Consider the following 56,095-nt stretch of genomic DNA (forward strand, 5'->3'; position numbering starts at 1 on the left):
GATGCGCCGCATCGAGACCTTCGCTCCCGCACGCCGAGCTACCGCACCGAGCACCTCCTCGCGACGGCGCTGGATTATCAGACATGCCCTAGGTCATTCCCCCATAGGTGCCACTGGTCAGCAGCTCCTTGGCCGCGGCCGTCGCGAGTGCGTACGCCGCGCTGGTGATCGCCGGTCCGACGCTGATCCGCGCCACGCCGGCCTCCGCGAGTTCGGCGACCGACGGCGCCCCGGGGCCGGCCATCACGTTGAGCGGCAGCGGCGAGTCCCGGACGAGTCCGGCGATCGTCGGCAGATCGACCACGCCCGGTACGAACAGCACGTCCGCGCCGGCGTCGGCGTACAGCTTCGCGCGCTCGATCGTTCCGGTCCGGTCTCCGAACAGGTACGTATCGGTCCGTGCGTTGATCACCAGGCCGGCGTCGACGGCGCGGGCCGCCTTGATCCGCGCGGCGTGCGCCTCCGGTTCGTCGAGGACCCGTTCGGTGCTGTCCTCGAGGTTGATGCCGACGGCACCTGCTTGGAGCACCGCGGCGACAGTGCCCGCGACGTCGCCGTACCCGGCCTCGATGTCGACCGTCACCGGCACCGAGACCGCCGCGCACACCGCGCGGATCATCGTGAGCGCTGCTGACTGCGTCAGCTCGCCCGCGTCGTCGACGCCGAATGCCCAGGCGACACCTGTGCTCGTCGTCGCGATCGCCGTGGCGCCCGCGGCCTCGATCGCCCGCGCCGAGCCGGCGTCCCAGGCGTTCGGCAGCACCAGCGGCGGCTGCCCGTGCAGTTCCCGCAACCGCAGCGCCAGGTCGTTCACAGGCTGACCAGCAGTTCGTGGTCGACCTCGACGAACTCGACGATCAGGTCGGCGAACCGGCCCGCGATCAGTTCCTTGTACGCCGCCGACCCGGTGTGCGCTTCGTACGCTGCCCGGTCCGCGAAGTGCTCGACGAACAACAGGTAGTCCGGGGTCGCCGGGTCGCGGTACACCCGGAACGACAGCGTGCCCTCCTCGGCGCCTGGCCCCTTCGGCGCGAACTCCTGCACGATCGCCTCGGCAGCCGCCTGGTTGCCGTCCTTCAGCTTGATCGGAAACACCTTTGCCAGCATCGGATTCCTCCCTTGGGTTGCGAAGTACTGCAAGGTTCGCGCGTCCGGGGCGCTCCGGTCTGGCCATATTCGGTCATGAACGTCGTCTCGAATCACAAGACGATATGTCTCATTTAGCAAGATTCTCGATTAGCGTGGGATGCGATCGGCGAAGGCGAAGGAGCCTGGCATGAACAACGTGTACACCCACGGGCATCACGAGTCGGTGCTGCGGTCGCACAGTTGGCGGACCGCGGCGAACTCTGCTGGCTATCTGCTTGCGCATCTGCGGCCCGGGATGTCGCTGCTCGACGTCGGCGCCGGTCCCGGCACGATCACCGCCGACCTCGCCCGCCTGGTCGGGCCCGGCCGCACGACGGCGCTGGAGGCGAACGCCGCCGCGCTCGACATCACCAGGGCGGCGTTCGAGAACCTGGATCTCGACGTCGAGTTCGTCGTCGGCGACGTGCACGCACTGGACCTGCCCGACGACACGTACGACGTCGTCCACGCGCACCAGGTCCTGCAGCACGTGGCCGATCCGGTGCAGGCGCTGCGGGAGATGCGGCGCGTCTGCAAGCCCGGCGGCCTCGTCGCGGTCCGCGACTCCGACTATCACGGGTTCGTCTGGTACCCGCAGCTTCCCGAGCTGGACGAGTGGATGGAGCTGTACCAGCGGATGGCGCGCGCCAACAGCGGCGAACCGGATGCGGGCCGGCGGCTGCTGTCGTGGGCGCTCGCGGCCGGTTTCGACAACGTCGAGGCGACCACGTCGACCTGGGCGTTCACCAACCCCGCGGACCGTGCGTTCTGGGGCGGCATGTGGGCGGACCGGATCCTGCAGTCGGCGCTCGCGGACCAGGCACGCGCATCCGGCGTACCGGAAGCAACGCTGACCGCGATCTCAGCGGCCTGGCGAACCTGGACGGACACGCCCGACGCCACGATCTCGATCCTGCACGGCGAGATCCTCTGCAGGGCGTGACACCACCGGCTCTAGCGGGTGCGGCGCTGGCGGGAGATCTCGTAGAGGACGGCGGTCGCGGCGTTGGCGGCGTTGAGCGAGCTCGCGGATCCGGTGATCGGGATCCGGACCAGGTGATCGGCGGCGTCCTTCCACGCCGTACTCAGGCCGGCGGTCTCGTTCCCGATCAGCAGCAGCACCGGTTGGGTGAAGTCGAAGGCGTCCACGTCGGTCGGCCCGTGCTCGTCGGTGCCGACCACGGCGACGGGCACCGCGGACCGGCGTACCCAGTCGAGGACCTCGCGATGCGACGGCGCGCGGACGGCGGGGACCGCGAACAGCGATCCCGTCGTCGCGCGCACCGCCTTCGGGTCGTAGACGTCGGCGGCGTGTCCCGTGACGATCACGCCGTCGGCCCCGAACGCGTCGGCGGACCGGATGATCGACCCGATGTTCCCCGGTCCGGTCGGCCGGTCGAAGACGACGCCGAGGAACTCCGGCCCGACCGGGATCCGCTGGAGATCGTCGGCCGGCAGTTCCAGTACGGCGATCAGCTCGGGATCGTCCTTCTCGCCGAGCTCGGCCAGCAGCTCCGGCGCCATCGCGACCCGCTCGACGTCCGGCAGCCGGCGGAGCAGGTCCGAAGCCCAGCGGGACAACGGGCGGGACGCGTCGGTGATGACCGTGCGCACCGGCCAGCCGTTGTCGACGGCAACCGATATCGGCCGGACGCCCTGCACCAGGAACTCGCCGGACCGCTGGCGCTTGGTGCGATTGGTCAGCGATGCCTGCCACACCTGGAACCGGGCATTCCGCGACGAGATCCGTTGCACCGGGCTCATTTTACGACGGCGTCCGCTCCGCCGGCGGCGCGGTCGACTCGCGCACGATCAGCTCCGGACGGAACAGCAACGACTGGCCCTGTGTCGGGCCGGAGTCGTCGAGCCGGGACCGGAGCTGGGTGAAGGCGGCCGCGGCCATCTCCTTCATCGGCTGCCGGACCGTGGTCAGCGTCGGCGCGTACAGGTCCGCGAGCACGATGTCGTCGAACCCGACCACCGAGACGTCCTTGCCCACCTCGAGCCCGCCGTCGCGCAGCCCGCGGCAGACGCCGAGCGCGCACATGTCGTTGATCGCGACGATCCCGGTCGGCGGCTCCTCCAGCGCCAGCAGCTCGGCCGCGGCGGCGCGGCCCAGCTCGGACGCCTCGACGTCACCGAAGTCGTCCGCGTCGCCCTTGACCGGAGCGCGCACAGACGTGGCCGGATCGATCCCCGCCTGCTCGAGAGCGGCCGTGAACCCGCGGTACCGCTCCTTGCGGTTGACGCTGGCCAGCGCGCCGGACACGAACGCGAGCCGGCGGTGCCCGAGATCGGTGAGGTGCTGCGCGGCGAGCTGGCTGCCGATCGCGTTGTCGACGCTGATGCTGACCAGCGACGCCGGGTCCCCGGCCTGCGAAGTCCGGTCGAACGCGACGAGCTGCAGCCCGCGCTCGACGAGCGGCATCACGTGCTCGAGCGACGGCAGCGACGAGCACAGCACGACGCCGTGGACGCCGTCGGCCCACAACTCGTCGACGTAGTCGCGCTCCCGCCGCGGATCGCGCTCGGAGTTGCAGAGCAGCACGTGGTACCCCTCGGCCAGCGCCGCGGACTCCAGGTGCCGCGCGAGCGCACCCCAGAACGGGTTGCCCACCGACGGGACGACCAGTCCGATCGTGGTGTTCCGGCCGGTCCGCAGTTGCCGGGCGGCCCGGTTCGGCCGGTAGCCGAGCTTGTCGATCGCGCGCTCGATCCGCTGCCGGGTCTCGGGCAGCATCCGGTGGTTGCGCCCGTTGAGCAGGTTCGACACCGTGCTCGGCGAGACGCCCGCCTCGGTCGCGACCTGCTGGATCGTCACCTCGCCAGTTCTCAATTCACCGCCCACCCGCGCATTCTGTCACCCCGTGGTGCTGCCGTATCGCAGTGCAACGATGCATCACGAGTCGCCGAAAGTCCAGTAACAGCTCGTCGGCATCCACCTCTTGACGTGGCGCGAAATCCGTTCCTAGCATGCGGTGCATCGTTGCACCAGCCGCGCACAGTTGCGCCGCTCCGGCTGGTAGATCGTTGCACCACTCCTCTTCCGCAGCATCACGAAAGGCGCGCCATGGAGTACACCCGCAGATCAGTCCTGACCGCCCTCGGGCTCGGCGCCGTCGCCGCGGCCACCGGGTGCTCCGCGTCGGGCGGCACCACCCAGGCGGCCGCCGACGGGCCCGTCGAAGGCGAGATCAGCCTGCTCACCCCGCTGTTCGAGGGCAGCACCGGCAAGACGCTGCTCGAGGGCAAGCTGCTGCCGGCGTTCAAGCAGAAGAACCCGAACGTCACGGTCAAGGTCGACTACACGACCTACAGCGCCCTGAACGAGAAGATCACCACCAGCCTCGCCGGCGGCCTGATGCCGGACGTCGTGATGCTCGGCGTCGGCTGGATCCCGCCGTTCGCGCACAAGAAGGTGCTCGCGCCGCTGCCCGACGAGCTCGCCAAGCGGTACGACTACGAGGACCGCGTCCTCGAGCCGTCGCGGTTCGACGGCAAGCTGTACGCGTTGCCGATGGTGCTGGACACCCGGATCGTCACCTACCGCAAGGACCTGTTCGCCGAGGCCGGGATCACCGCGCCGCCGAAGGACTGGGCCGAGCTGCGGTCGATGGCCAAGGAACTGGCGCGGACCGATGCCTCCGGCAAACTCACCCGGGTCGGGTTCGACCCGTTCTCGATCGATCTGCGGCAGTGCTGGGAGACGTTCCTGTTCGCCAACGACGGGAACCTGTTCGACGATGCCGGGCAGCAGGTCAGGTTCGACGACGAGCGTGGTGTCGAGGCGCTGCAGCTGTTCCTCGACGTGATCAAGGACAAGTCCGCGGACTACTCGTTCAAGTCGTCGGCCGGTCAGCCGACCACGCTGCAGCAGGGCCGTTCCGCGATGATGATGTCGAACAACTCGCTCTGGGTGCAGCTCAAGAAGCAGAACCCGGAGTTGCTCGCGGAGGACAAGGTCGGCGCGTTCATCCTGGCCAACAAGGTGCCGGCGATGCTGCAGGGCGGCACGATGGTGGCGCGCTCGGCCTCGACCAAGCACGCCGCCGCGGCCCAGGCGCTGGTCGAGTTCATGGGGACGCCGGAATCGATCCTGCCGACCGCGGAACAACGCGGTTCCGTGCCGGGCGTCCAGGACCTGCGGACCTCGGACTACGTGAAGAACAACGGTTTCGTGAAGCTTGCCCTGGACAACATGAGCAAGGCCCGGTCGGAGGGCGGCACGGCGGCCTGGATGGAGATCCGGGAGAAGATCAAGACCACGCTGGAGACCGCCGTGGTCGGCAAGCGGACCGCCAAGGAAGCGATCGACGAGCTCGCGAACCTGAGCAAGGAAGCGATCTCGCGGCTGTGAGCGGAACGATGGTGTCGACCCGGGACCGGGTGCGCGCGGCCGCACCCGGACCGTCCGCAGCCCCGCCGCGGCAGCGGGGGCTGCTGCGCGCCCGCCGCCGCGCCGGTCTGCTGATGGTCGCGCCGGCCGTGCTGCACGCGCTGATCTGGATCGGCATTCCGCTGGTCGCGGCGGTCGTGCTGAGCTTCACGTCGTACGACGTCCTGACGCCGCCGCGGTTCGTCGGGCTGGAAAATTTCCGCGACCTGGTTTCCGACAGCGTTTTCCGGCGCGCCGTGCTGAACACCAGCATCTACACGTTCTTCACCGTTCCGGTGGCGATGGCGATCGCGCTGCTGATCGCGCTGATGCTGAACACCCGGCTGGCCGGGCGGGCGATCTTCCGGACCGCGATCTTCATCCCGCAGGTGACCGCGACGATCGCCGTCGCGCTCGTGTGGCTGTGGATCTACGACCCGCGCAGCGGCCTCGCCAACGCCGTCCTGTCGTTCCTCGGGCTGGACGGCCCGGCCTGGCTGTCCTCGACGGACTGGGCGATGCCGGCCGTGATCGTGGTCGGGATCTGGCAGGGGATCGGCCTGAAGATGCTGATCTACCTGGCGGCGCTGCAGAGCCTGCCGACCGACCTGTACGAGGCGGCGTCGGTGGACGGCGCCTCGAAGGTCCGGCAGTTCTTCAGCCTGACCCTGCCGCTGCTGCGGCCGGCGACGTTCTTCGTCTTCGTCACCTCGGTGATCGGCGCCTTCCAGTCCTTCGACCAGGTCTACATCCTGACCGACGGCGGGCCGGCGAACAGCACGACGATGATGACCTACGAGATCTACAAGTCCGCGTTCCGGGAGTTCCGGATGGGATACGCGTGCGCGCAGAGCCTGGTGTTGTTCGCACTGCTGCTGTTCCTGACCCTGCTGAACCGGCGGATCACCGGAGGCGACCGTGGCACCCGTTGACACCTCGACGCGGGTCCGGACCGGCCGGATCGCGCTGTATCTGACGCTGACCGCGATCTCGTGCGTGATGATCGTGCCGTTCGTCTGGATGCTGCTGACCTCGGTGAAGACGCCCGGCGACATCGCCGCGGTGCCGCCCCGGTTGTTCCCCACGGAATGGGCTTTCGGAAACTATGCCGATGCGTTGCGGGCGGCGCCGTTCGCGACGTACGCGCGGAACAGTTTCGTGATCGCGTTCAGCCACACCGTGCTGAACGTGCTGATCGCGTCGATGGCCGGGTACGCGCTGGCACGGTTGCGGTTCCGGGGGAGCTCGCTGATCTTCCTCGGGTTCGTCGGGGCGCTGATGATCCCGACGTACACCAAGATCCTGCCGGAGTTCCTGATCGTGCGGTTCATGCCGCTGTTCGGCGGGAACGACATCACGGGGCAGGGCGGCACCGGGTGGCTGGACACCTGGTGGGCGCTGATCATCCCGGGCGCGGTGAGTCCGTTCTCGGTGTTCCTGTTCCGGCAGTTCTACCTGGACCTGCCGGTGGAGCTGGAGGAGGCGGCCCGGCTGGACGGCCTCGGTGAGCTCGGCATCTACGCGCGGATCATGACGCCGCTGGTGAAACCGGCGTTCATCACCGTCGCACTGCTCACCTTCGAGGGGTCGTGGAACAACTTCCTCTGGCCGCTGCTGGTGACCAAGAGCGACAGCTTGCGGGTGATCCAGGTCGGGCTGTCCGTGTTCCGCACCGAGAACGACACCCAGTGGGCGTTCCTGATGGCCGGCACCACGCTGGCCACCGTGCCGATGGTGGTGCTGTTCCTGATCGGGCAGCGCTACTTCGTCCAAGGTTTCGCGACCGCGGGCATCAAATGACAATCGACGGAAGGACTGTTTCTATGACCGGGGAACTGCAGGGGACGCGCGCGCTGGTGACCGGTGCCGGGCACGGCATCGGCCGCGGGATCGCGCTCGGCCTGGCGGCGGCCGGCGCGGACGTGGTGGTGCACTACGGAAAGTCCGCCGACGCGGCCGCGCAGACCGTTTCCGACATCGAGGAACTCGGCCGGAAGGCGATCGCGGTCGGTGCCGACGTGACCTCGACGGCGGAGGTCGACCGGCTGCTCGACGAAACGGTCGGTTTCCTCGGCGGCCTCGACGTGCTGGTCTGCAACGCCGGCCACCTGATCGGGCGGGTCCCGGTCGAGGAGATGACCGACGAGCACTACCAGCAGGTCGTGGACGTGAACCTCGGCGCGACGTTCCGGACCACCCGGGCGGCGATTCCGCACCTCGCGCAGTCGGCGAACCCGCGGATCGTCACGATGGCCTCGCTCGCCGCGCACAACGGCGGCGGTCCCGGCTCGGTGATCTACGCGGCGGCGAAGGCCGGGATCCGCGGGTTCACCAAGGGGCTGGCGAAGGAGCTCGGACCGCGCGGGATCACGGTCAACGCGGTCGCCCCCGGATACATCGCGGACACGGCGTTTCATAACACGTTTTCCACGGCGCAGGCGCAGACGACCATGATCGCGGGGACGCCGATCGGGCGCGCCGGACAGGTGCAGGACGTGGCGAACGCGGTCCGGTTCCTCGCGCTGCCGGCGTCCGGGTACCTGACCGGCATCACCATCGACATCGACGGTGGCACGTGGCCGCGCTGAGTCCGCCGACGGAACGCGGTGGCTGGTGGCACGAGTACGTGTGTCCCGCACACGGTGTCGAGCTGGCGCACGTCGGATTCGAATCCGGAAACTTTCCGGAGGGCGGCGTTCCGTGTTCCTACGGTTGCCGGGTCGACACGCCCGCGGTCCGCGGCGCATGGACGGTCCTCGCCCATCACTTCTGGGCACGGCGGATCCGGCTGCTCTCGTACGACGGCAGCGGCGCCGACCTGCTCACGTCGTACGCGCGGTTGTACCTGGAGCTGACGAAGACGGGGGAGCACGAGCAGGCGCAGGGGTGGATGCAGCGCGGACGGTTGTTCCACCAGGCGCTGACCGATGCGGTGTGGGGCGTGCCGATCGCCCACTCGATCCTGAACCTGGCCGGCCGGGCCGAGCTGGGGGAGACGCTCCCGATGCTCGACGACATGGTCGCCGGAGCTCGCCGGGCCCGCGACGCGATGGTTGCCCAGGACAAGTTCTCGTCGAACTACACCGCGTGGTTCAACGCCCTCGGGACGACCGCGAGTCAGGCGGCCGCCGCTGTTCGGGGCGAGAGCTGGTCCGGCGCCGAGGAGTGGTTGACCGGCGGACGTGGCCAGTTCGCGCACATGGAAGCCGCGACCGGCGAGGACGGCTGGGAGTGGGAAGGAAGCACGTACTACCACGGCTTCGTTCTGCGGGCCTATCTGCTGAGTCTGCGCGGTGCCGATCCGTCATCGGTGCCTGATCGCCTGGAGCGGATGATCGCGGCGCTGGCCTCGATCGCCACCGACGGCGGCATTCTTCCGGCCCTGCACGACGGTCCATATCTCCGGACTCCGTTGGCCTTGGAGTGGCTGGAGATCGCTTCGCTCGCCGGCCAGTTCACCACCGCGTACGACCTGAGCGCTGTTGCGGCCCGGGCGCTGGCGGAGGTCGGCCCCGACCACGACGGCCTCGAGGACAAGCTGACCAACTGGTTCAGCGGGCCACCCCGCACCGCAACCTCAGTCGCTCACGCTGCCCCGGCTGGTGGGTCGTTCCTGGTCAGTTCCTTCTACGCGGTGCTTCGCATGCCCGGTCTTCAGGCGATCCTCGACCATGGTCCGCACGGCGGTTCCCACGGGCACCACGACAAGCTCGCGCTCTACCTGTACGGCGCGACGACGCCGTGGCAGCCCGACCCCGGCCAGGTGCCGTACGGCCAGGCCGAGTGGCGCGCGCACTACAAGTCGGCCACCGCGCACCCGACGATCCGCATCGACGGCCTCGAACCTGCCGAGGCGACCGGCCGGCTGACCTCCGACGCGGAGTCGGTGACGGCCACCGTCGACGGCTGGTACGACGGGGTCCGCGCGACCCGGAAACTCATTTCCGGAAACAGCTACCTGGTGGACGTCGTCCGGGTGACGGCGGATCGCGAGCGCGAGATCGTGCTGCAGTTCCGCCCGGACGTCGACCTGACCGTGCAGGTCGGTCCGGACGCCGTACGGACGACCTGGTCGGGCGACGAGACGCTGTACGGCTACCACCTCGCCGACGCCGTACCGGTGACTCGCCCGGGCCCCGGTCCAGCTGACGATCCGCAGCGGGCCCGGACGTGGCTCGACTGGACCGTTGTCGGCGCGACCGCGACGTACTGCTCCGTCTACTCGACTACGCCGCTCGACGTCCGGCTGGCCGGCGACGTCATCACGGTCGACGGAAACGACCACGCGATCGGAGGACTGTGATGTTCGACGATCGCATCGACGAGGTGCGCGGCGGCCTCGACGGGCGGTACGCCGCTCAGTGGCGGCGGTTGCGTGAGCAGTGCGACTGGTACCGAACGCAGACCCCGCCGACCGAGCACCCGTCCGCGAGCATCACGTACTTCGGCCCGGCCGCCGCCAATCTCGCGCTGGCCTACCGCCTGACCGGCCACGAGGGGTACCGCGTCGAGGCGGAGCGCTGGATCTCGGCCGCGATCGGCTTCCCGCACTGGGGCAAGGCCCACCTCCCGGACCACGACCTCGACGCGGGCTGGCTGTTGCACGGGCTGTCCCTCGCCTACGCCTGGCTGGGCGACGACTTCGCGCTGGCCGGCGACCTGCGCGCCAAGCTCGAGCTCCAGGGGTCGCGGCTGTACGAGTTCGCCGTCGAGACCGAGGGCTCGTGGTGGAGCTCGTCGTACTGGCAGAACCACAACTGGATCTGCTACACCGGACTCGCCGCGGCCGGCTACGCGCTGGGCCGCACCGAATGGACCGAGCGCGCCAAGCGAAACTTCGAGACGGTCGTCGACTTGCTGCCGGCAGACGGGTCCGACATGGAGGGCGTCGTCTACTGGCGGTACGGCGTTCCGTGGCTGGCGACGTACCTGGACATGCTGCAGGATCGGGAAGGCCTCGACTGGTGGCAGCGCTGCCGGTTCCTCGCGAACACGTTTTCCTACCGGCTGCAGCAGTGTGCGCCGGGATTCGAGGAGAACATCGATCACGGCGACTGCCACGACCGGCGCAGCGGACACAGCGTCGCGCTGTACCGGAAACTCGCTTCCGTGTACCGGATCGGCGAAGCGCAGTGGCTGGCGGATCTCGTGTCCGAGCGCTTCTTCTGGCGGGAGGCGTACGCGAGCGGTGTGAAACCCGGCGTGATGCCCGAGGCGTATCTCGAGCTGCTCTGGTACGACGACTCGCTCTCGCCGGTCGATCCCGCGAAGAACGCGCCGCTGTCGGCGTACTTCCCGGACCTCGGCCTGGTCACGGCGCGGACAGGATGGGACGACGAGGCAACGATGGTGTCGTTCAAGGCCGCGCCGGGCGGTGGGCATCAGGCGTGGGAGACATCGCACCGGCTGGACCGCGAGCGCGGCTGGGACACGCTGAGCGCCGGGCATCATCACCCCGACTCGGGATCGTTCGTGCTGATCTCGCGCGGCGCTTTCCTGGCCGTGGACGAGGGATACAGCAATCGCAAGCGCGCGGGCGACCACAACCTGATCCTGGTGGACGGCCTCGGGTACGCCGACGAGGAGCGGTACCACGTCTACAAAGGAATTCCGTACGAGCGCCAGGCGCGTATGGTCGACGTTCACGCGGCCGACGGGACGGCCCACGCCACAGCGCAGATCGCGGCGATGTACCCGCCCGAGCTGGGCATCACCCGACTCGACCGGACCCTCGTCTTCACGCCCGCGGGCCGGCTCGTCCTGCTCGATCGGTGCGCGGCCGAGGCGCCACGCGACTGGACACTGTTGCTGCACGCCGACTGGCCGATCGAGTACGGCGACGAGATCGCGCTGCGGTCGGGGTCTGCGCAAGCCTGGGTCCGGTTGCACACACCGCTGTCCGTGGAGTCCGCCGTCACCGCGGTCGAGGCCAACCCGACGTCCAGCACGCCCAGCCTCCGCCTGACCCGCACCATGCACACGCTCCGGGCCACCGCTCGCCGGACGACGACCGCCACCCTTCTCACGACCATCGAACCCACGTCGGCGCTGCGCCCGGCACCACCGACCGCACGCCGCCTCGACCTCGCCCGCGGCTACGGAGTCGCCTTTGCCGACGAGACCGTGCTGCTCCCGGACGACGAGGGCACAGTCGAGAGCGCCGACAGTCGGCCTGATTGGGCCGGCGTGGGGATCCGCGCGGTCATCGTGACGCCGGACAGGCGGATCACGGTATGACCGGGGGAGGGCTCGGCCGCCGCGCACTCGACTGGCTCGGCTGGATCGCGAGCCCGGCGATGGCCGGTGCGGCCTTCACGATCCTGTGCCTGGGGATCGTGACGTGGCTTCCCGCCCTGGCGGCGGTCGGGTTCGCGCTCAACCGATGGCGCACCGACGGGGACACGCGGTGCTTCAGCGGGGTGTTCGCCGGATGGCGCAGGTACTGGCGCCCGCTGCTCCCGCACTCGGTGCTGATGACCATCGCCGCTTTGATTGCCGCCAGCAACTTGTCGTTCCTGTCCGGTCGTTCCGGACCACTCGTGCTGACGCTGTTCATGATCCACGTCGGCCTGGTCGCCGCCGCGGTCACCTATCACCTCGCGCTCGCGGTCGCCGCGGGCCGCCACCCGTCCGGAACGCCCGCCGATTGGCGTCGTACGGCGTTCCGTCTGGCCTTCACCTCCGTTCCGCGCGGCACCGCACTCCTCGGCGCCGCCGTCGCCGCACCGGTCTTCTCGCTTCCGGTCCCAGCCGGTCCCTTGCTCCTCGGCACCACAGTTCCGGTTCTGGTCGGCCTGCTCGTCGCCGACCACTCATAGGCAGCAACCGCCCATTCAGGAGGACCATCATGTCCAGAGCTGTCCCGATCCTGCTTCTCGGCGCCGCGCTGGCGCTGCCCGCGGTCCCGGCGCACGCCGCGACCGACTACTACGTCGCCACCACCGGGAACGACGCCAACTCGGGTACGTCGACCGGTACGCCGTTCGCAACGATCCAGAAAGCGCTTGACGTCGCTCCCCGCGGCGCGACCGTACACCTTGCCTCCGGCACCTATCTCCAGGATGCGGTGACGATCCGGTCCGGTGTCACGATCACCGGTCCGTCGAGCGCGGTCGTGAAAGGCGCCGGAAACTCGCGCATCCTCCAGGTCCAGCACGACGGCGTGACGCTGGACGGGTTCACGATCGACGGGCTGTTCGGTTCCTCGTCGAGCAAGGACGGATACCGGGACAAGCTCGTGTACGTGATGAGCACGTCGCCTGGTGACGGCGTGGGCACGGTGACGATCCGGAACATGCGGCTGAAGAACGCCGGCGGCGAATGCCTGCGGCTGCGGTACCTGATCACGAACGCCGACGTGCACGACAACACCGTGGGCCCGTGCGGCGTGTACGACTTCACGTTCGGCGACGGCGGGAAGAACGGCGAGGGGATCTACCTCGGCACCGCGCCCGAGCAGCAGGGCGAGAACGGCGCGCCCGACGACCAGCCCGACCGCAGCCGGAACAACCACATCCACGACAACACGATCGCGACGTACGGCAACGAGTGCGTCGACGTGAAGGAGAACTCGACCGCGAACGTGGTCGAGCACAACGACTGCAGCCGGCAGCAGGACCCGAGCTCGGGCGGACTGGACGCACGCGGCAACGGAAACACGTTCCGCTACAACACGATCCACGACAACGTCGGCGCCGGCGTCCGCCTCGGCGGCGACACGGAAACCGACGGTACCGACAACAACGTCTACGGAAACACCATCACGAACAACGCCTCCGGCGGCATCAAGTTCATGCGCACACCCCAGGGCCAGATCTGCGGCAACACGATGTCCGGCAACACCGGCGGAAACTCCGTAGGCATCTACGCCGCCAACTTCAACCCGACAGCGACCTGCTGATGCCCGGGACCCAACACACCCACGAGACCGCCGCTCAGGAGGGCTCGCGTCGGGTGTCGTCAGACGGGACGGCTGGTGGGGTGTCGCGACGCGTTGTTCTTGGTGGGACGGCCGGTGGGGTTCTTGGTGGGTTGGTTGGCGCGGTGGGTGGGGGATCGGCGGCTGCTGCGCCAGGCAGGCAGGGCTCGGGATCGCCGGTGGGAACCTGCGGGCAGTGGGCCGCGAGTTGGGCGACAGCGCAAACTGCTCCGACGCCGACGGACGCCGACGCAAGCGCCGGGTTCACCGACACCACCCTGCGCTACACCCTTCACCTCTCGGCAGGAACAGGTGCCGGCATTCGGCTGCGGTTCGCGAATCCGTTCGGTACGGCGCCTGTAGTGGTCGGACCGGTGGCGGCGAACGGTAAGCCGGTGCTGTTCGGCGGGGAGCCGGGGATCCTGCTCGCGGCCGGCGCGAGTGTGGTGAGTGATCCGGTGGAGGTGGTGGTACCGGACGGCGGGGATCTGGCGGTGAGCATGTATCTGCCAGGCCCCACCGGCCCGCTGAGCTTCCACCGGAACGTGCACGCGACCGGCTCCATCGGCGACCGCCCGACCAACTCCGTGTTCCTGCTCAACGGCGTCGACGTCCCGGCGGCCGGGCGTCGCGTGGTCGCGGTGCTCGGCGATTCGATCACCGAAGGGGTCGGCACGCCGGACAACGCGAATCTCCGCTGGCCGGACCAGTATGCCGCGCGGTTCCGCCGGCGCCCCGCCGTCGCCAACCTCGGAAGCAGCGGAAACCGTGTTCTGCTCGACGACGCCCGCTTCGGCCCCAGCGGGCAGTCCCGTTTCGACCGTGACGTGCTCGGTCTGCCGAACCTCCGGACGCTGGTCGTGTTCCTCGGCATCAACGACATCCAGCAGCCACCCAGCCAGACCGACCCGGCACGGATCCTGCAGGCCTACGACCAGTTGGTACGCCGCGCGCACGATCACGACCTCGAGGTGATCGGCGCGACCATCGGCCCGTTCAAGGGCTGGATCCGTTACACCGAAGCCCTCGACGAGGTCCGCAGCGACGTCAACGCCGTACTCCGGCGAGGCCGCCTCTTCGACGGCCTCCTCGACGTCGACGCGGCGCTCCGCGACCCGGCCGACCCGGCCCGGGTCCGTCCCGACTTCAACAGCGGCGACGGTCTGCACCCCAACGCCGCCGGCGCGAAGGCGATCGCCTTAGCTCTCTGAGAGGACCCACACATGCCTGACCTCACCCTCCGCCGACGTACTGTCCTCGGCGGCATGCTCGGCGGAACAGCGCTCCTCGCCCTCCCCACACCGACCTGGGCCGCCGGGTCCACCGAGGAGCTCCGCCTCCGCTGGCAGACTCTGCTCACCGGCGGCCCGACCGTCGACCCGAGTGATCCGGACCTCGCGGTCGCGATCGCCCGCGTCGACCGCCTGGCCCAGTCCGCGCTCAGCACCCTCGACCGCTCGGCAGGCCGCACGACCCTTTGGCCGGACCTCGCGAGTACAACGCTTTCCAACCACGTCGCGTCGAACTTCCGCCGGATCAAGCAGATCGCGGTGGCCTGGGCCACGAACGGATCGGCGTACCAGGGAAACGCCTCCGTTGCCGACGACATCCGCGGTGCCCTCGACTGGATGTACACCAATCGCTACAGCCCCACACTCCCGCGCTACGACAACGACTACGACTGGGAGATTGGCGGCGCCGCCGCGTTCGCCGACATCCTGGTCCTGCTGTTCGATGCGATCCCGGCGGAAACCCGGACGAAGTACACGGACGCGATCAACCACTACACGCCGGACCCGAACCTGTGGCGCGCCGACCGCCAGATCGCGACCGGTGCGAACCGGGTGTGGATTGCCACCGTGGTGGCGACCCGCGCGGTCCTCGACGGCGACACCGCCGCACTGGTCCGCGTGCGCGACGCGATCAGCGATGTCGAGGGCAGCGGTGCGAACAGCGTACTCGCGTTCAACGACGCCCCCGGCCGGGTCGACGGAACTGGCGAGGGTTTCTACAGCGACGGCTCATTCCTGCAGCACTACAAACACCCGTACAACGGCGGGTACGGCAAGGAACTGCTCGGAACGCTTTCCGCCCTGCTCTACCTGCTCGGCGGCACCGAGTGGACCGTAACCGATCCGGACCTCGAGAACATCTACGGCTGGGTGACCGACGCCTTCGACCCGTTGATGGTGCGAGGTGACCTGATGGGCTCGGTGTGCGGCCGGGAGATCGCCCGGCCCAGCAAACAGAACCACGCCCCGACGCAGACGGTCATCGAAGGCACCCTCCGCCTGATCCCGGCCGCGCCGGCAGACCGTGCCGCGCTGTTGACCGCGCTCGTCAAGCAGTGGATCACCGAAGACACTTTCCGGGATTTCCTGAAGGTCACGGATCCGGCCTCGCTGGTGGCGGCCCGGAACATCCTGGCGTCGCCGGCGCCCGCCCGGGGCCCGCTCGTCCTGCACAAGCAGTACCCGCGGATGGACAAGGTCGCGCATCACCGACCCTCGTTCACGATCGGTCTGAGCGCCTACTCGTCGCGGATCTACAACTACGAGTCGATCCAGACCGAGAACCTGCACGGCTGGCACCTCTCCGACGGCATGGTGCTGCTGTACGACGACGACCTCGGTCACTACTCGGGCGACTACTGGCCGACGGTCGACCCGTACCGGTTGCCAGGGACAACGGTCGACACCCGGCGACTGGCCGACTCCTACGGTTTCCGCAGCACCAGCGAGGCCGATTGGGTGGGCGGCGCCGCGGTTCCGCAGCGGACGATCGGTGCGTACGGCATGGACCTGCGCGGGTACGGGACCGGCCTGCGGGCGCTGAAGAGCTGGTTCCTGATCGACGACGTGATGGTGTGCGTGGGCTCGGACATCACCGGCGACGGCACGGTCGAGACGATCATCGAGAACCGCAAGCTGCGCACCGGGAACGAGACGTTCACCGCGGCACCTGGTTGGTGTCACCTCGAGGGCACCGGGGGCTACGTCTTCCCGGACCGCACGCCGATCCGGACGCTGCGCGAGAACCGGACCGCCACCTGGCGGGAGATCAACCTCAAGTACGGCACCGACACACCCGTCACCCGGCCATACCAAACCGTATGGATTGCCCACGGCGCGGCACCGGTCGCGGAGGGCTACTACTACGTGCAGTTGCCGACCGCGACGCTGGAGGCAACGAAGTCCTTCGCCGGCAAGCTCCCGGTGCAGAAACTGCGAGCCGACTCCACGGCGCATGCGGTCCGGATGAGGAGCGTCCTGGCGACCAACTTCTGGAGCGCCGGCACCGTCGCCGAACTGACCGCCGACGGACCGGCTTCCGTCGTGGTCGCCGGCGGCACGGTCGCGATCTCGGATCCGACCCAGACCCGTCCGTCGGTCACCGTCGACCTCGACACGCCGGATCTCCTGCTGACGAGGACCGACCCCGGCGTCGCGGTCACCCGCCGCGGCCCCGGTTGGCGCATCGTCGTCGACACCGCCGGTCGCCACGGCAACGCCGCCACTGCCTGCTTCCACTGAAGTCCGCTGAAGTCCGCTGAAGTCCGCTGAAGTCCACTGAAGTCCACTGAAAGGAAACACTTGATGCTGGTCGACATGCCACTGGACCGGTTGCGCGAGTACCGGCCGGAGCCGGAGGAACCCGCGGACTTCGACGCGTTCTGGAAGCAGACGCTCGACGACGCCGCCGGACGGCCGATCAACACCCGCTTCGCGCCGTACGACGCACAGCTGGCGACCGTCGAGGTCCAGGACGTGACGTTCAGCGGATGGGGCGGTCAGCCGGTGAAGGCGTGGCTGCTCCTGCCCCGCCACCGCACCGGGCCGTTGCCCGCGGTCGTGCAGTACATCGGGTACAACGGCGGCCGCGGGATTCCGTACGAGTGGCTGACCTGGAGCGCGGCCGGGTACGCGCACCTGATCATGGACAACCGCGGCCAGGGCGGCGGCGGAAAAACCGTTTCGGAAACTCCGGACATCGCGCCGGACGGACACGGATCCTCGGCACCGGGTTTCCTGACCCGCGGAATCGAGGATCCGGCCAAGCACTACTACCGGCGGCTGATCACCGACGCGGTCCGGGCGGTCGATGCCGTGCGGACCAGCCCGGACGTCGACGCCGACCGCGTCGCGGTGATCGGCGGCAGCCAGGGCGGCGGGCTCGCGCTCGCGGTCGCCGGCCTGCGCGCGGACCTGTCCGCGGCAATCGCCGACGTACCGTTCCTGAGTCATTTCCGCCGCGCGTCGCAGATCACCGACAACGGGCCGTACGCCGAGATCGCGCGCTGGCTGAAGGGGCACCGGTTCGGGACCGAGACCGCGATCGGCACGTTGTCGTACTTCGACGCGGTGAACTTCGCCGCCCGGGCGACGTGCCCGGCGTGGTTCTCGGTCGCGCTGATGGACAACATCTGCCCGCCGTCCACGGTGTTCGCGGCCTACCACGCCTACGCGGGGCCGGCGCAGATCGAGGTGTTCACCTACAACGGCCACGAGGGCGGCGCCGAGTACGACCTGCCGCGCAAGCTCAACGCGCTCGCCGGCGTCTTCGGTCGCGATGCCTGAGCCGGAGCGCGCCCCACAGGAGCAACGCCGGTAGCCAGAGCAGCACCAACCAAGGAAGTCGCCACCAGCCGGACTCGCCGTCGAGTTCCGGCTGGGCGGCGGCGACCAGCGGCCGGGCAGACGTCGACCAGGCGAGGAACGCGTCCCCGATCGGCACCGCGCCGAACGCGTACCGCTTCGTCTTCAGCCCGCTGAACGGCAACCCGACCAGCTCGCCCGTCCGCGCCAGCCGTTCGGCGAGCGGGTCGTGGTGAATCCGGGCCGCGCCCAGCGCGACGACCGTCGCGGAAAGACTCATTCCGAACGCCAGCGGCCCGGAGTCCACGTCCCCCTGGCCGCTGGTGCCCTGCGGATACTCGCGGACTCCGAGCCCGTTGACGAACTTGTCCTTGAAGTTCGCGTACTGCGTTCGCGCGAACGCCGGATCGATGTCGACCAGGAACCGCTGGATGATGGCCTGCGACGAGCCCCGCGCGCCGGAAACCTGCGGAACGACCTGATGCGGAAGCAACCCGGTCGCCGGATCCAGCCGGGTCTTCGCCGCCGTCACCCAATTGCGCGCGGCCTGGTCGAAGCGCGGCGCGACCAGCGCGTCGTACAGCCGGAGCGAGGCGATCGCGACGACCGAGTCGACCGGCCAGGCCTGTCCCGGGTAGGCGGCCAGGAACGGCGTCCTAGCGGTCCGGAAAGCGCCGGCGATCTCGACCGAATCGCTGCTGAACGCAGCCCGGTCGGCGGCCTCGGAGCGGCCGAGCGCGATCAGGCCGCCGCGGAGCCAGTTCGTCCAGCCCGCGTAGAAGACGCCGTACCGCGGGTGCAGCGACGCGTCGAACGGAGCGGTCCCGTCCTCGGAGGCGATCCGGTCGAGCGCCCAGCGCACCTCCGCGGTCGCGTGGGCGGAGCGCGCCGGGTCGTCGATGCCGACCTGGACCCAGCTGAGCCCGTACAGCACGTTGAGGAAGAAGAAACCTTCCGGAAACTGTTTCTGCGCGGCCAGGTCCGCGCCACCCTCGAGCTCGGCGCGCAGGAACGCCAACTGCTTCACCACGCCCCGGGCAGGATCGGTCCACGGAAGCACCAGACGCGCGGTCCCCACCCCTGCCACCAGCGTGGCGACGACCGCCACACCGATCACCAGCTTGCGCAGCACCCGGCTCAATCTAGACGGTGACCGGCAACCAACGGCAGTCGACGGATGACCATCCGGAAACGGGACCGCGCGAGGTGTCCGGCGCCGTCACGTGCCGAGCGTCGACTCTCGGGTGATCAGACGGGTGGGCAGGATCAGCTGACCGCGGCGCGGCTCCCCGGCGATGACGTCGAGCAGCAGGTTGGCGGTCCGGCGACCGAGCTCCTCGAGCTCCATGTCGACGGTGGTCAGCGGCGGCCGGCTGGCCAGTGCCATCACGGACCAGTTGTCGAAGCCGGTAACCGCGATGTCGTCGGGCACCGAGCGGCCGAGCTCGCGCAAACGGTCGCAGACGCCGCGGGCGATCTGGTCGCTGCCGCAGGTGATCGCCTCCACCGTCGGCTCGGCCCGGAGCAGCACGTCGACCGCGTGCCGTCCCCAGCGCTCGCTCCACTCGCCGTACAGCGGCTGGCCGACGAAGCCCGCCCGCGCGGCGCCCATCGTCGACGCGGCGCGGATCTGCGCGCTGAGATGCGACTCCGGACCGGTGACGTGGGCGATCCGCTCCCGGCCGAGGGACTGCAGGTGGCGCACGGCCGACGCGGCGCCGCCGTGGTCGTCGACGATCACCGACGTGTCGTCCGGATCGGTCGACGGGCTGAACGCATACACCACCGGGATCGGTACGTCGATCGGCTCGCGCGCCTCGGTCCGGCGACCGGTCACGATGATGCCGTCCACCCGGCGGGAAACCAGCGACTTCAGGTAGTGCTGCTCGCGGAGCGGGTCGTCCCGGGTGTCGCAGAGCACGAGGGCCATCTCGCCGGCGCTCAACGCGTCCTCGGCCCCGAGCATGATCGGTATGCTGAACCGGCCGGAGCTGTCGGTCGTGATCAGGCCGACCGTGAAACTGCGCCCGGACGCGAGCGCGCGGCCGCGGCTGTCGGGCCGGAAACCGAGCTGGTCGGCCGCCCGCCGGACGCGCTCGCGGGTCTCCGCGCGGAGCTGCCCGGTGTCGTTCAGCGCCTTGGACGCCGTGCTCGCCGAGACACCGGCCAGCGCGGCCACGTCCTTGATCCCGGGCATGCGGATGATCCGTGACGCCATGCAGCAACTCCTTTCCGAGGTTTCCGGCACAGTACCGCACGGATCGCGACCGGGCCGGAGTTTATCCACAGGCAGGGGTTGACCTGGCGCGATCGGCTCTCTACCTTCGTCCAGGAAAACGTGTTCCGGATTTTCCTAACTCAGGAGTCACGGTTGATGAGCTCTTCCCCGGAAACTGTCACCACTTCCCGCGCTCCGGCGGCCACCGCCAAGGGCCGCCGGCACCCCCTCGGACTCGGTCAGGTCGCGATCACCGGCGGCTTCTGGGCGCCGCGGCAGGCCCGCAACGGCGCGGACGCGATCCCCAGCGGCCAGGACCAGCTCGAGAAGGCCGGCAACCTGCACAACCTCCGCCTCGCGGCCGGCATCGGCGAGGGCGAGGCGATCGGCCCGGTGTTCGCCGACTCCGACGTCTACAAGTGGCTCGAGGCCGCCGCGTGGGAGTACGGGCGCAACCCCGACGACGACCTGCTCCGGCGCATCCGCGAGCTGACCGCGGTCGTGGCGGCCGCGCAGCGCGACGACGGGTACCTCGACTCGGTCGTCCAGCTCCGGTACGGCGACGAGGGCCGCTACCAGCAACTCGTCTGGAGCCACGAGCACTACTGCGCCGGCCACCTGATCCAGGCCGCCGTCGCACAGGTCCGCTGCACCGGCGACCGGGCGCTGCTCGACGTCGCGACCAAGCTGGCCGACCACCTCGTCGCGACGTTCGGCGACGGCAAGACCGTCGACGTCGACGGCCACCCGGTCATCGAGATGGCCCTGGTCGAGCTTTATCGAGAAACCGGTACGGCGGCGTACCTGGACCTGGCGACGTGGTTCGTCGAGGCCCGCGGCCACGGGATCATCGAGCGGCACGGGCACTCGCCGGCCTACTTCTCCGACCGGGTCCCGGTCCGCGAGGCGACCACGGTCGAGGGCCACTCGGTCCGCGCGGTCTACCTCGCCGCCGGTGCGGCCGACGTCGCGCTGGAGACCGGTGACGCCGAGCTGCTCGACGCGTTGAAGCGGCAGTTCGACCACATGTGGTCAACGAAGACCTACGTCACCGGCGGGCTGGGCGCGCGCTGGGAGGGCGAGGCGTTCGGCGACGAGTACGAGCTGCCGCCGGACCGTGCGTACGCGGAAACCTGTGCGGCAATCGGCGGCATCCAGTGGGCCTGGCGAATGCTGCTCGCGACCGGCGATGCGGCGTACGGCGACGCGATCGAGCGGATGCTGTACAACGGTTTCCTGGCCGGCGTGTCGCTGGGCGGTTCGGAGTACTTCTACGTCAACCCGTTGCAGCTGCGCGGCGCGGCGTACCCGGACACCGGCCGGAGCCCCGCGCACGGGCGGCGCGGCTGGTTCGACTGCGCGTGCTGCCCGCCGAACATCATGCGTACGCTGTCGAGTCTCGACGGCTACCTCGCGACCACCGGCGACGACGCGGTCCAGATCCACCAGTACGCCGCGGGCACGATCACGGCCGGCGACGTGGAGCTGACCGTCGACACGAACTACCCCTGGGACGGCGCGGTCCGCATCACCAGCGCGGCACCGGCGGTGGTCGACCTCCGCATTCCGGCGTGGGCGGAAGGCGCCACTGTCAACGGCGAACGCGTCGAGCCCGGCACCTACGCGCGCGTGACGGCTGCGCAGATCGACCTCCAGCTGCCACTGGAGACCAGGGTCGTCGGGGCGGATCCTCGGATCGACGCGGTGCGTGGTTGCGTCGCGCTGGAGCGCGGTCCGCTGGTGTACGCCGTCGAGCAGGCGGACAACGACGCGAACGTCGACGATCTGCATCTGGTCCCCGAGGCGCCTGTCGCCGAGAGCACGAATCTCCTGGACGGCGTGACGGTGCTGAAGGCCAAGGGACGCGCAGGCACAGGTCATCGGCCCGGCTGGTCGTTCGAGGTCGGTGCCGAAGACTCGATCGGGGACGAGGTCGAGGTGACGGCGATCCCGTACTACGCGTGGGCTAACCGGGAGATCGGTGCCATGCGTGTCTGGCTGCCCAGGGCCTGACGTGTTCACCCGGCGGAAGTTCCTCGGCGTGTCGGCCGCTGCGGCGGCCGGCATGACGGGGGCCGGTCTGACGTCGAGCTGCAGCTCGGTCCTGCCCGCACCCGACGTCCAGGCGGCGGGTTTCGGGCAGGACGCCACCGGCACCGTGCAGGTGTGGTGCCGGGCGGCGACGCAGAGCGGCCTGACCGAGCTGGTGAAGAAGTTCAACGCGTCGCAGGACCGGCTCACCGTCGAGCTGACACCGGTCCTGGACGCCCAGTACGTGACCAAGCTGGCGACCGCGATCCGCGGCCGGAGTGTGCCGGACCTGGTCGACATCGACGACATCAACTCGATGCTGTTCATCTACCGCGACGCGTTCACCGATCTCACCGAACCGCTCGCCGCCCTGGACTTCCGGGACAAGCTCAGCCCGGGCCACCTGCGGCTGGCGACCAAGGACGACCGGGTGTACGGCGTTCCGTACCTGGCCGACAACTCGATGTTCTGGTTCAACACCGAGCTGTGCGGCCGGGCGGGCGTCGACCCGGACCAGGCCGTCAAGTCGTTCGGAAACCTGCTCGACGCGGCACGGAAATTCCGGAAACTCGGCGACGACGTCTACGCGTGGAGTTTCCCGGCGAACAGTCCGGGCGCCCTCGGGTTCGTCGTCCAGCCGATGGTGTGGGCGGCGGACACGGACCTGATCCAGGGCACGATCCCGGACCAGTCCGGACACATCGTCGGAAACGACGCGGTCACCCAGATGCTCGAGCTGCACCGGCAGCTGTGGGTCGACGGCTTGGTGCCCAGGGCAAACTTCTCCGACGACGCGTCGCGCTGGGGCAGCGATTTCCGGGCCGGCAAGGTCGGCATCTTCCCGTCCAACTACAGCGTGGTCGTCTCGGCGTCCGACAAGGCGTTCCACGAGACGGTCACGCCGCGGCTGCTGTCCGGCCCCGACGGCGGCGCCGCGTTCTTCGACGGCGGCGACAACATGTGCATCCCGCGCGGTGCCCGGAACGCGTCCGGCGCGTGGGAGTTCGTCCGGTTCGCGCTGGACCTGCCGCAGCAGATCGACCTGCCGGCCGGCGGCTACACACCGGTGCGGTCGGATGCCCGGACCCCGGAGTTCGCGGAGAAGTACCCGTTGGCGACGCTGCCGCTGGAACGGATCCAGGAGGGCTACGCGCCGACCACCCTGTCCTACAACCTCCTCTACAACCAGCCGGACGGGCCGTGGCTGCAGATGTTCCGCCGCGCCGTGTTCGACGGCGAGCTGGAGGCCGCCATGAAGGAAGCACAGCAGAACTACGACCGCATCCTCCGTCAGGGGCAGGTATGAACGAGCGCAGCGAGTTCATCATCAGACACTGCGTACCTTGGGCCTCGTCGGCGCCCGGAGCGAAGCGAGGACGCCGATGAGTACCGCAGTCAGAGGCGCTCGCCGGCTCGACTCCGGATCGCGCAGGGCCGCCTCTGCCGGCCGCCGGGTCGGGCAGGGCTCGCTCACGCATCCATCCCGGACCGGGCTGCTCCTGGTCAGTCCCGCCGTACTGTTCGTCGGCGTCTTCGTCCTGGTCCCGCTCGCGTTCGCGCTGGTGATCTCGCTGACCAACTGGCCGCTGATCGGCACTGTGAAGTTCAGCGGGCTGAAGAACTACACCGCGATCGTCTCCGACGCCGCGTTCGCCAAGTCCGTCCTCTACACGCTGCTCTACACGGTCGTCGTGACCGGGCCGATCCTGGTGCTCGGCTACGCGCTCGCGGTCCTGGTCCGCCGGAAACGCCGCGGCTCGACGGTGTTGCGCACCGTCTTCTTCCTGCCGTTCGTCGTCGGACTGTCCACGCTCAGCTTCGTGACCGTCCTCGAGGCGCAGCCGGACAGCGGCGTGATCAACATCGTGCTCCGCGAACTCGGCATCACCGACGGTACGACGGCCTGGCTGGTGGACGGGCCGCTCGCGACCGGGCTGATCTGCGTGCTGGTGGTCTGGGCGGTCAGCGGGCTGACGATGATGCTGCTGATGGCCGGCATGCAGGCCATCCCGCGCGAGTACTACGAGTCGGCCGAGCTGGACGGCGCCGGCTGGTGGAAGCAGGAACGCGAGATCACGATCCCGATCCTGCGCCGGACGATCGCGATGGCGGTGATCATCTCGGTGATCGGCTCGCTGCTCGCGTTCTCGCAGTTCTACATCCTCACCCGCGGCGGTCCGGGAACCGACACGACGACCGTGGTCCAGTACATCTACAACCGGGCCTTCGTGCAGCTGCAGCTCGGTGCCGCGACCGCGCTGTCGATCGTTCTGGTGATCGTTGTCGGCCTGGTCACCGCGGCCCAGTTCCGCCTGCTCCGGGAGAAGGACTGACGATGCGACTCAAGAACACGTTTTACGTGATCGGCGGCGGCGGCGCCTTCCTGGTCTTCGCCGTACCGTTGCTGTGGGCCCTCTTCCGGTCCGTGCAGCCGAACGACGTGATCGTCGCGGCCCCGGACGGGAAAACGTTCTTCGACCTGACCTGGGACAACTTCCGGACGCTGATCGAAGGACCCGGAAACCTGGTCCGGGCGGTCGGGAACAGCCTGGTCGTCGCGATCAGCACCGCCGTCCTGACGGCCCTGCTCGCGACCCTCGCCGGGTACGGGTTCGCGCGCTTCAGGTTCCGCAGCGGGCCGGTGCTGTTCGCGCTCGTCGTGGTGTCGATGATGATCCCGTTCCAGGCGATCCTGACCCCGCTGTACCTGGAGATGAACGTCCTGCGACTGACCGACAGCCTGCTCGGGCTGGTGCTGTTCTACACCACGGTGAACCTGCCGTTCGGGGTGTTCGTGATGCGCAACTCGTTCGCGTCGGTGCCGGTGGAGCTGGAGGACTCGGCGCACGTCGACGGGTGCGGAACGCTCCGCATGCTCGGTTCCGTCCTGCGTCCGCTGATCATGCCGGGCGCCGCGACGGTCGCGCTGTACGCGTTCCTCGCGGCCTGGACGGAATTCCTCGGTGCGCTCACGTTCCTCACCAAGGACGAGCTCTACACGCTGCCCGTCGCGCTGGTGAACGTCCAGGCCGGCGCGTACGGCGAGATCAACTTCGGGTCGCTGGTGGCCGGGTCGGTGATCGCGATGATCCCGTGCGTGGTGCTGTACATCGGACTGCAGCGGTTCTACGTGAGCGGCCTCGCTTCAGGAGCCGTCAAGGGCTAGGGCATGTCTGACAATCCAGCACCTACTGCGGGGCACTCGGCACGGCATCTCGCCGCACGGGAGCAAAGGCCACGATGCGCCGCATCGAGACCTTCGCTCCCGCACGCCGAGCTACCGCACCGAGCACCTCCTCGCGACGGCGCTGGATTATCAGACATGCCCTAGGCCGGATCACAAGCTGGGGCGGATCTCGTGGTCGGCGTGGGCGGCGGCGTGCGCCTCGCCGACCTGGCGGCACAGGTCCATCAGGTCGGCCTCGTTCCGGACCTGCTGCTTGGCCTTCGGGCCCAGGTCGGTGATGTGGTCGCGGGCCCGCAGCAGCCGCCGGAACACGCGTTCCCGCTCCGCCGGGTCGTCGGTGTACTCCGGATCGAGGTACGCCGTCGCGTCCCGGCGGATGTGGGCCATCGCGGTCTGCGTCCGCCCGCGGGTGCTGAACAGCGACGCGAAGATCGTGATCAGCAGGACGGCCAGAATCACCGCCAGTGACAGACCGGTGCTGATCTCCACCACCTCGACGTGCTCGCCGCCGTTCACGAACGGCAGGTTGTTCTCGTGCAGCGCGTGCAGGATGAGCTTGGCGCCGATGAACGCCAGGATCGCCGCGAGCCCGAACGAGAGGTAGATCAGCCGGTCCAGCAGCCCGTCGAGCAGGAAGAACAACTGCCGGAGGCCGAGCAGGCTGAACGCGGTCGCCGTGAACACGACGAACACGTTCTGGGTCAGGCCGAAGATCGCCGGGATCGAGTCCAGCGCGAACATCAGGTCGGTGGCGCCGATGGCGACCATCACCAGCAGCATCGGCGTCAGCATCCGGCGGCCGCCGACCACGGTCGTCAGCCGGTCCCCGTCGTACTCCTCCGAGGTCCGGAACAGCCGGCGGCTGAGCCGGACCACCACGTTCTGCGCCTGATGGGATTCCTCGGTCTCCGGCTTGAGCATGTTCCCGGCGGTCAGCAGGAGGGCGATCCCGAACACGTAGAACACCCAGGAAAACGTGTGCAGCAACGCCGAGCCGATGAAGATGAACCCGGCCCGCGCGATCAGGCTGACCACGATCCCGACCAGCAGGACCTTCTGCTGGTTCTCCCGGGGCACCCGGAAGCCGGTCATGATGATCAGGAACACGAACAGGTTGTCGACCGACAACGCTTTCTCGGTGATGTAGCCGGCGAAGTACTCCGACCCCATCGCGACACCGCCGAACACGAGGGTGCCGAGGCCGAACAGCACCGCGATCCCGACGTACAGCGCGGACCAGATCGCGGCCTCGCGGATCGTCGGCACATGGGCCGACCGCACGTGGAAGAAGTAGTCGAACAGCAACAGGCCGACGATCGTGAGCAATGTCAGCACCCAGACCACCAGGGACACGGTCATGGGCCAACCCAACCATGCCGGGCCACCGAGTCCAGCCTGCTTCGAGAAAATTGCCTAAAAGGTATCTTTGCCTATTGGGCAAGTTCTGCTACGGTCGCTGTATGGCCGACGGGTTGCGGGAGCGGAAGAAGCAGGAGACGCGGATCGCGTTGAGCTGGGCCGCGGTCCGGCTGGCCGTCGAACGCGGGTACGGCAACGTGCGGATCGAGGACATCGCCGCCGAGGCCGGCGTCTCGCTGCGGACGTTCCGCAACTACTTCGACAGCAAGGCGGACGCGATCGCCGCACGCGAGGTCGACCGCAGCCTGCGGATCGCCGAGGAGCTCCGGGCGCGCCCGGCCGACGAGCCGCTGTGGGTGGCGGTCCGCGCGGCGATCGAGAAGCACTTCGCCCTCGGCGAGGAGGGGCACGGGGGGCGGCGGCCGCCGGACGAGCAGTGGCTTGCCGGGATTCGCCTGATGATGAGCGAGCCGGCCCTGCAGGGCGCGACCGCCCGCGCCTACGCCCGCGCCGGTGACGAGCTGGCGGCCGCGGTCGCCGACCGGACCGGCACCTCGGGGATGTATCCGCGGCTGGTCGCCGAGGTGATCGGCGCGACCCGGGGCGTCGTGATGGCGGAGTGGCTGCGCGCCGATCCGCCGCGCTCGATCGCCGAGCTGCTGTCGTCGGCGCTCGACCAGGTCGAGGCCGGCCTGCCCGTCCCCGAATAACTCATCGAACCACTCGACCCCGGCGGGTTGCCGGGGCGCTCAGTCATGCCTGTGGAGGGATGTCATGGATGCCGAAGTCGTCATTGCCGGGGCCGGCCCGAACGGCCTGATGCTCGCGAGCGAGCTCCGGTTGGCCGGGGTCCGGCCGATCGTGCTGGAGAAACTGCCGGAACGCAGCACTGTTCCGCGCGCCAACGGCCTGGTGGGCCAGGTGGTCCGGATGCTCGACCGGCGCGGACTGTACGAGCCGCTGAGCGGTGCGCCGGGGCCGCCCCGGCCGGCGCCCGGGTTCGTGTTCGGTGCGATGCCGCTGCCGCTCGACAGGCTCGAGGAGAACCCGGTCTACCTGCTGCAGGTGCCGCAGGTGCGCATCGAGGAAGTGCTGCAGGAGCGCGCGCTCGAGCTCGGCGTCGAGATCCGCCGCGGCCACGAGCTGACCGGATTCGCCCAGGACGAGGACGGCGTCACGGTCACGCTGTCCGGCCCGGACGGCGAGTACCAGCTGCGGGCCGGTTACCTGGTCGGCGCCGACGGCGGGCACAGCCGGACGCGGAAACTCGCCGGAATCGACTTTCCCGGCGTGACCAACGACTCGATGGTGTCGCGGACCGGGAGCGCCGTGGTGCCGCCCGAGTACGTCGAGGACGGAGTACTGAAGATCCCGGGGTACGGCGTGGTGCCGCCGTTCATGCATCAGCGGACCGAACGCGGCCTGTTCGTGTGGGCGCCGTTCGCGAATCGGCTGCCGGCGATCAGCACCGGCGAGTGGGACACCCCGCCCGACCGGGAGATGACGTTCGAGGAACTGCAGGAGAGCGCGGACCGGGTGCTCGGCGTGCACTTGCCGTTGGCCCAACCAACAGGTGAGGGAGTCCGGCAGCTGCGCCGGGTGGTCGGCGGAAACAGCCGGCTGGCCTCGAGTTTCCGTTCCGGACGGGTGCTGCTGGTCGGCGACGCCGCGCATGTGCATTCCGCGATCGGCGGACCGGGGCTGAACCTCGGGCTGCAGGACGCGGTCAACCTCGGCTGGAAGCTGGCGGCCGAGGTGCGGGGCTGGGCACCGCCCGGGCTGCTGGACACCTACGAGTCCGAGCGCCGGCCGGTGGGGGAGCGCGTGGTGATGCAGACGCAGGCGCAGTCCGCGCTGATCGCGCCGGGCGCCGACGTGACCGCGTTGCGGACACTGTTCGGTGAGTTCCTGACCGATCCGCGGAACGTGCAGCGCGTTGCGGACCTGATCTCGGGCGCCGACATCAAGTACTCCGAGGGATCACATCCGCTGGTCGGCCGATGGGCGCCGGACTTGATGATCGGGTCGGTGCGGCTGGCCGAACTGATGCGGTCCGCACGCCCGCTCCTCGTCGACCTCACGCCCGACGGTGCGTTCGCCGGCCTCGCGGCGGATCCCGTGGAGGTGGTCACCGGCCGGAGCGAGACGCCCCTCGCCCTGCTGATCAGGCCGGACGGCTACGTCGCCTGGGCCGCCGACCAGGACGGGGCCGCGGAACGTGACGGACTGCGTGACGCGATCGCGCAGTGGTTTCAGCCGCGCCCTTTGACCAGCGCGACCAGGTAGCGGCACTCCGACGTACCGGGGTTGTGGAAGGTCGTCGGAGACGGCGGGCCGAGCTGCAGACAGTCCCCGGTGTGCAGCTCGTGGATCTGCGATTCCTCGTGAAAACGGAGGATTCCGTCGAGGATCCATAGCTGCTGGTACTTGAAGATGTACGCGTCGGCCGGGTACGAGACCGATGCGCCGGGCGGCAGCTCGACCTCGACCAGTTCCAGGGGCCCTTCGGTCACCGGGGACACCGCGCGGCGGCGGTATCCGGTGACCGGGTCCGTCCAGACCGGCTGGTCCTCCGCTTTCCGCAGCAGGTCGCCCGTGTTCTCCGCGCGGGCGACCAGCTCGGACAGCGTCATGCCGAGCGCTCCCGAGAGCTTGCCGAGCAGGACGGCGGTGGGCTGCGCCTCGCCCCGCTCGATCTTCCCGATCATCGCGCGGGAAACGCCCGACCGCTCGGCCAGCGCGTTCACCGACAGGTCCTGTGCGACCCGCGCCTGCTGCACGGTGGCAGCCAGGGATCGAGACAGTTCATCCATCACGCTTGCCACTATAGCGGCGGTTGTGGCTACTATCGTGTCATGGTTCAGGTCAGAGACGCCTCGGCCGCCGACGCCGAGGCCTGCGCGGCCATCTACGCGCCGTACGTCAGGGGCACCGCGATCACGTTCGAGCTCGAGCCGCCGACGGTCGAGGAGATGGCAGAGCGGATCACGAAGGCGCAGTCCACCCATGCGTGGCTGGTCCTCGAGGACGACGGTGACGTGGTCGGCTATGCGTACGGCGGCGCGATGAAGCCGCGTCCGGCGTACCGCTGGTCCTGCGAGGTCAGCGTCTACGTGGCGCCCAGCCACCATCGCACCGGCGCGGGCCGGACTCTGTACAACGCCCTCTTCGACAGGCTTTCCGAACGCGGTTTCCGCACCGCCGTTGCCGGCGTGACACAGCCCAACCCGGCCAGCGACGCCCTGCACAAGTCGCTCGGCTTCGAGACCATCGGTACCTACCGGAACATCGGCTGGAAACTCGATTCCTGGCATGACGTCGCCTGGTCCCAACGCCCGCTCGCCAAGCTCCCGGACCCCCCGGAAGAACCGAGCTAGCCGGCCCGGACCGCGTCGGGGGTGGTGCCGGTCCAGGACTTGAACGCCCGGTAGAACGAGTTGGTGTCGTCGTACCCGAGCAGGAACGCGATGTCCGTGGTCCGCAGGTCGCCGTTCGTCAGGTAGTGCCGCGCGAGGTCTTCCCGGGTCCTGGTCAGGATGGTCTGGAACGAGGTGCCTTCGTGGCTGAGCTGCCGCTGGAGAGTACGCGCACTGGTGGCGAGTTGGTGTGTGACCGCACCGATCGACGGATCACCTGCGGGCAGCGTCTCGAGGAGTGCGGCGCGAACCCGGTCGGCGACGGTGGCGGAGGCCTGCAGGTCGGAGAGCCGGCGGCGGAGCTCGGGGGCGAAGACTCGCCACATCTGTTCGTTCTCGGTCAGGAAGGGACGCCCCGCATCGGCGGCGGTGAAGGTGATCGACGACCAGCTGCCCTTGCGGACCCTGGCGCCCAGGTAGCTCTCCATCGCCGACGGGTCCGCCGGTGGGCTGGGCATGGTGACCCGTGCGGGCCGGATCTGCTCGCGCGTGGCGATGCGGGCCAGAGCGACCCAGAAAATCAACTCGGTGGCCGCCAGCAGGATCGGTGGCTTCGATCCGGGCGGCCAGACGCAGGTGATCGTCAGTGCGGTGCCGGCGTCGACGTCGATCCGCAGCGGGCCGATCAGTGGCTTGTGGACAGCGAGCCGCCGCGCCGCCGCGGTGAGATTCGGGCTGCAGAGCGCGCCGAACATCGGCGGCGAGAAGAACTCGACGGAGATCGCCTTTCCGATGTCGACCGCGAGATCGCGATCCGCACCACCCTCGGCACCGAGTGCATCCCAGAACCGGTAGTACTCCGGAACCGAGAGCTCGATGGGCTGCCGGGTGAACAGGTCAGCCGGCAGCTCGGCGCGCCGCAGGGCCCGCGCCGGTGAGATCCCGAGGTCCCGGACGAAGGCCCGGATGCTCGGTTCCAGGTCGAAACGGTCACCTGCCATACCGCGAGCCTAGCCGCCGACCCGACGCGACGGACCCGCACAAGCCGCCAACGCACTTGCAGATCACGCCGACCGTGGCTGGCGCGAAGTGCAAGCCGATCGGCGTCTTGTGCTAGTGGAGCCGCGCGCCGCCGTTCCTACCGTGGGCCGTGTCCACAGCAGAACCGCAGCAAAGGAAACTACCTTGAGTACGCCGACAGCACTCGTCACCGGCGCCTCTTCCGGCATCGGTGAAGCCACCGCGCTGGAATTGGCCGAGGCCGGCTACACGGTCTACGCCGCGGCCCGCCGCGTCGAGCGGATGGCCCACCTCACCGGCTCCGGTATCCGCCCGATCGCGATGGACGTCACCGACGACGCCTCGATGCAGGCCGGCGTCGAGAAGATCCTCGCCGAGACGGGCCGCCTGGACGTCCTGGTCAACAACGCCGGCTACGGCTCGTACGGCGCGGTCGAGGACGTCCCGCTCGACGAAGCCCGCTACCAGTTCGAGGTCAACGTCTTCGGCGCGGCGCGGCTCGTCCAGCTCGTGCTCCCGCAGATGCGCGCGCAGCGGTCCGGAAAGATCGTCAACATCACGTCGATGGGCGGCAAGATCCACACCCCGCTCGGCGCCTGGTACCACGCCACCAAGTTCGCGCTGGAGGCGATCAGCGACTGCTTGCGGCTCGAGCTCAAGCCCTTCGGTATCGACGTCGTCGTGATCGAGCCCGGCGGGATCAAGACCGAATGGGCCGGCATCGCCGCCGGCAAGCTCCGGGCGGTCTCCTCCACCGGTCCGTACGCCCCGCAGGGCAACGCGGTCGCCGACTCGCTCTCGTCGGAGTCCAATCAGCGGCGCGCCTCCGCGCCGGAGCTGATCGCCCGGACGATCTCCAAGGCGGTGCAGGCACGCAGGCCGAAGACCCGTTACGCCGTCGGCTTCGGAGCCAAGCCGCTGATCTTCCTCCGCGAGGTGCTGCCCGACCGTACCTTCGACGCGGTCGTGCGCCGAGCGATCGGGGTTCCGTCCAGCTGACGTCATGTCTTCGGCGTCGTCATCGGCGGGCACGTGCGGCCGGGCGTGGTCGCCAGCTCGAAGTGCCAGATCTCGTTGGACAGCGTCTGACACAGGCCGTACCGGCTGCCGTGGCGGTTCAGCCAGTCGTCGGCGTCGGTCGGCCCGATGTCGACGGCGTGGCCCGTGACGTGGTGGGACTCGTCGGGATCGGCGACGTACTCCTTGGCCTTCTTCTTGCTGCCGTACTTCCGGATCGCCTTCTCCATCAGCTCTTCCTGGTACTTCTTGCTCCGCCACCCGGTCGTGACCTGCAGCGTGATGCCGTCCTTCTTCATCGCGGTCTCGGCCCGCTGGACGGCCTCGCGCAGCGCGGGATCGAGCTTGGCAATCCCGGGCAGATCGGTGTCGTACGCCGAGGTGTGGTCCGGAAGGACGCCGTCCGCGGCGCCGGGCGGTCCGCCCTGTGCCGAGCCGGATCCTGACGACCGGCCTGACCGAGAGGCCGGGCCGGCGCTCGACGGTGACGTCTCGTCGGCTCCGGAAACCGCTGTACAGCCGGTCAGGACGAGACCGATGACGGTGGCAACGATCGCCAGTCGGCCGGGTACTGTCGGCCGGCGCTCGCGCCACAGGTGATTGATCAGCATGCCGACCAGTTCATCGGAGCCGATGTTGCAGCAGCGTCTGCGGATTCCTTTACGTTTTCGATACCCGGCGCCTGGTTCAATGGACGGTATGCGGGTGCTGGTCGTCGAGGACGAGGTCTATCTCGCCGAGGCGATCCAGGCCGGTCTGCGACTGGAGGCGATCGCGGCCGACCTGGCCTTCGACGGCACCTCGGCGCTGGACGTAGTGACGGTGAACGCGTACGACGTCGTGGTCCTCGACCGTGATCTGCCCGGCGTCAGCGAGGACGAGGTCTGCCGGCAGATCGTTGCGCAGGGCATCGGCTGTCGGGTGCTGATGCTGACCGCGGCCGGCGACCTCGACGACAAGGTGGCGGGTTTCGAACTCGGCGCCGACGACTACCTGACGAAACCGTTCGAGCTACGCGAACTCGTCGTCCGGCTGCGAGCCCTGGTCCGCCGCCCCGCGGCGGAACGGTTTCCGTGCGAGTTTCCGGCGGCTGTCTCGTGGTCCGGAACGACGGCAGGATCCTGGACGCGGCGCGCGTGCGGACCTTCGTCGAACCATTCGCGAAGGACCGCTACGGCGCCGGGCACGGCCTCGGTCTGGCGCTGGTACGCCGGATCGTCGAGGTCCATCACGGGCGGCTCGAGCTGGCCGCGAATCCGGACGGCGGCCTGACCGCAACGGTCGTACTGCCGGAACTCGAAAGCTGACCCGGCAAGAAGTTGGCCCGGTCGACGGGCGAGGATGGTGCGGTGACTGACGACCGCCGATCAGCCGGCCATCAGGTGACCGTACGCCGCGCCGTCGAGGAGGACGACGCGGCGCTGCTCGCGATCGAGCGGAGCGCCTGGGACGCGTCGTCGGGTTTCCCGTCGTACCAGGACACCCTTCAGGACACCTTCTTCAGCCGGAGCGGACCGGAGGCGCATCTGGTCGCTGAGCACGGCGGGACCGTGGTCGGGTACCTGCGCCTGCAGGACAAGTACCAGTTCCCCGAGGGAGCGGGGGTGCTCTCGATCAACGGTCTCGCGGTCGCCCACGACGCGCGCCGCCTCGGTGTCGCCTCGGCGCTCCTGGAGGCCGCGGCCGCCGAAGGCCGGCTCCGCGGCGCCCGCAAGATCAGCCTGCACGTCCACAGCACCAACGCGGCCGCGCGCCGCCTGTACGAACGGCACGGCTACGTCGTCGAAGGCACGCACCCGAACGAGTTCCTCATCGAGGGCGACTACATCGCCGCCCTCGACATGGCGAAGACCCTGTAGAAGGTCTCTCCAGCAGGAGCCTTACGGGTTGACGCCGTGGTCGCGGAGCCATGGCTCCGGGTTGATCGGCGAGCCGCCACCAGGCAGGACCTCGAAGTGGACGTGCGGCCCGGTGGTGTTGCCGGTCATGCCGATCCGGCCGACCATCGTGCCGGCCTTGACCGAGTCGCCGACGGAGACGTCGAACTCGGACATGTGGCTGTACGACGTGACGGTGCCGTCGGCGTGCCGCACCTTCACCTGGCGGCCGTAGGCGCCTTCGAAGTCGGCCTGGATGACCTCGCCGGCCATCACCGAGCGGACCGGCGTACCCATCGGGGCCGCGAAGTCCAGACCGGTGTGGTTGTGCGCCCAGCGGCCACCGGCCTGGTCGAAGCGGGCGGTCAGGTGGTAGCCGGTGGTGGGCAGCACGACCTTCGGCGCGGCCTTGGCGGCAGCCGCCTTGAGGGCGGCAGCCTTCGCGACGGCTTCTGCGCGAGCCTCGGCCAGGGCCTTCGCCTGGGCCGCGGCCTTGCGGGCGGCCGCTGCCTTCGCGGCGGCCAGGGCAAGCGCACGGCGCTGCGTCAGCGTCGCGTTCGCGGCGAGCTTCGCGGCCCGCTGCTTCGCGGCGGCGTCGGCGGCCGCCTTCCGGCTCGACGCGAGCGACAGGTCGATCCGGGACGCGTCCCGCGATCCGAGGTCGCGCCGATCGATGCGGGCGGCGGTCAGGGCTTCGGCCTGTGCGGGGCTCAGACCGGTGCTCCCGGACGCGTTGGCCGGACCGGTCGCCGACGAGCTGAGCCCGACGGTGGTGGTACCGGCCGCGGCCGCCAGGGCGGCGGTCAGGCCGATGAGCTGGGTACGGCGGACGCTACGACGGGAGGAGCGGTGCTTTGCCACCCGGCGCGAGGCAGCCGAGAGGCTGGACGCCTGCCGATCTGTGTGCGGCGCGTCTTGGTGAGTGGGCACGGAAAACCTTCCAGGGGAGGGGAAACCGCCGGCGAGGGGGACCGACGGCCTCAACGACCATAACGAGAGGGTCACGAGCGCCCAAACACGGATTGCGAAGAGACCGTGCGAAATCGGACACGCTCAGTGAGGCCGTCTTGCCGCCCGGTACACGCTCAGGCGTGAACCAGGCGGGCAAGAAAGGCGCCACGGCCGTGACGTGGATCACGCCCCGCTTGGCGTCGAGCAGCCCCTCCGGGCCGGTATAAGCGGTCTAGCCGTACGTCGGTTCCTGCGGCCAGCCGGCCGGTGAGTCCTCCCAGTCCTGCCGGCGGCCGTACGCCGCGAGGTCGGAAACGGTGGTGCTGAACAGCAGGTGGTCGACCCCGCGCTGACCGGTCGTGTAGGTGCGGAAAACGCTTTCGCCGTCGCGCAGGAACAGGTTCAACAGGAAACCGCCGCCGGCGCCGCAGTCGGCGGAAAACGTCGTACCTGCCGAGGACGCGAACGGGATGTGTCCCCAGCCCTTGTCCTTCCAGTACCCGGCCATCTGCTCGACCGGCATGTCGGAAACCGTCGCCCAGGCGATGTCGTTGCGGGCCAGCCCGTCGAGATTGGCGACGTTCTCGGTGAAGTACGTGCAGCCGCCGCAGAACGCGTCCGGACCGGCGTCCATGAACTGGTACAGCGCGAGCTGGCGGTGCTCGCCGAACAGGTCCCGCAGCGTGACCGGCCCATCGGTCGACGTGAACGTGTACTCGCCGAACCGCACCATCGGCAGTCGCCGCCGCTGCGCCGCGATCCGGTCGAGTGTGCGCGTGGCCTCCTTCTCGGCGACCAGCAGCTCGGCACGGGCCGCTTCCCACTCTGCGGCGGAAACCACCGGCGGCATCGCTGTCTCGGACATTCGTGCTCCTCTCGTAGGTTCTGCCAGTGGGACGGAGCCGGCCGGCGGTTCTCGACATCCCGCTTCTGCCGGCCGCAGACGAGTCTGGGCTCCCCATGTCTCGAGCGGTAGGACTGAGGCATGCGGATCGCGATCTTGGGCGGCACCCAGTTCATCGGCCGGGCTGTCGTCGAGCGGCTGGCGGCGGAGGGCCACGAGCTGCTGGCGGTGCACCGCGGCGAGCACGAGCCGGCGGATCTGGTGCCGGTCGGCCATGCGCATGTCGATCGGACCGACCGGGCGGCGCTCGCCGATGCGCTCAAGCCGTTCGACCCCGAGGCGCTCGTCGACGTCTCCGGGATGAACGCGGCGGCGGCCGACGCGGCCCTCGGCGCGGTCGGACCGTCGGTGAAGCTCGTCGCGATCTCCAGCTGTGACGTCTACCGGGCGTACGACGGCGTGCACTCGAACCGTACGACGGACGCGGTGCCGCTGACCGAGGAATCACCGCTGCGGAAGCGCCGGTTCATCGACGGACCGCAGTACGAGAACCTGGAGATGGAGGAGCGGTACCTCCCGCGCGGCGCGACCGTACTGCGGCTGGGTGCCGTGTACGGCGAGCACGACTACCAGCGGCGCTTCGAGTTCGTGCTGCGGCGGGTCCGGGCCGGGCGCCGGCGGATCCCGGTCGGCTCCGGGCAGTTCCTCTTCAGCCGGGTGTACGTCGGTGACGTCGCGGCCGCGGTTTCGCGCGCGCTGGCCGGCGATCACCCGGGCGCGTTCAACGTGGTCGAGCCCACGACCGCGCCGTACCGGATGTTCGCGGAGCAGATCCTGGTGGCGACGGGGGCCGCGGACATCGAGCTGGTGCGGGTGCGCGACGACCTGCTGCCGGAGGATCTGTCGCTGACCGGCACGATCGACCAGCACCTGCTGATGGATTCCCGGAAGGCGGGCACGGTCCTCGGTTGGGCGCCGCAGGATCCGGCCGAGACGTTGCGTGCGTCCGTACGGTGGCATCTCGCGCACCCGCCGGACGACGCCTCGGCCGACTTCTCCGCCGACGACGCCGTGCTGGACTGAAACCGGACCCGAAAATGGTCAAGAGCACTCCGCCGGAACCGGTATGCTTTCCGGGACGGACTGAGGGGCCTGCAAGGCGCTCCTGGCTCGATTTCACATCGAGGTGGGGGACCGTGTAATCTCTCTCCTCGGCCCGCCCCTTTAGCTCAGTCGGCAGAGCGTCTCCATGGTAAGGAGAAGGTCTACGGTTCGATTCCGTAAAGGGGCTCTGAGAACGACATCTCACCCGGTTCGCCGGGTGAGATGACGGACTCTTGCGGCGGGGTAGCTCAGGTGGTTAGAGCACACGGCTCATAATCGTGGTGTCGCGGGTTCGACTCCCGCCCCCGCTACCCACCAACGGCAGTACATCGAGAGTGCGATCACCTCAGTTGCGCACTCCTGACAGAAGAGGCAGCAGTGGCCAAGTCGACCGACATCCGCCCGAAGATCACCCTGGCGTGCACGGTGTGCAAGGAGCGGAACTACATCACCAAGAAGAACCGGCGTAACGACCCGGACCGTCTTGAGCTGAAGAAGTACTGCCACCGGTGCAACGACCACACCGACCACCGCGAGACCCGCTGACCTCAGCATCGCTTCGCGAAGGCCGCTCCGGATCACCCGGAGCGGCCTTTTGCTGTTCCCTCAGACGGTGACGATCGGGCGGCCGCCCTCGTAGGCGGTGAGACGCTCGTCACGGGGCGTCAGGCAGCAGGAGCCGCAGAGCGTGCCGTCGCCGGCCTCGCTCGTGTAGTACAGACAGCACGTGTTCCGCAGATAGACGAGCTTCCCGCCCGCCACCTCCACGTCGGCGAGCCGCGCGAGTCCGCCCGGCGCCTTCGCGACGAAGGTCTGCCATCGCTCGAGCAGGTACGCGGGCTGGACCGTGACGTCCTCGCGGGTCGCGGCGCAGAACCCCATCGCGCAGCCGGCCGCCACGCCGCCGTACACCTGCCGCAAGCCGGCCCGCGTCCGCCGGTGCAGCTCCTCGGAAAGCGGCAGCAGGTGTTTCCGCAGGACGACGTCGTACAGCGTTTTCAGCCCGCCGGGCAGGAAATCCGCGGACCGAACGGCGACCGCGGCGATTCCGTGACCGGTGTGCGGGCGGACCCAGAGGTTCTGCGGGCGGATGTCGAGGACGTGTCCCTCGAGCGCCCAGAGCAGCAGAGCGGTCGCCGGTGCGCGGCCGGCGTAGAACGACATCATGCTGAGCGCGTTCGCGTGCGCCGACCGGTGGGAGCTGGCCTCGTCGTCCCGCTTGAGCAGCTCGGTCAACTCGGGACTGCCGGGCTCCAGGATCCGGTCCACCCGCAACCAGTCCGAGCCTTCCGGCTCACCGATCTCCAGCCGGTACCGAGGCGCGTATTTCGCCAGCGCCGCCACTGCCGTCACGTTCAACCTTCTCCGTCGGAATCGTGGGCGGCGGAAACCCTCGGCACAGTCTGCCAGTAGGGTTGGCGGATATGACGATCGACGCCACGATGGTCGGCCGCAGTTACACGGCCGCCGGGTCCTACCAGGTCGGCCGGGAGAAGATCCGGGAGTTCGCCGACGCGATCGGCGACGGTAACCCGGCGTATCGGGGTGATGACCCGATCGCGCCGCCGACGTTCGCGTTCGTGATCGGCAGCCGGGCGCTCGAGGAGCTGCTCGGCGACGCGGAGCTCGGCCTCCGGCTGGACCGGATCGTGCACGGCGCGCAGAAGTTCAGCTACACGCGCCCGATCAAGGCCGGCGACGAGATCGCGGCGACCGCGACCATCACGACCGTGCGCAAGGCCGGTCCCGTCGAGGTGATCATGTACGAGACCGCGCTGACCACCGTCGACGGCGAACCGATCGCCACCTCGACGTCGACCCTCTCGCACAACCGGGCGGACGCATGATCGAGGCAGGCACGGAGCTTCCGCCGCTGACCGTCACCTTCAAGCGTGACGACCTGGTCCGGTACGCCGGGGCGAGCGGCGACTTCAACCCGATCCACTGGAACGACCGGATGGCGTCCGCGCTCGGGCTGCCGGGCGTGATCGCGCACGGGATGCTCACGATGGCGTCGGCGGTGCGCGTCGTCACGGACTGGCTCGACGACCCGGCCGACCTGGTGGAATACGGGGTCCGGTTCACCAAGCCGGTCGTCGTACCGGACGACGACAAGGGTGCGAGTGTGACGTTTTCCGCCACGGTCGGCAAGGTCGCGGACGGCCTCGCCGAGATCGACATCACCGCGGTGGCCGGCGAGGAGAAGGTGCTCGGCCGGGCCAAGGCGGTCGTGCGCGTCCGGTGAATACGCAGGTGTCGCTGGCCGACCACACCACGCTGCGGATCGGCGGGCCGGCCGACAAGTTCCTCGAGGTCGGCACCGAGGACGACCTGATCACCGCGGTTCGCGATGCCGACGCCGCCGGCGAACCGGTGTTGCTGCTGTCCGGCGGCAGCAACGTCGTGATCGGTGACGACGGTTTCCGTGGGACCGTGATCAAGATCGCGACGTCCGGCATCCGGGTCGACGCGGACATGTGCTCCGGCGCGATGGTGCGCATCGCGGCCGGTGAGGACTGGGACGGCGTGGTGCAGCGAGCGATCGCCGAGGAGTGGAGCGGGCTCGAGTCGATGTCCGGCATCCCCGGACTCACCGGCTCGACCCCGGTGCAGAACGTCGGTGCGTACGGTCACGAGGTCGCCGAGACGATCGCGTCGGTGCGGGTCTGGGACCGGACCGACAACCAGGTCCGCACGATGTTCGCCGCGGACTGCGGGTTCAGCTACCGCAATTCCCGCTTCAAGGCCGACCCGTCGCGGTACGTCGTACTCGAGGTCGCGTTCCAGTTGACGATCGGCGACCTGTCCGCCCCGGTCGGGTACGCCGAACTCGCGCGCGTCCTCGACGTGGAGCCGGGCTCGCGCGCGCCGATGACCGACGTCCGGGAAGCTGTGCTGGGCCTGCGCCGCGGCAAGGGCATGGTCCTCGACCCCGTCGACCACGACACGTGGAGCGCGGGCTCTTTCTTCACCAACCCGATCCTCGACACCCCCGCCGAGGTCCCGGCCGGCGCCCCGCAGTGGCCGCAGGCCGACGGCCGGGTCAAGACCAGCGCGGCCTGGCTGATCGAACATGCCGGTGTGTCCAAGGGCTTCACCATCGGCAACGCCGGCGTCTCCACCAAGCACACGCTGGCCCTCACCAACCGCGGGCAGGCGACCGCCAAGGAGCTCCTGACCCTGGCCACGCACGTCCGGACCCAGGTGCGGCAGTCCTTCGACATCACCCTCGTCAACGAGCCCGTTCTGGTGAACTGCACCTTCTGAGGTCGCGAGTCCGGCGGATCGCGCCCTCGGGTGCGCTTGAAAAAGATTTACGCGAACTCTAGCCAGGGAGGCCTCCTCTCGCTAATCTTTTGCGCAATCTGGTGGGAGGTGTGGTGTGAGGCGCAAAAGATTTTCTCGGCGGGAAGTCCTGGCCGGGGTCGGGGCGGGGCTGGCCGCTGCTGTGGTTCCTGGGTGTTCCGGCGCGGACGGCGGGCGGTCGGGAGCCCTGCAGGTGTGGGGCGGGGTGCCGGCGGCGTCGGGGCCGGCCGATGTGGTGAAGGCGTTCCAGGCGAAGTTTCCGCAGTACAAGGTGAACTACACGCGGTTCGTGAACGACGATCGCGGCAACCTCAAGCTCGACACCGCTCTCCAGGGTGGCGTCGACATCGACGTCTACTTCACGTATTCACAGGCCGCGATGGCGCTGCGAGCCGGGTCCGGACTGGCGGCGGACCTGACCGACCGCGTGCGGGCGGATCCGGACCTGCAGGTCTTCCTGGACGCCGAGCAGCCGCGGTCGTACATCGACAACGGCAAGGTCAAGGCGCTGGCCACCGCGCGCGAGCCGTTCTTCGTGCTGTTCAACGAGAGGCTCCGGCAGCAGGCCGGTGTCGAGTTGCCGCAGTCCTGGACGATCGAGGAGTTCCGGGCGACGGCGCGCAAACTGACGACGGACAAGACGGTCGGCACGTACACGCTCCCGGACGTCGCCCGGATCGCCCTCGGGCCGAACTACTGGTACGACGGAAACCGCTCCAACTTCGGTGATCCGCACTTCGAGCAGGGTTTCCGGCTCGGCCGGGACATGATCGCCGAGGGCACGGCTTTCCCGTGGACCGAGGTGCTGTCGCGGCACCTGGACGCCTACCAGCAGAACTCGTTCCTGGGCGAGGAGTTCCATCTCTGGTCGACCGCTCCGTTCAACCTGCGCTACCTGTACGACGCGAAGAAGTACCCGCACGACTTCAAGGTCGCGTTCGCCCCGCCGCCGACGGTCGACGGCCAGAACTGGAACGGCGGCTCGTACAGCAACTTCATCATGGTCAACCCGAAGTCGCCGAAGTTCGAGGCGGCCTGGGCGTTCGTCAAGTTCTGGCTGACCGAGGGTGCGACGCCGATGCTCAAGGGCGGCAAGATGCCGGCGCTCGGCAACGTCACCGACGAGCAGATCGTTTCCGGAATGCTCGGAAAAGAACCGGAGAAGTATTTCGACCTCGACTCGTTCCGCCGCGTCGTCCTGGCGTCGGAGCCGAAGCTCGCCACCGACACCCGGCTGACCGGGTTCCCGGAGATCTCGCTGGCGATGAAGCAGCAGCGCGACCTGTGCTGGCTCGGCGAGAAGGACCCGGGCGTCGCGATCCGCGAGGTACGGCGGCTCGCCGACGCCGCGATCGCCCGTAACGAGAGGAGGCCCTGATGGCCACCGCAACCGTCGTCGCGGCCGGTACCGAGGCCCGGACCGCGAAGGGGCCGGGGATCCGGCCGTCGGGCTGGATCGGCTTCCTGTTCATCGCCCCGAACCTGCTCGGCGTGGTTGCGTTCACGCTGATCCCACTGATCAGCGTGGTCGTGCTCGCCTTCACCGACTGGAACCTGGTGTCCGGCCTCGGCGGCATCACGTTCAACGGCATCGACAACTTCGTCGCGATCGCCCGTGACCCCGGCTTCTGGCACGCGGTCGGCCTGACGCTGGTGTACGTCGCGGTGTCGGTCCCGCTCACCGTCGTCCTCGGCCTGGCGCTCGCGATCGCGCTGAACCGCCCGCTGCCGGGCCGCGCCGTCCTCCGGGCGATCTTCTTCTTGCCGTACATCGTCAACGTGGTCGCGATCGGCATGACCTGGCTGATGCTGATGAACCCGAAGGCCGGCCTGGTCAACCAGGTCCTCGACGCGTTCGGGGTGCAGCCCGGCTGGTTCGCGTCGTCGCACTGGGCGCTGCCGGCGCTGATCGTGATGGCGGTGTGGGGCGGCGTCGGGTACTGCTCGCTGATCTACCTGTCCGCGCTGCAGGACGCGCCGCGGCAGCTGTACGAGGCGGCCGACATCGACGGCGCCTCCGCGTGGGCGAAGTTCCGGGTGATCACCTGGCCGGCGCTGCTGCCGACCACCGTTTTCCTGCTGGTCACGATGATCATCGGCGCGTCCCAGGGATTCGGCCTGATCGCGTTGATCACCGCGGGTGGTCCGGGCGACGCGACCACCACGATCTCGTACTACATGTACCAGACCGGTTTCCAGTTCTACCGGTTCGGCTACGCGTCGGCGATCGGCCTGGTGACCTTCGTCGGCGTCCTGGTCCTGACTCTGGTGACCTGGCGGGCGCAGCGTGGGAGGGCCCTCAATGACTAAGAAGTACAGCAAGTGGATCTGGGGGATCCCGCTGTGGATCCTCGCCATCGCTTTCCTGGCGCCGTTCGCGTGGATGATCTCGACCGCGCTGAAGCCGGACGTGGACGCGTACAAGATCCCGATGCAGTGGATCCCGGACCCGTTCCAGTGGGACAACTTCAGCACCGTGCTGAGCGGGGCGACCTCGGTGCTGCCGGCGTTCGGCCGCTCGGTGTTCGTCGCGCTGCTGCGGGTGGCGGGCGAGCTGATCACCGCCACGATGGCCGGCTACGCGTTCGCGCGGATGTCGTTCAAGGGCCGGGACAAGTTGTTCCTGCTGTACCTCGCGACGGCGATCATCCCGGCGCAATTGCTGCTCGTCCCGCGGTTCATCTACTTCCAGAAGCTCGGGCTGTACGACACGCTCTGGGCGTTGATCCTGCCGGGGATGTTCACCGTGCTCGGCACGTTCCTGATGCGCCAGTTCTTCGTCAGCCAGCCGGCCGAGTTCGCCGAGGCGGCCCGGATGGACGGCGCGAACGAGTGGCAGGTGTTCACCCGGATCTACTTGCCGTTGGCAACACCGGTGATGAGCGCGCTCGGCATCCTCGCCTTCGTGTGGTCCTGGAACGACTACGAGACGCCGCTGGTGCTGATCAGCAACCCGGACCGGTACACGCTGCCGCTCAGTCTGACGAACTTCGTCGACGAACAGGGCCAGATCGCGCCCGGCCTGACGATGGCCGCCTCGGTGATCTCGATCGTGCCGGTACTGATCGTCTTCGTCGTCCTGCAACGCCGCTTCATCGCGGCCATGACGCATACGGGGATCAAATGAACATTTCCGGTGTCTTTCCGCATCTTGCCCAGATCGGCGACTTCGGTCCGCCGCGCAGCGAGCTCGGCGTCGGGTCACTGATGCCGTGGAACGGGAAGCTCTACGTCCAGAACTACAACTCCCACAAGGCGGCGTCCGGTGCGGGGGTGAGCCTGCGCCGGATCGATGCCGACCTGTCGATGGAAATCGTTCCGGAAACGCTCGGCGTGGACGGAACGTACACCAACCGTTTCGTGCATTTTCCGAGCTCTCAGTTGGTTCTTGGTCCGCACGTGATTTCCGCGGACCACAAGATCGTGACAGTTCCGGAGCTCGCGCCGGTGCGGGTCTGCGGTACGGCGCGGCACCTCACCAAGCCGGACACCCACGTCTACGTGCTCGCGATGGAGGGTGAGCTGTTCGAGCTCGACGTCACGACGTACGCGTGCACCCAGCTCTTCGACCTCAACGACGAGCTCGGCACCGACGGCGAGATGAAGGTGCATTACAAGGACTGCTACACGAGCTTCGGCCGGCTGGTGGTGTGCTCCAACGAGTACTCCGAGCCGGAATGGGCCGGGGAGCGGTCGCGCGGCCGGCTCGCGGAATACGACGGTACGCGGTGGCGGATCCTGCGCGAGGATCCGTTCACCGCGATCGGCGGGCGGCACGAGTTCGGCGGCACGATCTTCGCGACCGGCTGGGACCGGGCGTCCGCGATCCTCGAGGTGTTCACCGAGTCGGACCAGAAATGGACGCGCTACCGGCTGCCGAAGGCGTCGCACTGCTTCGACCACAAGTGGCAGACCGAGTGGCCGCGGATCCGCGAGGTCGAGCACGAGCGGCTGCTGATGGACCACCACGGGATGTTCTACGAGGTGTCGCCGTGGGCGTACGGCGGGCGGGTCTGGGGCATCCGCCCGATCTCGACGCACCTGTGGGTGCTCGGCGACTTCTGCTCGTGGCGCGGACTGCTGGTGGCAGGAGCGGACAACGCGTCCCCGAGCCACGGGCTGAACCCGACGACGGCCGAGCCGCAGTCCGGCCTGTGGTTCGGGAAGACCGACGACCTGTGGAGCTTCGGGAAGCCGGCCGGGTGGGGCGGGCCGTGGTGGGAGACACCGATTTCCGCCGGCGTTCCGTCCGACCCGTACCTGATGACGGGATTCGACGGAAAGTGCCTGCACCTGGAGAACTTCTCCGCGACGCCGCTGACGATCACGGTCGAGATCGACTTCCACGGCCACGGCCGGTTCGGCGCGGTGGAGACGTTGACGGTCGAGCCGGGGCAGGTTCGGTCACACGTTTTCCCGGCTGGGTTCAGTGCGCACTGGGTACGCGTGGTGAGCGACGCGGACGGCGTCGCGAGTGCCCAGTTCGTCTATACGTGATGATCACGAAATGGATTCCTCGATGGAACGAGCCGGTAGTCCGAGTCCGCTGCAACTCCTCAAGCGGGCGCTCCCCGAGCTGAACGGGGCGATGCAGCGGGTCGCCGAACGCATCCTGGCGAACCCGGACGAGGTCGCGCGCGGCTCGATCACCAAGCTGGCCGAGACCGCGCAGACCTCGGCGGCCACCGTGACCCGGTTGTCCACCCACCTCGGGTACGCCGGGTATCCCGCGCTGCGGGCCGCGCTGGCGATGGAGGTCGGCCGTGGTCTGGAAGCCGGGTGGGCCAGCGACATCGGGTCGGCGATCGACCCGGCGGATCCGCCCGAGCAGGTGCTGAATGTGCTCGCGTCGACGCAGGCGAACGCGTTGCGGAACGCGCTGGCCGCGATCGATCTGACCGCGGCCACCCGGGTCGCGGACGCGATCGCCGGCGCCCGGCGGACGCATATCTACGGCGAGTGGGGCGATGCGATCCCGGCGCGCGAGCTGTACATCCGGTTGCTGCGGATCGGGATTCCGGTGTGGTTCTTCGACGGTCCGCAGTCCTCGCAGATCGGCGCCGGCCTGCTCGACGAGGGCGACGTCGCGCTCACCGTGACGCGGTCCGGGACCGACTCGACCACGCTCGACTACATCAAACGCGCCGGCGAGGAGGGCGCACTCACGGTCGCGATCACCGGGATGCCGGACGCACCGATCAGCCGGATCGCCGACGTCACGCTCGATACCGGTACGCCGAACGGCGCGAACTGGACCGAGTTCTTCGCCGGCCGCGCGAGCGACGTACTGACCGCCGGCCTGCTGTTCGTCCTGGTCGCACAGCGGGTGCCCGATCACCTGACCGCACATCATCCGAACGGGCCGGGGCAGCCCGTCGTCCAGCGAGACACCTAGAGGGGTAGGCATGCAGCAGCTCGAGGTCCAGTCCGATCTGACCGTCGTCGGCGGCGGGCTCGCCGGGATCTGCGCGGCGATCGGCGCCGCACGGCAGGGCAGCACCGTGGCACTGGTGCAGAACCGGCCGGTGCTCGGCGGGAACTCCTCCAGCGAGGTCCGGGTGTGGGTGTGCGGGGCCACCGCGCACGGCGTCCAGAGCTTCGCGCGGGAGACCGGCGTGATGGGCGAGCTGTTCGTGGAGAACCAGTTCCGGAATCCGCTCGGAAACCCGTACTACTGGGACCTGGTGCTGCTGGAGGCGGTCCGCGCCGAACCGCGGATCACGCTGTACCTGAACACCGACGTGCGGACCGTGGAGGCCGCGGACGGTGAGATCCGGTCGGTCACCGGCTGGCAAATGGGATCCGAGAAGGAAATCCGCTTCGTCAGCCCGGTGTTCGTGGATTGCTCGGGGGACGGGCTGGTCGGGGTGCTGGCCGGCGCCGATTTCCGCACCGGGCGGGAGCCGCGAGCGATGTACGACGAGTCGTGGGCGCCCGACGTGCCGGACTCGAACACGCTCGGCAGCACGATCCTGTTCTACAGCAAGGACGCCGGGGAGCCGGTCCGGTTCGTGCCGCCGTCGTTCGCGCGGGACGTCACGGAAACCGCGATTCCGGAACGCCGCGTGATCCGCACGGACATGAACGGTTGCGCGTTCTGGTGGATCGAGTGGGGCGGCGAGCTGGACGTCGTCGACGACAACGAGGCGATCCGCGACGAGTTGCAGGCCGTCGTGTACGGGATCTGGGACTACATCAAGAACTCCGGGCGGTTCGACGCGGACAACCTGACCCTGGAATGGATCGGGTCCGTCCCCGGAAAACGTGAGTACCGGCGGTTCCTGGGCGACCATGTGCTCACCCAGCACGACGTCCTCGAGCAGACCGAGTTCGACGACCGGGTGGCCTTCGGCGGCTGGTCGATCGACCTGCACCCGCCGGGTGGTGTGTACGCGTCCGAGCGCGGGTCGAAGCACTGGCATCCGGACGGGAATTACCACATTCCGTTGCGTTCCTTGTACTCCCGGAACGTGCGGAATCTGTGGCTGGCCGGACGGAACATCAGCGCGAGTCACGTCGCGTTCGGTACCACTCGGGTGATGGCGACCTGCGCACTGCTCGGCGAAGCGGCCGGAATCGGCGCGTCTGTTGCCCTGCGCAACGGATTGACGCCGCGGGAGCTGGCGCACGACCGGTTCGACCTGATGAAGCACGCGCTGACCCGCGCCGACTCGTCGGTCCTCGGCGTCGTCGACGACGATCCGGCGAACCTCGCGCTGTCGGCGAGCGTGACCGCGTCCTCCACGCTGACACGGCCTGCGCTCGAGGTGTCGTCCGGGACGCTGCCGCTGACCGCCGACCTCGAAATGGTCGTGCCGGTCGACCCGGCCCTGGACGGGTTCGAGCTGCTCGTCGATTCCAGCGGCGGGTCGTTGACTGTCGAGCTCCACGATCCGGTGAAGCCGCAGAACTACCTACCTGCCCAGCTCGTCGACTCCTGCACCGTCGACGTACCGGCCGGCGAAAAGCGCTGGATCCAGATCCCGTTGGCCTGGCGTCCGTCGGCTCCGTCGAACGCGTTCGTCGTCCTGCGTGGCACCCCGGACATCTCGGTGCACACCGCGTCGAGGGCGCTCCCCGGCACGATCCACTTCACCCGCCGCGAGCCGGCGCCGGACGAGCAGTGGACCGAGCAGTTCCGCGCCTGGAAACCCATCCTGCCGCGCGCCGGCCTGTGCATCCGCCTCGGCGAGACGGCGGCGTACACACCCGAGAAGGTGATCGGCGGCTACGCGCGCCCGTACGGCGGGCCGAACCTGTGGTCCTCCGAGGACCTGGCATGGGACCCCAACCCCCGGCTGGAACTCACCTGGCCCGAGCCGGTCACCCTCTCCGAGGTCGTCGTCGTCCTGGACGCGGACGTCCAAGAGGACCTCATCAACCTCCACCACCACCGCACCCCGTTCGAGTCCTTGCCAACTCTCCTGTCCGCGTACGACCTGGAGATCCGCAACGGCTCCAACCCGTGGCAACAGATCGCCCAGGTCACCGCGAACCACCACCGCACCCAACACCACCACCTCAACAGTCCCACCCCAGCCACCCACCTCCGCCTGACGGCCCACGAGACCAACGGCGCCCCGAGGGCCCACGTAGTCTCCATCCGCACCTACTAGCCGTCGTGCGGCCAGCACCGAACACGCATGCCAACCACGCGTCCGGGGGCTCCCGGTCGCTCGAGCATCGCGGCTTACCGAGCGACTGGGGTGTCCGGCGCGTCCGGCGGTGGAAGTGACCGGGCTTACCGGGCGACCGGGTTGTCCGGGGCGTCCGGCGGTGAGAGCGACAGTGCTTACCCGAGCGAACGTGCTTGCCCGAGGGGCTTGCCCGAGCGACCGGGGCCTGCGTGGCTGAGCCGGCCGCCACCGGGGCCTACGTGGCTGACCCCGCCGCCACCGGGGCTACCGGAATCACGCCGACCAGCAGCGAGGCGCTGGCAGCCGGCAGCGCCTGAGGCCTACGGCTACCGCCGCCAGGCGACGTCCGTGCCGTGGACTTTGTGCGCCAGCAGACCGGCTTGTGGCCGCTCCTGCCATGGCGCCCGATCAACAGGGCTGTGGGCTTGCGCGCCAGCAGGCTGGCTTGAGTCGGCGCGCGTCGGGGCATCCAGTTGGCCGGAACCTCGGGCCACTGGGGTGGCTTGCGTGGCAGGCTATCGGGCTGTCCTGCGGGTGGTTGGGCAGGCCTGGGTTGTGCTGCCGGCTCTTGGGTGCGGCGGCGGGAGGGCGTGATGCGGTCGTCAGGTCGGTTGTGCTGGTGGGGCGGCCGTGGAGCCGACTGCCGGTGCGGCGGCAGGGGGCGTGCGGCCGCACCGGCTGGGAGTCTCCGGAGGTTAGTAGCGCCAGTCGAGTTCGTGGCGGAGCATCCACGTGAGGAGGGGGTCGGCGGCGGTGGGGGACTTGGCTGCTCCGGTCATCAGATCGGCCAGGACCTGGGTGGGGGCGGCTAGGCGGAGGCCCGTGTCGGTCTTTCGGGTGCGGGTGTAGACGACGTCGGCTGGTGGCTCGGCCAGGACGATCGTCTTGGTTCTGGCCGGTATTAGTTCCCACACCGTCGCGGCAGTCTGCGCGTCCGGGGTGTAGATCACGGTTGGTCCGACTGGTGTCTCGGGAGCCCACAGCCTTGCCGCATGGCAGCCGCTGACTGCGTGGCGGAGGTCAGACATTGGTATGCGGTCCAGGACCGACTGGGTGCCTTGTTTGCTGCGCCAGTACGTCACGCTGACGTCGCGGCTGAAGCGCACGTCCTGGTTCCACCGGCGGAGAAGCGTGAGCCAGCTCGGGACCGAGACGACCCCGGGCGCCCGGCGCTCGACCAGGCCGTCGCGCTCGAGTCGGTTGACCACCTGGCGGATGCTCTGCACGGGAACGCCGGTAGTCGTCACCAGATCATGCGTCGTCCAGAGCGTACGGAAGTCCAAGAGCGCTCGAACGACCAACGAGGCAAACTCGCCGGACAGGGCCCGCGGTTTCATCAATTCGCTCCTGTCTCGTTGGTCCGGGCTGCGTGGCGGAGGCTGGCGTCAGTGGGACCGGCTGTGGTGGTGCTGGTCGTCTTGAAGGTGTGGGAGTCCAGGCACGCTTGAGCGATCGGTGAGGCGAAGTCGCCGGACAGGGCCCGCGGTTCCATCGATTTACTCCTGTCTCGTTGGCCCGGACTCCGTGGCGGCGGGTGGGGTGGGCTGTGGTGGGGGTGGTGGTTTGGAAGGTGTGCGAGGGCGGGGGCACTGGAGCGATCGGTGGTGTGGGGGCGCTGGACAGGGGGCGTGGCTTCATGAGTTGGCTCCTGTCTCGGTGGCCCGGGCTCCTAGGTCGAGGGTGGCGTGGGGGGTCCACTCGTACTGGTGGTGGTCGCGGTTGAGGTTGAGGAGGGTGACGCGGGTGAGGTTGGTAGTGGCGGTGCCGCCAGGGAGGGCGTTGACGCGTTGGCGGAGAGGGGCGGCGGGAGCGGGCTGGTTCCAGTAGCCGAGGGAGACGTGGGGGTCGAGTTCGGGGAGGGTGGGGACGGAGTCGCGGCCCCAGACGTCGGTGACGGCGGCGCGGAGTTGGGCGCGGAGGCGGCGGAGGCGGTCGACGGGGGTGACCGGTAGCTGCAGGCTCTCGACGTCGACGACCGCGGGGCCGAGCTTGATCTCGAACGGCCGGAAGTGTTCGAGCCGGCGTTGCGCCGCCTCGATGATCGGGGCGAGGTCCGCCTGCGGCACCTTGTCCGCGAACCCGATCCCCTGCAGCGTCAGATGGAGCCACTGCACGGGCACCGGCGTGATCCCGGGCAGCGATCCCACCAGCCGCTGGTACGCCCCGTGCAGATCGGTCAGCACGGCGTCGTCGGGGAAGATGACGTGCCAGGTATAGAAGGACCGTCCGGGACGCCAGTTCGGGCGCCAGTACCAGTGATCGCGGACTTCACTGATCATGTCTGCTCCTCGAGCACGGGTCGTCGGTCGGGGGACTCCGGGCGGGTCGGGAGCCCTGTCCGTTGGGTGAAGTCGGCGACGCGGTCCCGCAGCATCCGGCCCTTCGGGCTCCGCGCGTACGGCGTGGTCAGGGCCGCGACCTCCGCGGCGCGCTGGATCAACGGCCGAACCCGGTACTCCGGCGGAACCAGCAGCACTGGCTCCGCCGCCTCGATCGCACCGTCGAGCTCGCCGAGGAGCAGCCGGGCCTTCGCCTGCTGCAGACGGGCCATGCGTTCGGAGCCTGCGTTCCGCAGCGCGTACGCGACCGCTTCGAACAGGGCGACACTGTGGTCGGCGTGGTCCGAGGTCAGTCGCACGTCGCCGAACGCCAGGTGCGTGTTCGCCCACAGCCCCTCGGCGCGTTCCGGCGTACAGAGCAGGACCCCGCCCGGCTCGGAGTCGGCGGGGCGGACGACCATCGTCCGGGCGATGTCGAGGAGTGCGTGGGCCTTGTCCGTGCGTCCGAGGCGGGCGAGGTCGACGGAGGCGGCGCTGGCGAGGAACAGCCGCGCGGTGCCGGCGTTGTACCGCAGGCCGTCCTCGGCGTACGCCGCCGCGCGCGCGAAGTCCTCCTGCCAGTACGCGGCGGTGTGCTGGGTCGCGCGGATCCAGCCACGCAGTACGTCGTGGTCCGCGGCCTCGGCGCAGGCCCAGGCCGTCCGGGTGTGGCCCTCGGCGATGTCCGGGCGGCCGAGGTCGACCGACATCCAGGCCAGCAGGGTGATCGCCCAGCCGGCCGCGGCGTACAGGTCGCGGGACTGCCGGGGCGCCTGGTTGCCGGCCAGCAGCGCGAACGCGCGGTCCCGGATCGCCCGGCTCTTGACGAACAACGGCCTGATCGGCGTCCGGAGGTAGGACTGCGCGATCCGCTCGATGTCGGCGTGCAGTTGCTCGACGGTGAGATCGCCGACGTTCGACTCCTCGGCGTACGACAGCAGCGCGATCGACTCGTCGCCGGCGTTCACCAGGTCGTCGTCGTGGCCGACCATCGACGCGGGCGGTGCCGGCTCGGCCTCGTTGAGGGCGACTCCGGCGGGTGGGAAGAATCCGAGCTCGCTGTCCGAGGCGATCCCGAGCACGTGGCGCAGGCCGGAGCGGTACGCCGCGCCCGGCCAGCGGACCGCGCCACGCTCGAGCTTGGCGATGTAGTGCCCGTCGAGGTCGTACTTGATCTCGGTCGTGTCCCAGAGCCACGCGCAGATCGTGTCGGCAAGCTCGCTCCGGGACATGTGTTCGCCCGGTGCACGTCGTGATGGTGTGCGTTCCCGCGCCTCGCGGAGGAACTCGTTCGGCCCTGACATGGCGGTAACTGTAAGGCGCTGAACACCCTCTGCGACCACGAAATCAGGCCTTGTGGACGATCTGCCCCACGCTGCCCCGATCTGCCCCGAATCCCTGTGGAAAAAGGGGATTTCGTCCGCCGCGGATGGTGGGTGATGCGCGAATCGACGGTGATTTCGGCGTGCAGTGGCGGTTGCTGAGCGTGAGGATGCGGGGCATCCCGGGGCAGATAGGGGAAGCCCCTCGTGGATCGGCCCCGTCTAGAGTTGGAGGGTGCCCGAGGAAGCCGTGACGACGCTGCGCGCCGAGCTGGATCGGTTCGGGCGGGTGGAGGAAGCGTTCGCGCTGCTCGAGGTGTTTCTGGAGGTGGCGCGGCCGCGGTTCGGCGCGGTGGTGCTGGATCCGGTCGGGCTCCGGCTGCCGGAGACGCTGACCGACGACCGCGTGTTGGTGCAGAACCTGATCGAGGAGATCGAGCAGGAACCGCGTGCCAAAGGTCGCGTCGTCGAGCGCGGCTTCGACATGGACGACGAGCAGGCGCGCTGGGATTACGTACGCCTGGCTTACTGCTCGAGTCAGGCCACGGTGTGGAGCAGTCGCCGACGCACGACGTACTTCGAGGCGTCCCTCAGCCACAAGGCGACGTACTGGCTGCCGGACAGCCTGAAGGCCGAGTACTTCGACGCGTTGGCGTCCCGTGGTTGGGCCATCCCGGAGGATTGGCTCACCGCGGTGGCCAAGCGGCCCAAGCCTTGGTGGAAGCGCGGGGGCCGCTGAGGCCGGCGGTCGGCAGGTGCTCGATCGTCAGTTGACGGCGGGCAGGCGGGTCAGGGCTTCAGCGACGGCTGACTGGATGTCGGCGTCCTCCCAGCTGCGGTCGGTCATGGCTTCGGACAGGTAGGCGTCGTACGCCGCCAGGTCGAGGTGGCCGTGGCCGCAGAGCGCGGTGAGGATGACCTTCTCCTCGCCGGATTCCTTGCAGCGTTGGGCTTCCTCGATCGCGGCCGCCAGCGCATGGGTCGGCTCGGGCGCCGGGACGATGCCCTCGGTGCGGGCGAACTGGACGCCGGCGGCGAAGCATTCGGACTGCGGTTTCGCGACGGCCTCGATCTCGCCGGTCTCGTAGAGGTGGCTGATCAGCGGGCTCATCCCGTGGTACCGCAGGCCGCCGGCGTGGATCGGGTCGGGGACGAAATCGTGGCCGAGCGTGTGCATCTTCATCAGCGGCGTCATCCCGATGGTGTCGCCGAAGTCGTAGGCATACGTGCCCTGGGTGAGCGACGGACAGGCCGCCGGCTCGACCGCGCGCACCACCGGCGACATCCGGCCGGCCCACTTCTCCCGCAGGAACGGGAACGCCAGGCCGCCGAAGTTCGACCCGCCGCCCGTGCAGCCGACGATCAGGTCGGCGGTCTCGCCGACCATCGCGAGCTGCATCAGCGCCTCTTCGCCGATGACGGTCTGATGCATCAGCACGTGGTTGAGCACCGAACCGAGCGCGTAGTGCACTTCCGGGTCCTGCACGGCGGCCTCGACCGCCTCGCTGATCGCGATCCCGAGCGAACCGGTGGAGTCCGGGTCACCGGCGAGGATCTTCCGGCCGGCCTCGGTCAGCTCCGACGGGCTCGGGTGCACGGTCGCGCCGAAGACCTGCATCATCGTCCGCCGGTACGGCTTCTGGTCGTAGGACGCACGCACCTGCCAGACCTCGCACTCCAGCCCGAACTGCGCGCAGGCGAACGCGAGCGCCGTGCCCCACTGGCCGGCGCCGGTCTCGGTGGTGAGCTTCCGGACGCCGGATTTGGCGTTGTAGAACGCCTGGGGGACAGCCGTGTTCGGCTTGTGGGAGCCGGCCGGTGAGACGCCTTCGTACTTGTAGTAGATCCGGGCCGGGGTGTCGAGCGCCTTCTCCAGCCGATGCGCGCGATACAGCGGGCTGGGCCGCCACAGCCGGTAGACGTCGAGCACCTCGCCCGGGATGTCGACGTACTGCTCCTGCGAGACCTCTTGCATGATCAGGTCCATCGGGAACAGCGGCGCGAGGTCGTCCGGCCCGATCGGCTGGCCCGTGCCCGGATGCAGCACCGGTGGCGGGGGCGTCGGCAGGTCGTGAAGCACGTTGTACCAACGCGTCGGGAGCTCGTCTTCTGGCAGCAGGATCTTCGTCGGCGTCATGTACGCAAAGCTAGGCTCGCGCCGACGCCCGGACAATGACCTCAACCGGAACGCAACCGGCACTTATCCGGAACTCGACAACCGTTCGACCGCGCCGCCCGCGTCCACCCGATAAACCACGTCCGATGGCTGCCGGGTGCCGAGCGCATCCGGTACGCCGAGCTGCCGCAACAGCATCCGCCCGACCATCTCGTGCGACACCACCAACGGCCGCCGCGCACCCCTGCGCCCGATCTCCTCCAGGACCTGCGCCGCGCGCACCTCGCCGTCCGCATAGCTCTCACCACCCGGAAACCGGTACGTGTACTTCTGTTGCTCCCGCGCCTCCCGCTGCGCCGGCCACCGCGCATCGATCTCCGCGGAGCCGAGCCCCGACCACGCCCCGTGGTCGATCTCCGCCAGATCGTCGACGACGCTCACCTCCAGCCCGAGCCGCGCCGCGATGATCGAGGCCGTCGCCCGCGCCCGTCCGAGCGGGCTGGCGAAGACGGCAGCGATGCCTTCACCGCTCAGCAGGACACCGTTGCGGCGGGCCTGCTCGACGCCGAGCGGCGTGAGGGGCGAGTCGAGCCGGCCCTGGCGGCGACCCGCCACGTTCCACTCGGTCTGACCGTGCCGAGCCAGGAAGGTCAGACCGGGACCGTGGCGGGAGCTCCGAGCCATTCGTCGATTTCGGTGAGGAGGGTCTTCTGGACCTCGGGCGGGGCGGTGGAGGCGAGGACCGAGGCGCGGGCCAGATCGGCCAGCTCCGCGTCGGTGAAGCCGTGGACGGCGCGGGCGGTCTCGTACTGCTCGGCGAGGCGGGAGCCGAAGAGCAGCGGGTCGTCGGCGCCGAGCGCGATCCGGGCGCCCGCCTCGTACAGCGCGCGGAGGGGGACGTCCTCGGGGCGGCGGTAGACGCCGAGCGAGACGTTCGAGGCGGGGCAGACCTCGAGGGCGATCTGCGCGTCGACGATGCGCTTCAGCAGGTCGGGGTCCTCGACGGAGCGGACGCCGTGGCCGATGCGGCCCGCGCCGAGCTCGTCCAGGCAGGTGCGCACGGTGGCCGGACCGCACAGCTCGCCGCCGTGCGGTGCCGCGAGCAGCCCGGCGCTCCGCGCGATGCGGAACGCCGGCTCGAACTCGGACGTCGTCCCGCGGCGCTCGTCGTTCGACAGGCCGAACCCGACCACGCCGCGTCCGACGTACTGCGTCGCGAGCCGGGCCAGTGTCCGGGCGTCGAGCGGATGCCGCGTCCGGTTCGCGGCGATCACCACCTGTACGGCGATGCCGGTCGACGCGGCCGCGTCGCGGGCGGCGTCGAGCACCAGGTCGGTGAACTCGGTGATGCCGTGGAAGCGGTTCGCGTATCCGGACGGGTCGACCTGGATCTCCAGCCAGCGCGAGCCGTCGGCCCGGTCGTCCTCGGCCGCCTCACGGACCAGGCGCCGGACGTCGTCCTCGGTCCGCAGCACCGAGCGGGCGATGTCGTACAGCCGCTGGAACCGGAACCAGCCGCGCTCGTCCGCCGCCGACAACTCCGGCGGCCAGTCGGTCCGCAGCGCGTCCGGCAGCCGCACGCCGTGCTTGTCCGCCAGCTCGACCAGCGTCAAGTGCCGCATCGACCCGGAGAAGTGCAGATGCAGGTGCGTTTTCGGCAGCACCCGCAGATCCCGCTGCGTCATTACCGAAGGTTACCGAGGCCCTACCCGACCGGCGAAATCCGCCGGTCAGCCGAGCAGCTTGGCGATCCGGCCGAGGCCCTCGACCAGGTCGTCGTCGCCGAGCGCGTAGGACAGCCGCAGGTACCCGGGCGCGCCGAACGCCTCACCCGGCACGACCGCCACCTCGACCTCGTCGAGGATCAGGTCGGCCAGCTCGGCCGACGTGGCCGGCGTACGCCCGTTGATCTCCTTGCCGAGGACGCCCTTGACCGATGGGTACGCGTAGAAGGCGCCGGTCGGCTCCGGGCACTCGACACCGGGGATCTCGTTGAGCATCCGGACCATGGTCCGGCGGCGCCGGTCGAACGCGACCTTCATCTCGTCCACCGCGCTCAGGTCGCCCGAGACCGCCGCGAGCGCGGCCCGCTGGGCCACGTTGCACACATTCGACGTCTGGTGCGACTGCAGGTTGGTCGCGGCCTTGATCACGTCCTTCGGGCCGATCATCCAGCCGACCCGCCAGCCGGTCATCGCGTACGTCTTCGCGACCCCGTTCAAGACGACGGTGCGGTCGGCCAGCTCCGGTACGGCGACCGGGACCGAGGTCGCCCGGACGTCGCCGTACGTCAGGTGCTCGTAGATCTCGTCGGTGACCACCCACAGGTCGTGCTCGAGCGCCCAGCGGCCGATCGCCTCGATCGCCTCCGGGGTGTCGACCGCGCCGGTCGGGTTGCTCGGCGAGCAGAGCAGCA

At 69.2% G+C, this 56,095-nt stretch carries 54 protein-coding genes, 2 tRNA genes and 1 pseudogene (1 of these 57 cut by a window edge); 37 read left to right on the top strand and 20 right to left on the bottom strand.

From position 1 onward, the window contains the following. Positions 1-88 precede the first annotated feature (88 nt). Positions 89-814 carry an isocitrate lyase/phosphoenolpyruvate mutase family protein gene (locus ABZX12_RS32965; RefSeq protein ID WP_355699363.1) on the bottom strand — a complete coding sequence of 242 codons (726 nt, stop codon included), beginning with the start codon at positions 812-814 and terminating at the stop codon, positions 89-91. Beyond that, on the bottom strand, positions 811-1,107 hold the full coding sequence (locus ABZX12_RS32970) for an antibiotic biosynthesis monooxygenase (RefSeq protein WP_355699364.1): 297 nt from the start codon (positions 1,105-1,107) through the stop codon (positions 811-813). The genes ABZX12_RS32965 and ABZX12_RS32970 overlap by 4 nt, the downstream gene beginning before the upstream one ends. 169 nt (positions 1,108-1,276) lie before the next feature. Between ABZX12_RS32970 and ABZX12_RS32975 the strand changes: the two genes are divergently transcribed. Then, a complete protein-coding gene (locus ABZX12_RS32975; protein ID WP_355699365.1) occupies positions 1,277-2,071 on the top strand; it encodes a methyltransferase domain-containing protein in 795 nt (264 codons plus the stop codon). An 11-nt stretch (positions 2,072-2,082) separates the two neighbouring features. On the opposite strand, the gene ABZX12_RS32980 is transcribed toward ABZX12_RS32975, so the two are convergent. After that, the gene (locus ABZX12_RS32980; RefSeq protein WP_355699366.1) at positions 2,083-2,892 is read right to left on the bottom strand and encodes a TrmH family RNA methyltransferase; all 810 of its coding nucleotides are present in this window, start codon (positions 2,890-2,892) and stop codon (positions 2,083-2,085) included. 1 nt (position 2,893) lies between these two features. After that, entirely contained in the window at positions 2,894-3,949 is a 1,056-nt protein-coding gene (locus ABZX12_RS32985; RefSeq protein WP_355699367.1) for a LacI family DNA-binding transcriptional regulator, read from the bottom strand. Positions 3,950-4,198: 249 nt separating this feature from the next. Here ABZX12_RS32985 and ABZX12_RS32990 point away from each other — a divergent pair, with 249 nt between their 5' ends. The 11 genes from ABZX12_RS32990 (at position 4,199) to ABZX12_RS33040 (ending at position 17,998) form a co-directional block, all read left to right on the top strand. Then, on the top strand, positions 4,199-5,485 hold the full coding sequence (locus ABZX12_RS32990; RefSeq protein ID WP_355699368.1) for an ABC transporter substrate-binding protein: 1,287 nt from the start codon (positions 4,199-4,201) through the stop codon (positions 5,483-5,485). Next, a complete protein-coding gene (locus ABZX12_RS32995) occupies positions 5,482-6,435 on the top strand; it encodes a sugar ABC transporter permease (protein WP_355699369.1) in 954 nt (317 codons plus the stop codon). The genes ABZX12_RS32990 and ABZX12_RS32995 overlap by 4 nt, the downstream gene beginning before the upstream one ends. Further along, entirely contained in the window at positions 6,422-7,303 is an 882-nt protein-coding gene (locus tag ABZX12_RS33000) for a carbohydrate ABC transporter permease (RefSeq protein WP_355699370.1), read from the top strand. Before ABZX12_RS32995 ends, ABZX12_RS33000 begins: the two co-directional genes overlap by 14 nt. 23 nt (positions 7,304-7,326) lie before the next feature. Continuing rightward, a complete protein-coding gene (locus ABZX12_RS33005; protein ID WP_355699371.1) occupies positions 7,327-8,091 on the top strand; it encodes an SDR family oxidoreductase in 765 nt (254 codons plus the stop codon). After that, positions 8,079-9,806 (top strand): heparinase II/III family protein, encoded by a 1,728-nt coding sequence (locus ABZX12_RS33010; RefSeq protein WP_355699372.1) that lies wholly within the window; start codon positions 8,079-8,081, stop codon positions 9,804-9,806. Before ABZX12_RS33005 ends, ABZX12_RS33010 begins: the two co-directional genes overlap by 13 nt. Continuing rightward, positions 9,806-11,740, top strand: a complete 1,935-nt coding sequence (locus tag ABZX12_RS33015; protein ID WP_355699373.1) for a hypothetical protein — start codon at positions 9,806-9,808, stop codon at positions 11,738-11,740. The genes ABZX12_RS33010 and ABZX12_RS33015 overlap by 1 nt, the downstream gene beginning before the upstream one ends. Then, positions 11,737-12,321: a DUF624 domain-containing protein gene (locus ABZX12_RS33020; RefSeq protein ID WP_355699374.1), complete on the top strand. Its 585-nt coding sequence runs from the start codon at positions 11,737-11,739 to the stop codon at positions 12,319-12,321. Before ABZX12_RS33015 ends, ABZX12_RS33020 begins: the two co-directional genes overlap by 4 nt. 29 nt (positions 12,322-12,350) lie before the next feature. Further along, entirely contained in the window at positions 12,351-13,403 is a 1,053-nt protein-coding gene (locus ABZX12_RS33025; protein WP_355699375.1) for a right-handed parallel beta-helix repeat-containing protein, read from the top strand. 197 nt (positions 13,404-13,600) lie between these two features. Next, entirely contained in the window at positions 13,601-14,632 is a 1,032-nt protein-coding gene (locus ABZX12_RS33030) for a GDSL-type esterase/lipase family protein (RefSeq protein WP_355699376.1), read from the top strand. 12 nt (positions 14,633-14,644) lie between these two features. Further along, on the top strand, positions 14,645-16,954 hold the full coding sequence (locus ABZX12_RS33035; RefSeq protein ID WP_355699377.1) for a polysaccharide lyase 8 family protein: 2,310 nt from the start codon (positions 14,645-14,647) through the stop codon (positions 16,952-16,954). 63 nt (positions 16,955-17,017) lie between these two features. Continuing rightward, on the top strand, positions 17,018-17,998 hold the full coding sequence (locus tag ABZX12_RS33040; protein WP_355699378.1) for an acetylxylan esterase: 981 nt from the start codon (positions 17,018-17,020) through the stop codon (positions 17,996-17,998). Here the strand turns inward: ABZX12_RS33040 and ABZX12_RS33045 are convergent. Both ABZX12_RS33045 and ABZX12_RS33050 read right to left on the bottom strand, forming a co-directional pair. After that, positions 17,961-19,148 carry a hypothetical protein gene (locus tag ABZX12_RS33045; protein ID WP_355699379.1) on the bottom strand — a complete coding sequence of 396 codons (1,188 nt, stop codon included), beginning with the start codon at positions 19,146-19,148 and terminating at the stop codon, positions 17,961-17,963. The two genes, ABZX12_RS33040 and ABZX12_RS33045, sit on opposite strands and share 38 nt — an antisense overlap. A gap of 87 nt (positions 19,149-19,235) precedes the next feature. Continuing rightward, positions 19,236-20,234, bottom strand: coding sequence for a LacI family DNA-binding transcriptional regulator (locus tag ABZX12_RS33050; protein ID WP_355699380.1), 999 nt, complete (start codon positions 20,232-20,234; stop codon positions 19,236-19,238). A gap of 156 nt (positions 20,235-20,390) precedes the next feature. On the opposite strand from ABZX12_RS33050, the gene ABZX12_RS33055 reads away from it, so the two are divergent. From ABZX12_RS33055 to ABZX12_RS33070, 4 genes are all read left to right on the top strand, one after another. Further along, a complete protein-coding gene (locus tag ABZX12_RS33055; protein ID WP_355699381.1) occupies positions 20,391-22,247 on the top strand; it encodes a beta-L-arabinofuranosidase domain-containing protein in 1,857 nt (618 codons plus the stop codon). Between the two features lies 1 nt (position 22,248). Further along, complete coding sequence (locus tag ABZX12_RS33060; protein WP_355699382.1) at positions 22,249-23,571, top strand: extracellular solute-binding protein; 1,323 nt, start codon at positions 22,249-22,251, stop codon at positions 23,569-23,571. 76 nt (positions 23,572-23,647) lie between these two features. Next, positions 23,648-24,598, top strand: a complete 951-nt coding sequence (locus ABZX12_RS33065) for a sugar ABC transporter permease (RefSeq protein WP_355699383.1) — start codon at positions 23,648-23,650, stop codon at positions 24,596-24,598. Between the two features lie 2 nt (positions 24,599-24,600). Beyond that, positions 24,601-25,431, top strand: a complete 831-nt coding sequence (locus tag ABZX12_RS33070) for a carbohydrate ABC transporter permease (RefSeq protein ID WP_355699384.1) — start codon at positions 24,601-24,603, stop codon at positions 25,429-25,431. A 171-nt stretch (positions 25,432-25,602) separates the two neighbouring features. Here ABZX12_RS33070 and ABZX12_RS33075 read toward each other — a convergent pair whose 3' ends face one another. After that, the gene (locus tag ABZX12_RS33075; protein WP_355699385.1) at positions 25,603-26,811 is read right to left on the bottom strand and encodes a TerC family protein; all 1,209 of its coding nucleotides are present in this window, start codon (positions 26,809-26,811) and stop codon (positions 25,603-25,605) included. Between the two features lie 101 nt (positions 26,812-26,912). Here ABZX12_RS33075 and ABZX12_RS33080 point away from each other — a divergent pair, with 101 nt between their 5' ends. Both ABZX12_RS33080 and ABZX12_RS33085 read left to right on the top strand, forming a co-directional pair. Beyond that, on the top strand, positions 26,913-27,521 hold the full coding sequence (locus tag ABZX12_RS33080; RefSeq protein WP_355699386.1) for a TetR family transcriptional regulator: 609 nt from the start codon (positions 26,913-26,915) through the stop codon (positions 27,519-27,521). Positions 27,522-27,585: 64 nt separating this feature from the next. Then, complete coding sequence (locus tag ABZX12_RS33085) at positions 27,586-29,097, top strand: FAD-dependent monooxygenase (RefSeq protein ID WP_355699387.1); 1,512 nt, start codon at positions 27,586-27,588, stop codon at positions 29,095-29,097. Here ABZX12_RS33085 and ABZX12_RS33090 read toward each other — a convergent pair. After that, positions 29,064-29,624, bottom strand: coding sequence for an XRE family transcriptional regulator (locus tag ABZX12_RS33090; RefSeq protein ID WP_355699643.1), 561 nt, complete (start codon positions 29,622-29,624; stop codon positions 29,064-29,066). The genes ABZX12_RS33085 and ABZX12_RS33090 overlap by 34 nt on opposite strands. A gap of 42 nt (positions 29,625-29,666) precedes the next feature. Here ABZX12_RS33090 and ABZX12_RS33095 point away from each other — a divergent pair, with 42 nt between their 5' ends. Beyond that, complete coding sequence (locus ABZX12_RS33095; protein WP_355699388.1) at positions 29,667-30,188, top strand: N-acetyltransferase family protein; 522 nt, start codon at positions 29,667-29,669, stop codon at positions 30,186-30,188. Here ABZX12_RS33095 and ABZX12_RS33100 read toward each other — a convergent pair. Beyond that, positions 30,185-31,168: an AraC family transcriptional regulator ligand-binding domain-containing protein gene (locus ABZX12_RS33100; protein WP_355699389.1), complete on the bottom strand. Its 984-nt coding sequence runs from the start codon at positions 31,166-31,168 to the stop codon at positions 30,185-30,187. The genes ABZX12_RS33095 and ABZX12_RS33100 overlap by 4 nt on opposite strands. Before the next feature lie 184 nt (positions 31,169-31,352). On the opposite strand from ABZX12_RS33100, the gene ABZX12_RS33105 reads away from it, so the two are divergent. After that, the gene (locus ABZX12_RS33105; RefSeq protein ID WP_355699390.1) at positions 31,353-32,186 is read left to right on the top strand and encodes an oxidoreductase; all 834 of its coding nucleotides are present in this window, start codon (positions 31,353-31,355) and stop codon (positions 32,184-32,186) included. 2 nt (positions 32,187-32,188) lie between these two features. On the opposite strand, the gene ABZX12_RS33110 is transcribed toward ABZX12_RS33105, so the two are convergent. Continuing rightward, positions 32,189-32,815 carry a M15 family metallopeptidase gene (locus ABZX12_RS33110; protein WP_355699391.1) on the bottom strand — a complete coding sequence of 209 codons (627 nt, stop codon included), beginning with the start codon at positions 32,813-32,815 and terminating at the stop codon, positions 32,189-32,191. Between the two features lie 88 nt (positions 32,816-32,903). On the opposite strand from ABZX12_RS33110, the pseudogene ABZX12_RS33115 reads away from it, so the two are divergent. From ABZX12_RS33115 to ABZX12_RS33125, 3 genes and pseudogenes are all read left to right on the top strand, one after another. After that, a pseudogene (locus ABZX12_RS33115) lies at positions 32,904-33,263 on the top strand (response regulator); the annotation flags it as partial. Between the two features lie 38 nt (positions 33,264-33,301). After that, on the top strand, positions 33,302-33,511 hold the full coding sequence (locus ABZX12_RS33120; RefSeq protein ID WP_355699392.1) for an ATP-binding protein: 210 nt from the start codon (positions 33,302-33,304) through the stop codon (positions 33,509-33,511). A gap of 42 nt (positions 33,512-33,553) precedes the next feature. Beyond that, the gene (locus ABZX12_RS33125) at positions 33,554-34,063 is read left to right on the top strand and encodes a GNAT family N-acetyltransferase (protein WP_355699393.1); all 510 of its coding nucleotides are present in this window, start codon (positions 33,554-33,556) and stop codon (positions 34,061-34,063) included. A 21-nt stretch (positions 34,064-34,084) separates the two neighbouring features. On the opposite strand, the gene ABZX12_RS33130 is transcribed toward ABZX12_RS33125, so the two are convergent. Both ABZX12_RS33130 and ABZX12_RS33135 read right to left on the bottom strand, forming a co-directional pair. Then, on the bottom strand, positions 34,085-35,011 hold the full coding sequence (locus ABZX12_RS33130; RefSeq protein WP_355699394.1) for a M23 family metallopeptidase: 927 nt from the start codon (positions 35,009-35,011) through the stop codon (positions 34,085-34,087). 253 nt (positions 35,012-35,264) lie between these two features. Further along, a complete protein-coding gene (locus ABZX12_RS33135) occupies positions 35,265-35,897 on the bottom strand; it encodes a DUF899 family protein (protein WP_355699395.1) in 633 nt (210 codons plus the stop codon). A gap of 120 nt (positions 35,898-36,017) precedes the next feature. On the opposite strand from ABZX12_RS33135, the gene ABZX12_RS33140 reads away from it, so the two are divergent. From ABZX12_RS33140 to rpmG, 4 genes are all read left to right on the top strand, one after another. Then, positions 36,018-36,959: an NAD-dependent epimerase/dehydratase family protein gene (locus ABZX12_RS33140; RefSeq protein WP_355699396.1), complete on the top strand. Its 942-nt coding sequence runs from the start codon at positions 36,018-36,020 to the stop codon at positions 36,957-36,959. Positions 36,960-37,094: 135 nt separating this feature from the next. Next, positions 37,095-37,167: transfer RNA gene (locus tag ABZX12_RS33145), tRNA-Thr, on the top strand. Positions 37,168-37,217: 50 nt separating this feature from the next. Further along, positions 37,218-37,291, top strand: a tRNA-Met gene (locus ABZX12_RS33150). A gap of 67 nt (positions 37,292-37,358) precedes the next feature. Next, on the top strand, positions 37,359-37,526 hold the full coding sequence (rpmG, locus tag ABZX12_RS33155; protein WP_130384703.1) for a 50S ribosomal protein L33: 168 nt from the start codon (positions 37,359-37,361) through the stop codon (positions 37,524-37,526). 60 nt (positions 37,527-37,586) lie between these two features. Here the strand turns inward: rpmG and ABZX12_RS33160 are convergent, their stop codons facing one another. After that, positions 37,587-38,333: a (2Fe-2S)-binding protein gene (locus ABZX12_RS33160; protein ID WP_355699397.1), complete on the bottom strand. Its 747-nt coding sequence runs from the start codon at positions 38,331-38,333 to the stop codon at positions 37,587-37,589. Between the two features lie 71 nt (positions 38,334-38,404). On the opposite strand from ABZX12_RS33160, the gene ABZX12_RS33165 reads away from it, so the two are divergent. The 9 genes from ABZX12_RS33165 to ABZX12_RS33205 all read left to right on the top strand — a co-directional run bounded on the left by ABZX12_RS33165 (position 38,405) and on the right by ABZX12_RS33205 (position 47,902). Further along, the gene (locus tag ABZX12_RS33165; protein ID WP_355699398.1) at positions 38,405-38,827 is read left to right on the top strand and encodes a MaoC family dehydratase N-terminal domain-containing protein; all 423 of its coding nucleotides are present in this window, start codon (positions 38,405-38,407) and stop codon (positions 38,825-38,827) included. Continuing rightward, on the top strand, positions 38,824-39,225 hold the full coding sequence (locus tag ABZX12_RS33170; protein ID WP_355699399.1) for a MaoC family dehydratase: 402 nt from the start codon (positions 38,824-38,826) through the stop codon (positions 39,223-39,225). Before ABZX12_RS33165 ends, ABZX12_RS33170 begins: the two co-directional genes overlap by 4 nt. Then, positions 39,222-40,247, top strand: coding sequence for a UDP-N-acetylmuramate dehydrogenase (locus tag ABZX12_RS33175; RefSeq protein ID WP_355699400.1), 1,026 nt, complete (start codon positions 39,222-39,224; stop codon positions 40,245-40,247). The genes ABZX12_RS33170 and ABZX12_RS33175 overlap by 4 nt, the downstream gene beginning before the upstream one ends. Before the next feature lie 115 nt (positions 40,248-40,362). Then, entirely contained in the window at positions 40,363-41,664 is a 1,302-nt protein-coding gene (locus ABZX12_RS33180; RefSeq protein WP_355699401.1) for an ABC transporter substrate-binding protein, read from the top strand. Further along, a complete protein-coding gene (locus tag ABZX12_RS33185; protein WP_355699402.1) occupies positions 41,664-42,596 on the top strand; it encodes a sugar ABC transporter permease in 933 nt (310 codons plus the stop codon). Before ABZX12_RS33180 ends, ABZX12_RS33185 begins: the two co-directional genes overlap by 1 nt. Then, a complete protein-coding gene (locus ABZX12_RS33190; RefSeq protein ID WP_355699403.1) occupies positions 42,589-43,413 on the top strand; it encodes a carbohydrate ABC transporter permease in 825 nt (274 codons plus the stop codon). Before ABZX12_RS33185 ends, ABZX12_RS33190 begins: the two co-directional genes overlap by 8 nt. Continuing rightward, a complete protein-coding gene (locus ABZX12_RS33195) occupies positions 43,410-44,783 on the top strand; it encodes a hypothetical protein (protein WP_355699404.1) in 1,374 nt (457 codons plus the stop codon). Before ABZX12_RS33190 ends, ABZX12_RS33195 begins: the two co-directional genes overlap by 4 nt. A gap of 22 nt (positions 44,784-44,805) precedes the next feature. Further along, positions 44,806-45,681: a MurR/RpiR family transcriptional regulator gene (locus tag ABZX12_RS33200; RefSeq protein ID WP_355699405.1), complete on the top strand. Its 876-nt coding sequence runs from the start codon at positions 44,806-44,808 to the stop codon at positions 45,679-45,681. A gap of 10 nt (positions 45,682-45,691) precedes the next feature. Next, positions 45,692-47,902, top strand: a complete 2,211-nt coding sequence (locus ABZX12_RS33205; RefSeq protein WP_355699406.1) for an FAD-dependent oxidoreductase — start codon at positions 45,692-45,694, stop codon at positions 47,900-47,902. Positions 47,903-48,618: 716 nt separating this feature from the next. Here ABZX12_RS33205 and ABZX12_RS33210 read toward each other — a convergent pair. From ABZX12_RS33210 to ABZX12_RS33220, 3 genes are all read right to left on the bottom strand, one after another. Next, positions 48,619-49,260, bottom strand: a complete 642-nt coding sequence (locus ABZX12_RS33210; RefSeq protein WP_355699407.1) for a helix-turn-helix domain-containing protein — start codon at positions 49,258-49,260, stop codon at positions 48,619-48,621. Between the two features lie 297 nt (positions 49,261-49,557). Next, complete coding sequence (locus ABZX12_RS33215) at positions 49,558-50,202, bottom strand: 2'-5' RNA ligase family protein (RefSeq protein WP_355699408.1); 645 nt, start codon at positions 50,200-50,202, stop codon at positions 49,558-49,560. After that, the gene (locus tag ABZX12_RS33220) at positions 50,199-51,545 is read right to left on the bottom strand and encodes a hypothetical protein (RefSeq protein WP_355699409.1); all 1,347 of its coding nucleotides are present in this window, start codon (positions 51,543-51,545) and stop codon (positions 50,199-50,201) included. The genes ABZX12_RS33215 and ABZX12_RS33220 overlap by 4 nt, the downstream gene beginning before the upstream one ends. A gap of 253 nt (positions 51,546-51,798) precedes the next feature. On the opposite strand from ABZX12_RS33220, the gene ABZX12_RS33225 reads away from it, so the two are divergent. Then, complete coding sequence (locus tag ABZX12_RS33225; protein ID WP_355699410.1) at positions 51,799-52,302, top strand: hypothetical protein; 504 nt, start codon at positions 51,799-51,801, stop codon at positions 52,300-52,302. Positions 52,303-52,329: 27 nt separating this feature from the next. On the opposite strand, the gene ABZX12_RS33230 is transcribed toward ABZX12_RS33225, so the two are convergent. The 4 genes from ABZX12_RS33230 to ABZX12_RS33245 all read right to left on the bottom strand — a co-directional run. Next, positions 52,330-53,700 carry a TrpB-like pyridoxal phosphate-dependent enzyme gene (locus tag ABZX12_RS33230; protein WP_355699411.1) on the bottom strand — a complete coding sequence of 457 codons (1,371 nt, stop codon included), beginning with the start codon at positions 53,698-53,700 and terminating at the stop codon, positions 52,330-52,332. A gap of 63 nt (positions 53,701-53,763) precedes the next feature. Next, entirely contained in the window at positions 53,764-54,363 is a 600-nt protein-coding gene (locus ABZX12_RS33235; protein ID WP_355699412.1) for a histidine phosphatase family protein, read from the bottom strand. Further along, the gene (locus tag ABZX12_RS33240) at positions 54,330-55,364 is read right to left on the bottom strand and encodes an adenosine deaminase (protein WP_355699413.1); all 1,035 of its coding nucleotides are present in this window, start codon (positions 55,362-55,364) and stop codon (positions 54,330-54,332) included. Before ABZX12_RS33240 ends, ABZX12_RS33235 begins: the two co-directional genes overlap by 34 nt. A gap of 45 nt (positions 55,365-55,409) precedes the next feature. Then, on the bottom strand, positions 55,410-56,095 hold the 3' portion of the coding sequence (locus tag ABZX12_RS33245; protein WP_355699414.1) for a pyridoxal phosphate-dependent aminotransferase. The gene runs 508 nt beyond the window's last position; only the last 686 of its 1,194 coding nucleotides appear in the window; the start codon falls outside the window, past its right edge — the gene reads right to left on this strand; the stop codon is at positions 55,410-55,412.

The sequence above is a fragment of the Kribbella sp. NPDC003505 genome, assembly GCF_040610875.1.
Taxonomy (GTDB): domain Bacteria; phylum Actinomycetota; class Actinomycetes; order Propionibacteriales; family Kribbellaceae; genus Kribbella.

Bases quoted from the DNA above. Each gene is read 5' to 3' on its own strand.
- ABZX12_RS33040 (WP_355699378.1), top strand. From the start codon at position 17,018: ATGCTGGTCGACATGCCACTGGACCGGTTGCGCGAGTACCGGCCGGAG.
- ABZX12_RS33055 (WP_355699381.1), top strand. From the start codon at position 20,391: ATGAGCTCTTCCCCGGAAACTGTCACCACTTCCCGCGCTCCGGCGGCC.
- ABZX12_RS33005 (WP_355699371.1), top strand. From the start codon at position 7,327: ATGACCGGGGAACTGCAGGGGACGCGCGCGCTGGTGACCGGTGCCGGG.
- ABZX12_RS33075 (WP_355699385.1), bottom strand. From the start codon at position 26,811: ATGACCGTGTCCCTGGTGGTCTGGGTGCTGACATTGCTCACGATCGTC.
- ABZX12_RS33235 (WP_355699412.1), bottom strand. From the start codon at position 54,363: ATGGCTCGGAGCTCCCGCCACGGTCCCGGTCTGACCTTCCTGGCTCGG.
- ABZX12_RS33240 (WP_355699413.1), bottom strand. From the start codon at position 55,364: ATGACGCAGCGGGATCTGCGGGTGCTGCCGAAAACGCACCTGCATCTG.
- ABZX12_RS33200 (WP_355699405.1), top strand. From the start codon at position 44,806: ATGGAACGAGCCGGTAGTCCGAGTCCGCTGCAACTCCTCAAGCGGGCG.
- ABZX12_RS33165 (WP_355699398.1), top strand. From the start codon at position 38,405: ATGACGATCGACGCCACGATGGTCGGCCGCAGTTACACGGCCGCCGGG.
- ABZX12_RS33085 (WP_355699387.1), top strand. From the start codon at position 27,586: ATGGATGCCGAAGTCGTCATTGCCGGGGCCGGCCCGAACGGCCTGATG.
- ABZX12_RS33100 (WP_355699389.1), bottom strand. From the start codon at position 31,168: ATGGCAGGTGACCGTTTCGACCTGGAACCGAGCATCCGGGCCTTCGTC.
- ABZX12_RS33205 (WP_355699406.1), top strand. From the start codon at position 45,692: ATGCAGCAGCTCGAGGTCCAGTCCGATCTGACCGTCGTCGGCGGCGGG.
- ABZX12_RS32975 (WP_355699365.1), top strand. From the start codon at position 1,277: ATGAACAACGTGTACACCCACGGGCATCACGAGTCGGTGCTGCGGTCG.
- ABZX12_RS33110 (WP_355699391.1), bottom strand. From the start codon at position 32,815: ATGCTGATCAATCACCTGTGGCGCGAGCGCCGGCCGACAGTACCCGGC.
- ABZX12_RS33015 (WP_355699373.1), top strand. From the start codon at position 9,806: ATGTTCGACGATCGCATCGACGAGGTGCGCGGCGGCCTCGACGGGCGG.
- ABZX12_RS33035 (WP_355699377.1), top strand. From the start codon at position 14,645: ATGCCTGACCTCACCCTCCGCCGACGTACTGTCCTCGGCGGCATGCTC.
- ABZX12_RS32980 (WP_355699366.1), bottom strand. From the start codon at position 2,892: ATGAGCCCGGTGCAACGGATCTCGTCGCGGAATGCCCGGTTCCAGGTG.
- ABZX12_RS33185 (WP_355699402.1), top strand. From the start codon at position 41,664: ATGGCCACCGCAACCGTCGTCGCGGCCGGTACCGAGGCCCGGACCGCG.
- ABZX12_RS33070 (WP_355699384.1), top strand. From the start codon at position 24,601: ATGCGACTCAAGAACACGTTTTACGTGATCGGCGGCGGCGGCGCCTTC.
- ABZX12_RS33080 (WP_355699386.1), top strand. From the start codon at position 26,913: ATGGCCGACGGGTTGCGGGAGCGGAAGAAGCAGGAGACGCGGATCGCG.
- ABZX12_RS32990 (WP_355699368.1), top strand. From the start codon at position 4,199: ATGGAGTACACCCGCAGATCAGTCCTGACCGCCCTCGGGCTCGGCGCC.
- ABZX12_RS32970 (WP_355699364.1), bottom strand. From the start codon at position 1,107: ATGCTGGCAAAGGTGTTTCCGATCAAGCTGAAGGACGGCAACCAGGCG.
- ABZX12_RS33050 (WP_355699380.1), bottom strand. From the start codon at position 20,234: ATGGCGTCACGGATCATCCGCATGCCCGGGATCAAGGACGTGGCCGCG.
- ABZX12_RS33230 (WP_355699411.1), bottom strand. From the start codon at position 53,700: ATGACGCCGACGAAGATCCTGCTGCCAGAAGACGAGCTCCCGACGCGT.
- ABZX12_RS33195 (WP_355699404.1), top strand. From the start codon at position 43,410: ATGAACATTTCCGGTGTCTTTCCGCATCTTGCCCAGATCGGCGACTTC.
- ABZX12_RS33170 (WP_355699399.1), top strand. From the start codon at position 38,824: ATGATCGAGGCAGGCACGGAGCTTCCGCCGCTGACCGTCACCTTCAAG.
- ABZX12_RS33090 (WP_355699643.1), bottom strand. From the start codon at position 29,624: ATGGATGAACTGTCTCGATCCCTGGCTGCCACCGTGCAGCAGGCGCGG.
- ABZX12_RS33215 (WP_355699408.1), bottom strand. From the start codon at position 50,202: ATGATCAGTGAAGTCCGCGATCACTGGTACTGGCGCCCGAACTGGCGT.
- ABZX12_RS33220 (WP_355699409.1), bottom strand. From the start codon at position 51,545: ATGTCAGGGCCGAACGAGTTCCTCCGCGAGGCGCGGGAACGCACACCA.
- ABZX12_RS33095 (WP_355699388.1), top strand. From the start codon at position 29,667: ATGGTTCAGGTCAGAGACGCCTCGGCCGCCGACGCCGAGGCCTGCGCG.
- ABZX12_RS33210 (WP_355699407.1), bottom strand. From the start codon at position 49,260: ATGAAACCGCGGGCCCTGTCCGGCGAGTTTGCCTCGTTGGTCGTTCGA.
- ABZX12_RS33025 (WP_355699375.1), top strand. From the start codon at position 12,351: ATGTCCAGAGCTGTCCCGATCCTGCTTCTCGGCGCCGCGCTGGCGCTG.
- ABZX12_RS33190 (WP_355699403.1), top strand. From the start codon at position 42,589: ATGACTAAGAAGTACAGCAAGTGGATCTGGGGGATCCCGCTGTGGATC.
- ABZX12_RS33020 (WP_355699374.1), top strand. From the start codon at position 11,737: ATGACCGGGGGAGGGCTCGGCCGCCGCGCACTCGACTGGCTCGGCTGG.
- ABZX12_RS33140 (WP_355699396.1), top strand. From the start codon at position 36,018: ATGCGGATCGCGATCTTGGGCGGCACCCAGTTCATCGGCCGGGCTGTC.
- ABZX12_RS33135 (WP_355699395.1), bottom strand. From the start codon at position 35,897: ATGTCCGAGACAGCGATGCCGCCGGTGGTTTCCGCCGCAGAGTGGGAA.
- ABZX12_RS33065 (WP_355699383.1), top strand. From the start codon at position 23,648: ATGAGTACCGCAGTCAGAGGCGCTCGCCGGCTCGACTCCGGATCGCGC.